The organism is Neptunomonas japonica JAMM 1380, from assembly GCF_016592555.1.
Classification (GTDB): Bacteria; Pseudomonadota; Gammaproteobacteria; order Pseudomonadales; family Balneatricaceae; genus Neptunomonas; species Neptunomonas japonica_A.
Map to the genome: position 1 here is coordinate 288358 of NZ_AP014546.1, position 56745 is coordinate 345102.

Annotated in this window: 57 protein-coding genes (2 of these 57 cut by a window edge); 28 read left to right on the forward strand and 29 right to left on the reverse strand. The window is 44.7% G+C overall.

Going from position 1 to position 56745, the window contains the following annotated elements; genetic code table 11:
* Together NEJAP_RS01300 and NEJAP_RS01305 are read right to left on the reverse strand one after the other, a co-directional pair.
* Positions 1–1202, reverse strand: the 5' portion of a protein-coding gene (locus NEJAP_RS01300) for an inorganic phosphate transporter (protein ID WP_201348936.1). 64 nt of this gene lie to the left of the window's left edge; the window shows 1202 of its 1266 coding nt (coding positions 1–1202); it begins with the start codon at positions 1200–1202; the stop codon falls past the left edge of the window.
* Between the two features lie 22 nt (positions 1203–1224).
* A complete protein-coding gene (locus tag NEJAP_RS01305; RefSeq protein ID WP_201348937.1) occupies positions 1225–1905 on the reverse strand; it encodes a TIGR00153 family protein in 681 nt (226 codons plus the stop codon).
* Between the two features lie 231 nt (positions 1906–2136).
* On the opposite strand from NEJAP_RS01305, the gene NEJAP_RS01310 reads away from it, so the two are divergent.
* Positions 2137–2766 (forward strand): inorganic triphosphatase, encoded by a 630-nt coding sequence (locus NEJAP_RS01310; protein WP_201348938.1) that lies wholly within the window; start codon positions 2137–2139, stop codon positions 2764–2766.
* Between the two features lie 144 nt (positions 2767–2910).
* Positions 2911–5820, forward strand: a complete 2910-nt coding sequence (gene glnE, locus NEJAP_RS01315; RefSeq protein ID WP_201348939.1) for a bifunctional [glutamate--ammonia ligase]-adenylyl-L-tyrosine phosphorylase/[glutamate--ammonia-ligase] adenylyltransferase — start codon at positions 2911–2913, stop codon at positions 5818–5820.
* A 103-nt stretch (positions 5821–5923) separates the two neighbouring features.
* Here glnE and NEJAP_RS01320 read toward each other — a convergent pair whose 3' ends face one another.
* Positions 5924–6919 (reverse strand): branched-chain amino acid aminotransferase, encoded by a 996-nt coding sequence (locus NEJAP_RS01320; protein WP_201348940.1) that lies wholly within the window; start codon positions 6917–6919, stop codon positions 5924–5926.
* Between the two features lie 269 nt (positions 6920–7188).
* Here NEJAP_RS01320 and NEJAP_RS01325 point away from each other — a divergent pair, with 269 nt between their 5' ends.
* The 4 genes from NEJAP_RS01325 to NEJAP_RS01340 all read left to right on the forward strand — a co-directional run bounded on the left by NEJAP_RS01325 (position 7189) and on the right by NEJAP_RS01340 (position 11210).
* A complete protein-coding gene (locus NEJAP_RS01325) occupies positions 7189–8082 on the forward strand; it encodes a mitochondrial fission ELM1 family protein (protein WP_236591021.1) in 894 nt (297 codons plus the stop codon).
* Positions 8079–9200 carry a glycosyltransferase family 4 protein gene (locus NEJAP_RS01330; protein WP_201348942.1) on the forward strand — a complete coding sequence of 374 codons (1122 nt, stop codon included), beginning with the start codon at positions 8079–8081 and terminating at the stop codon, positions 9198–9200. Before NEJAP_RS01325 ends, NEJAP_RS01330 begins: the two co-directional genes overlap by 4 nt.
* Before the next feature lie 3 nt (positions 9201–9203).
* Complete coding sequence (locus NEJAP_RS01335) at positions 9204–9812, forward strand: YrbL family protein (protein WP_201348943.1); 609 nt, start codon at positions 9204–9206, stop codon at positions 9810–9812.
* Positions 9813–9905: 93 nt separating this feature from the next.
* Positions 9906–11210 (forward strand): O-antigen ligase family protein, encoded by a 1305-nt coding sequence (locus NEJAP_RS01340; RefSeq protein WP_201348944.1) that lies wholly within the window; start codon positions 9906–9908, stop codon positions 11208–11210.
* Here NEJAP_RS01340 and lpxL read toward each other — a convergent pair.
* Entirely contained in the window at positions 11149–12081 is a 933-nt protein-coding gene (gene lpxL / locus NEJAP_RS01345) for an LpxL/LpxP family Kdo(2)-lipid IV(A) lauroyl/palmitoleoyl acyltransferase (RefSeq protein WP_201348945.1), read from the reverse strand. The two genes, NEJAP_RS01340 and lpxL, sit on opposite strands and share 62 nt — an antisense overlap.
* A gap of 120 nt (positions 12082–12201) precedes the next feature.
* Here lpxL and msbA point away from each other — a divergent pair, with 120 nt between their 5' ends.
* Positions 12202–13998 carry a lipid A export permease/ATP-binding protein MsbA gene (gene msbA, locus NEJAP_RS01350; RefSeq protein WP_201348946.1) on the forward strand — a complete coding sequence of 599 codons (1797 nt, stop codon included), beginning with the start codon at positions 12202–12204 and terminating at the stop codon, positions 13996–13998.
* Positions 13991–15265 (forward strand): lipid IV(A) 3-deoxy-D-manno-octulosonic acid transferase, encoded by a 1275-nt coding sequence (waaA, locus tag NEJAP_RS01355; RefSeq protein ID WP_201348947.1) that lies wholly within the window; start codon positions 13991–13993, stop codon positions 15263–15265. The genes msbA and waaA overlap by 8 nt, the downstream gene beginning before the upstream one ends.
* A 7-nt stretch (positions 15266–15272) precedes the next feature.
* Here waaA and cyaY read toward each other — a convergent pair whose 3' ends face one another.
* Positions 15273–15596 carry an iron donor protein CyaY gene (cyaY, locus tag NEJAP_RS01360; RefSeq protein ID WP_201348948.1) on the reverse strand — a complete coding sequence of 108 codons (324 nt, stop codon included), beginning with the start codon at positions 15594–15596 and terminating at the stop codon, positions 15273–15275.
* Between the two features lie 144 nt (positions 15597–15740).
* Between cyaY and lptM the strand changes: the two genes are divergently transcribed.
* Genes lptM through NEJAP_RS01390 form a run of 6 tightly spaced genes read left to right on the forward strand, consistent with a single transcriptional unit; the run spans position 15741 to position 20310 of the window.
* Positions 15741–15830, forward strand: coding sequence for an LPS translocon maturation chaperone LptM (gene lptM, locus NEJAP_RS01365; RefSeq protein ID WP_201350415.1), 90 nt, complete (start codon positions 15741–15743; stop codon positions 15828–15830).
* 39 nt (positions 15831–15869) lie between these two features.
* Positions 15870–17126 carry a diaminopimelate decarboxylase gene (lysA, locus tag NEJAP_RS01370; protein ID WP_201348949.1) on the forward strand — a complete coding sequence of 419 codons (1257 nt, stop codon included), beginning with the start codon at positions 15870–15872 and terminating at the stop codon, positions 17124–17126.
* A gap of 14 nt (positions 17127–17140) precedes the next feature.
* Positions 17141–17974: a diaminopimelate epimerase gene (gene dapF / locus NEJAP_RS01375; RefSeq protein ID WP_201348950.1), complete on the forward strand. Its 834-nt coding sequence runs from the start codon at positions 17141–17143 to the stop codon at positions 17972–17974.
* Positions 17971–18672 (forward strand): DUF484 family protein, encoded by a 702-nt coding sequence (locus NEJAP_RS01380; protein WP_201348951.1) that lies wholly within the window; start codon positions 17971–17973, stop codon positions 18670–18672. Before dapF ends, NEJAP_RS01380 begins: the two co-directional genes overlap by 4 nt.
* A 5-nt stretch (positions 18673–18677) precedes the next feature.
* Positions 18678–19598, forward strand: coding sequence for a tyrosine recombinase XerC (gene xerC, locus NEJAP_RS01385; protein WP_201348952.1), 921 nt, complete (start codon positions 18678–18680; stop codon positions 19596–19598).
* Positions 19591–20310 carry an HAD family hydrolase gene (locus NEJAP_RS01390; protein ID WP_201350416.1) on the forward strand — a complete coding sequence of 240 codons (720 nt, stop codon included), beginning with the start codon at positions 19591–19593 and terminating at the stop codon, positions 20308–20310. The genes xerC and NEJAP_RS01390 overlap by 8 nt, the downstream gene beginning before the upstream one ends.
* Before the next feature lie 51 nt (positions 20311–20361).
* On the opposite strand, the gene hemW is transcribed toward NEJAP_RS01390, so the two are convergent.
* From hemW to NEJAP_RS01435, 9 genes are all read right to left on the reverse strand, one after another.
* Positions 20362–21501 (reverse strand): radical SAM family heme chaperone HemW, encoded by a 1140-nt coding sequence (hemW, locus tag NEJAP_RS01395; protein WP_201348953.1) that lies wholly within the window; start codon positions 21499–21501, stop codon positions 20362–20364.
* 33 nt (positions 21502–21534) lie between these two features.
* Positions 21535–22152 carry an RdgB/HAM1 family non-canonical purine NTP pyrophosphatase gene (gene rdgB, locus NEJAP_RS01400; RefSeq protein ID WP_201348954.1) on the reverse strand — a complete coding sequence of 206 codons (618 nt, stop codon included), beginning with the start codon at positions 22150–22152 and terminating at the stop codon, positions 21535–21537.
* 3 nt (positions 22153–22155) lie between these two features.
* Complete coding sequence (locus NEJAP_RS01405) at positions 22156–22590, reverse strand: DUF4426 domain-containing protein (protein ID WP_201348955.1); 435 nt, start codon at positions 22588–22590, stop codon at positions 22156–22158.
* Positions 22591–22602: 12 nt separating this feature from the next.
* On the reverse strand, positions 22603–23193 hold the full coding sequence (metW, locus tag NEJAP_RS01410; protein WP_201348956.1) for a methionine biosynthesis protein MetW: 591 nt from the start codon (positions 23191–23193) through the stop codon (positions 22603–22605).
* The gene (metX, locus tag NEJAP_RS01415) at positions 23183–24379 is read right to left on the reverse strand and encodes a homoserine O-succinyltransferase MetX (protein WP_201348957.1); all 1197 of its coding nucleotides are present in this window, start codon (positions 24377–24379) and stop codon (positions 23183–23185) included. Before metX ends, metW begins: the two co-directional genes overlap by 11 nt.
* 106 nt (positions 24380–24485) lie before the next feature.
* On the reverse strand, positions 24486–24776 hold the full coding sequence (locus NEJAP_RS01420) for a DUF167 family protein (RefSeq protein WP_201348958.1): 291 nt from the start codon (positions 24774–24776) through the stop codon (positions 24486–24488).
* A gap of 12 nt (positions 24777–24788) precedes the next feature.
* Positions 24789–25337: a YggT family protein gene (locus NEJAP_RS01425; RefSeq protein WP_201348959.1), complete on the reverse strand. Its 549-nt coding sequence runs from the start codon at positions 25335–25337 to the stop codon at positions 24789–24791.
* Positions 25338–25491: 154 nt separating this feature from the next.
* Positions 25492–26319: a pyrroline-5-carboxylate reductase gene (proC, locus tag NEJAP_RS01430; RefSeq protein ID WP_201348960.1), complete on the reverse strand. Its 828-nt coding sequence runs from the start codon at positions 26317–26319 to the stop codon at positions 25492–25494.
* Between the two features lie 18 nt (positions 26320–26337).
* The gene (locus tag NEJAP_RS01435; protein WP_201348961.1) at positions 26338–27045 is read right to left on the reverse strand and encodes a YggS family pyridoxal phosphate-dependent enzyme; all 708 of its coding nucleotides are present in this window, start codon (positions 27043–27045) and stop codon (positions 26338–26340) included.
* A gap of 86 nt (positions 27046–27131) precedes the next feature.
* Here NEJAP_RS01435 and NEJAP_RS01440 point away from each other — a divergent pair, with 86 nt between their 5' ends.
* Complete coding sequence (locus NEJAP_RS01440) at positions 27132–28166, forward strand: type IV pilus twitching motility protein PilT (RefSeq protein WP_201348962.1); 1035 nt, start codon at positions 27132–27134, stop codon at positions 28164–28166.
* Positions 28167–28221: 55 nt separating this feature from the next.
* Complete coding sequence (locus NEJAP_RS01445) at positions 28222–29388, forward strand: PilT/PilU family type 4a pilus ATPase (protein WP_201348963.1); 1167 nt, start codon at positions 28222–28224, stop codon at positions 29386–29388.
* Positions 29389–29450: 62 nt separating this feature from the next.
* On the opposite strand, the gene NEJAP_RS01450 is transcribed toward NEJAP_RS01445, so the two are convergent.
* The 10 genes from NEJAP_RS01450 to metK form a co-directional block, all read right to left on the reverse strand.
* Complete coding sequence (locus NEJAP_RS01450; RefSeq protein WP_201348964.1) at positions 29451–30722, reverse strand: dihydroorotase; 1272 nt, start codon at positions 30720–30722, stop codon at positions 29451–29453.
* Between the two features lie 5 nt (positions 30723–30727).
* Positions 30728–31726, reverse strand: a complete 999-nt coding sequence (locus NEJAP_RS01455; RefSeq protein WP_201348965.1) for an aspartate carbamoyltransferase catalytic subunit — start codon at positions 31724–31726, stop codon at positions 30728–30730.
* A gap of 18 nt (positions 31727–31744) precedes the next feature.
* Positions 31745–32254: a bifunctional pyr operon transcriptional regulator/uracil phosphoribosyltransferase PyrR gene (gene pyrR / locus NEJAP_RS01460; RefSeq protein ID WP_201348966.1), complete on the reverse strand. Its 510-nt coding sequence runs from the start codon at positions 32252–32254 to the stop codon at positions 31745–31747.
* Entirely contained in the window at positions 32229–32711 is a 483-nt protein-coding gene (gene ruvX, locus NEJAP_RS01465; RefSeq protein WP_201348967.1) for a Holliday junction resolvase RuvX, read from the reverse strand. The genes pyrR and ruvX overlap by 26 nt, the downstream gene beginning before the upstream one ends.
* A 32-nt stretch (positions 32712–32743) precedes the next feature.
* The gene (locus NEJAP_RS01470) at positions 32744–33310 is read right to left on the reverse strand and encodes a YqgE/AlgH family protein (protein WP_201348968.1); all 567 of its coding nucleotides are present in this window, start codon (positions 33308–33310) and stop codon (positions 32744–32746) included.
* Positions 33311–33348: 38 nt separating this feature from the next.
* Positions 33349–34311 carry an energy transducer TonB gene (locus NEJAP_RS01475; protein ID WP_236591022.1) on the reverse strand — a complete coding sequence of 321 codons (963 nt, stop codon included), beginning with the start codon at positions 34309–34311 and terminating at the stop codon, positions 33349–33351.
* Positions 34311–35264, reverse strand: coding sequence for a glutathione synthase (gshB, locus tag NEJAP_RS01480; protein ID WP_036550780.1), 954 nt, complete (start codon positions 35262–35264; stop codon positions 34311–34313). Before gshB ends, NEJAP_RS01475 begins: the two co-directional genes overlap by 1 nt.
* 64 nt (positions 35265–35328) lie before the next feature.
* Positions 35329–36057, reverse strand: a complete 729-nt coding sequence (locus NEJAP_RS01485; RefSeq protein ID WP_201348969.1) for a 16S rRNA (uracil(1498)-N(3))-methyltransferase — start codon at positions 36055–36057, stop codon at positions 35329–35331.
* Between the two features lie 52 nt (positions 36058–36109).
* Complete coding sequence (locus tag NEJAP_RS01490; protein ID WP_201348970.1) at positions 36110–38230, reverse strand: EAL domain-containing protein; 2121 nt, start codon at positions 38228–38230, stop codon at positions 36110–36112.
* A gap of 162 nt (positions 38231–38392) precedes the next feature.
* Complete coding sequence (gene metK / locus NEJAP_RS01495) at positions 38393–39583, reverse strand: methionine adenosyltransferase (RefSeq protein WP_201348971.1); 1191 nt, start codon at positions 39581–39583, stop codon at positions 38393–38395.
* Between the two features lie 359 nt (positions 39584–39942).
* On the opposite strand from metK, the gene tkt reads away from it, so the two are divergent.
* The 6 genes from tkt to NEJAP_RS01525 all read left to right on the forward strand — a co-directional run bounded on the left by tkt (position 39943) and on the right by NEJAP_RS01525 (position 46640).
* The gene (gene tkt / locus NEJAP_RS01500) at positions 39943–41937 is read left to right on the forward strand and encodes a transketolase (RefSeq protein WP_201348972.1); all 1995 of its coding nucleotides are present in this window, start codon (positions 39943–39945) and stop codon (positions 41935–41937) included.
* A 59-nt stretch (positions 41938–41996) separates the two neighbouring features.
* Complete coding sequence (locus tag NEJAP_RS01505) at positions 41997–43028, forward strand: type I glyceraldehyde-3-phosphate dehydrogenase (protein WP_201348973.1); 1032 nt, start codon at positions 41997–41999, stop codon at positions 43026–43028.
* A 93-nt stretch (positions 43029–43121) separates the two neighbouring features.
* Entirely contained in the window at positions 43122–44288 is a 1167-nt protein-coding gene (locus NEJAP_RS01510; RefSeq protein WP_201348974.1) for a phosphoglycerate kinase, read from the forward strand.
* A 69-nt stretch (positions 44289–44357) separates the two neighbouring features.
* Complete coding sequence (gene fba / locus NEJAP_RS01515) at positions 44358–45422, forward strand: class II fructose-bisphosphate aldolase (protein ID WP_201348975.1); 1065 nt, start codon at positions 44358–44360, stop codon at positions 45420–45422.
* A gap of 85 nt (positions 45423–45507) precedes the next feature.
* Positions 45508–46116, forward strand: coding sequence for a MarC family protein (locus NEJAP_RS01520; protein WP_201348976.1), 609 nt, complete (start codon positions 45508–45510; stop codon positions 46114–46116).
* Between the two features lie 101 nt (positions 46117–46217).
* Entirely contained in the window at positions 46218–46640 is a 423-nt protein-coding gene (locus tag NEJAP_RS01525; protein WP_201348977.1) for a YidB family protein, read from the forward strand.
* A 101-nt stretch (positions 46641–46741) separates the two neighbouring features.
* On the opposite strand, the gene NEJAP_RS01530 is transcribed toward NEJAP_RS01525, so the two are convergent.
* The 5 genes from NEJAP_RS01530 to NEJAP_RS01550 all read right to left on the reverse strand — a co-directional run bounded on the left by NEJAP_RS01530 (position 46742) and on the right by NEJAP_RS01550 (position 50826).
* Positions 46742–47098 carry a RidA family protein gene (locus tag NEJAP_RS01530; protein ID WP_201348978.1) on the reverse strand — a complete coding sequence of 119 codons (357 nt, stop codon included), beginning with the start codon at positions 47096–47098 and terminating at the stop codon, positions 46742–46744.
* A gap of 32 nt (positions 47099–47130) precedes the next feature.
* Positions 47131–47961: an NAD-dependent protein deacetylase gene (locus NEJAP_RS01535; RefSeq protein ID WP_201348979.1), complete on the reverse strand. Its 831-nt coding sequence runs from the start codon at positions 47959–47961 to the stop codon at positions 47131–47133.
* Positions 47954–49810 carry a cation:proton antiporter gene (locus NEJAP_RS01540; protein WP_201348980.1) on the reverse strand — a complete coding sequence of 619 codons (1857 nt, stop codon included), beginning with the start codon at positions 49808–49810 and terminating at the stop codon, positions 47954–47956. The genes NEJAP_RS01535 and NEJAP_RS01540 overlap by 8 nt, the downstream gene beginning before the upstream one ends.
* A gap of 160 nt (positions 49811–49970) precedes the next feature.
* Positions 49971–50366 carry a hypothetical protein gene (locus tag NEJAP_RS01545; RefSeq protein ID WP_201348981.1) on the reverse strand — a complete coding sequence of 132 codons (396 nt, stop codon included), beginning with the start codon at positions 50364–50366 and terminating at the stop codon, positions 49971–49973.
* A gap of 31 nt (positions 50367–50397) precedes the next feature.
* Positions 50398–50826: a DUF3995 domain-containing protein gene (locus NEJAP_RS01550; RefSeq protein WP_201348982.1), complete on the reverse strand. Its 429-nt coding sequence runs from the start codon at positions 50824–50826 to the stop codon at positions 50398–50400.
* Positions 50827–50915: 89 nt separating this feature from the next.
* Here NEJAP_RS01550 and NEJAP_RS01555 point away from each other — a divergent pair, with 89 nt between their 5' ends.
* The 6 genes from NEJAP_RS01555 to pxpB form a co-directional block, all read left to right on the forward strand.
* Positions 50916–51473, forward strand: a complete 558-nt coding sequence (locus NEJAP_RS01555) for a TetR/AcrR family transcriptional regulator (protein WP_236591023.1) — start codon at positions 50916–50918, stop codon at positions 51471–51473.
* Between the two features lie 117 nt (positions 51474–51590).
* Positions 51591–53054, forward strand: a complete 1464-nt coding sequence (locus tag NEJAP_RS01560; protein WP_201348984.1) for a PLP-dependent aminotransferase family protein — start codon at positions 51591–51593, stop codon at positions 53052–53054.
* Between the two features lie 223 nt (positions 53055–53277).
* On the forward strand, positions 53278–54816 hold the full coding sequence (gene mmsA / locus NEJAP_RS01565) for a CoA-acylating methylmalonate-semialdehyde dehydrogenase (protein ID WP_201348985.1): 1539 nt from the start codon (positions 53278–53280) through the stop codon (positions 54814–54816).
* A 189-nt stretch (positions 54817–55005) separates the two neighbouring features.
* Positions 55006–55794: a putative hydro-lyase gene (locus NEJAP_RS01570; protein ID WP_201348986.1), complete on the forward strand. Its 789-nt coding sequence runs from the start codon at positions 55006–55008 to the stop codon at positions 55792–55794.
* 20 nt (positions 55795–55814) lie between these two features.
* A complete protein-coding gene (locus NEJAP_RS01575; protein ID WP_201348987.1) occupies positions 55815–56576 on the forward strand; it encodes a 5-oxoprolinase subunit PxpA in 762 nt (253 codons plus the stop codon).
* Positions 56573–56745 carry the 5' portion of a 5-oxoprolinase subunit PxpB gene (pxpB, locus tag NEJAP_RS01580; RefSeq protein ID WP_201348988.1) on the forward strand. Its footprint extends 505 nt past the window's final position, so 173 of the gene's 678 nt are visible here — the first part of the coding sequence; the start codon lies at positions 56573–56575; the stop codon falls past the right edge of the window. The genes NEJAP_RS01575 and pxpB overlap by 4 nt, the downstream gene beginning before the upstream one ends.

Sequence of the window (56745 nt, forward strand, 5' to 3'; positions counted from 1 at the left end):
GTAATGACCCAAGAGACGAAAATTGTGCCTACTACGCGTAAATTCAAAGCCGCTAGACCACGCGCTAAACCTACACCCAAAACAGCTCCTACGAGTGTATGAGTGGTCGAGATGGGTAGGCCTGTACCTGATGCAACGACGACTGTTGTTGCGGCAGCTAATGTGGCGGCAAACCCGCGACTCGGTGTTAACTCTGTAATGTTATTACCGACAGTGGCGATTACCTTGTGACCGTACATGACGAGTCCAGCAACGATGCCTCCGCCTCCTAGTAGCAAGATCCATACTGGCATCGCGGTTTTTTGTGCAACCTCTCCTCCAGAACCTACAACGCCAACAATGGCGGCAAGCGGTCCGACAGCATTAGCCACATCGTTTGAGCCGTGAGCAAAAGCCATAGCACAAGCGGTAAACATCATTAATACGGCGAAAACTTTCTCTACGCTAGCGAAGTGATAATCACGGTCGGCTGCAACGTCTACTTTTACTTTTCGTAACATAACAATACCGACAAACATGGTAAGTATGCCCACGCCAATAGAGATAAGTGCGCTATTGGTCCAAGATAGATCTAAACCAACATGCTTTAACCCTTTGGTAAAAGTGACCATTGAGATGATAAAGCCGACCATAAAGATATACATTGGCACGTAGCGTTTAGCATTTTTGAAAGGGTCCTCTGTGTCCAGAATTAGCTTTTGTACGCTCCTAAACAGGAAGAATGCAAAAAAGCCTGCGGTGACGGGGGAAACCACCCAGCTAGCTACAATTTTAGAGACTTTAGCCCAGTTAACAGCATCCACAGAGATGCCGACTGCAGCAAAGCCTACAATCGCTCCCACAATAGAATGGGTTGTTGATACGGGCCAGCCATAATGCGTTGCGACTAATAGCCATATACCAGCTGCCAGTAATGCTGACAGCATACCAAAGACAAGAAGTTCGGGGGTGCCAGAGAGCAACGCAGGGTCAATGATACCTTTACGAATGGTTGCTGTTACAGCACCACCGGCTAGGTATGCACCGGCGAATTCGAAAAGGATTGCGATTAAAATAGCTTGCTTTAGCGTGAGAGCTTTAGAGCCGACAGATGTGCCCATAGCGTTGGCGACATCGTTTGCACCAACACCCCATGCCATAAAGAAACCAAACACGCATGCGAGAATGATGATGATATCGCCGTATTGCGCAATAATATTCATATCTATGCCTATATGCTAAAAATTAACGAGCAAGAAGAAGCTGCAAGCGGCTTCCTACCTGTTGCGCGCGATCTGCAAGATCTCCAATCCATCGAATGACCTTGTATAAAAACATGGCATCGATAGGGTGGAGCTGTTTTTCGATAACAAATAGCTGAGAGCGAATTTCACGCTCAAATCCATCATTTATGTGCTCTAAGTCATCCAGCTCAATGAGCATGCGTTCGACAACTTCGACTTCTCGGCCACGAAAACCAGTACTAACGAGTTCGTCGAGTTCATTCAGCGATTGTAAGGCTTGCTCGGATGTTGCTAGCGCAGAGCGCACAAAATCAAGCATAAGTTCCTGGATTTCTACAGGGACTGGCATTTCTCTTCCGAGCATGATGCCGCAAATATCTTTAGCCCTATTGGCTATCTTGTCCTGCATTCGTAGCAGTTCAAGCAAGTCGGTACGCGGAACCGGAAGAAAAATATTGTTAGGTAGGTGTTGGCGAACATCCTTTTTCATAGCATCAGCTTCACCTTCAAGTACAGCAATAGTGTGCTGTATCTTTTTGGCTTCTTCCCAGTCGTCAGCTATCACAGCTTCAAAAAAAGGAAGTAACTGAACAGCACAAGCTTGTGCTTTTGCAATGTGTTCTTGCATCGGTTTGAACGGTGAACGAGCAAACATTTGCAGTATTGGGTTATTGGTGATCATGACCTCACCTGTATAGGATTTAGTTCGCGCGAAGTATACGAGGAGATGTCATTAATTTGTAGTAATAATGACATAAAAATTTAAATTTAAATGCGAGCGTATCACCGATGAGCCTAGAACAAATGTTTGAACTGCATTAGGGCTACCTGAATCTGGGGTTTAGTATATCCTTTTTGACATTAACGATGGCTTTCGAGTTAATGACGGTTAATACGTATGGAGAAACACCTCATGGCAATAGAAACGGAAAGTAAATTAACACTTCCTGCTCATTCGATCGATCGAGTTAAAACGTTATTAACCGCTAGCGGTGCGCAGCAATTAGAAAAGCAGCGGTTATTGAATTGGTATTTCGATACGCCCGGTTTGCAGCTATCAGCTGATAAAGTTGCTTTAAGGATTAGAGAGCAAGATGGCACCTATATCCAGACTTTAAAAACGAAAGGTCAGAGTGTTAATGGTTTGCACCAGCGTGCTGAATGGGAGTGGATAATAGAAAAACCAGAATTACAGCTCGGGCTATTAATGGAAACAGACTGGCCATTGGTTACACAATCAAAAGAATGGGCGAGTGATCTGCACGTTATTTTCGAAACTAATTTTGATCGCTCGATCTGGATGCTTGAGCGGTCAGGGATGCTTGTGGAAATTGCACTTGATCAAGGTGATATAAGTTATACCTCTGTGGCAGGTGATAATTATGTAGATAAAATTTGCGAATTAGAGCTAGAACTTAAAGAGGGCAGTGTTGAGCAATTGGTAGCAATAACGGCAGAATTGGTGGCTGCAATCCCAGAGTTACAACCCAGCGATATCAGTAAAGCTCAAAGGGGATACCAGCTGTATCATCAGGCTATATAGTTCTTTGTCTTACTGGCATGCGTTTAATCACTAAAGATATTGTGACGATAGCCTCTAGTAGTAGGCTTTATGATAAGAGTCATCCTTATTGTTTTATGAGTTTGTTAAGCTCGCAGTATATTTTTGTTAAAGATGGAGTTTTCTATGCAGCAGCCTGATTTATCACTTGTCCCTTCATCTTTGCATACGCTACTGAATAAACAGTGGGAGCGTTTAGCGGATGTTCTTGCAGAAAATGCTGGTTTACTGGTTGGTTCTATTACGAAAGACTTGCTTCAAGTGGTTGTGGGAAGTGATTTTGTTGTTGATCAACTGGTCAAATACCCGCAGATGTTATCTGAATTAATAGAAGACGGTGTTTTGGGTCGGGCTTATCAGAGTGATGAGTATGTCAAGCGCCTTGCTGTGACGATAGCAAAAATTGACTCAGAAGCCGCAATGATGAGCTTGCTGCGTCGCTTTCGGCAAAAAGAGATGGTCCGGCTTATATGGAGGGATTTAACGCGTAAGGCTGCTATGGTTGATACCACTAGAGAGCTAAGCTGGTTAGCAGATGCCATGATAGATGGCACGTTACGTTTACTCTATGAGCAAGGGTGTGAACGTTGGGGTACTCCTTACGGGATCTCTGCTGAGAGCAGTCAAAAAGAACAGCAAAGAATGGTTGTTCTGGGAATGGGTAAATTGGGCGCTAATGAGCTTAATTTGTCTTCGGATATTGATCTGATGTTTTGTTTTCCCATGAATGGCGAAACACAAGGCGCTCGTAAAACCTTGGCCAATCAGGACTTTTTTATACGTTTAGGGCAAAAGCTGATACAAGCTTTGGATACTCTCAATGCTGAAGGTTTTGTTTTTCGTGTAGATATGCGTTTGCGGCCTTTTGGCTCGGCTAGTCCTTTAGCCTGTAGTTTTGCCGCGATGGAGCATTACTACCAAGACCAAGGGCGCGATTGGGAACGCTACGCGATGATCAAAGCGCGTGTTGTCGCTGGAGATGTGGATAAAGGAACTGAATTATTAGCGCAACTCAGGCCTTTTGTTTATCGCAAGTATATTGATTTCAGCGCATTTGAGTCTCTACGTGAAATGAAAGAGATGATCAACCGAGAAGTCCGCCGTAAAGGTTTGGAATATAACGTCAAGCTTGGCTCAGGAGGCATCCGGGAAGTTGAATTTATTGCTCAGGCGTTTCAGTTGATACGTGGTGGTCGGGATAGCAGGTTACAGCAGCGTGAGTTACGTAATATCTTGCCGCTGTTACCTGAGTTGGTCGGGATGCCGGAGCAAGCTGTAGAAGAATTAATGGATGCCTATACCTTCTTGCGTAATGCCGAGCATGCAATCCAAGCCGTTGCCGACAAGCAAACGCAAGAGTTGCCTCGCGATGATTTAGGTCAGGCCCGCCTTGCTTTTAGTATGGGGTTTGATGAGTGGTCTTCTTTTGAGACTGCACTGACCGAGCATCGAGCTGCCGTAAGCAGGCACTTTGCTGAGGTAATTGCACCTGCACAAGAGCAAGGCGAAACAGCATCGCAACAAAAAACGGAGTGGTTGGCACTATGGAGCGAGCAGCTTTGCGAAGAAGAAGCTATTCAAGTAATTACAGATAGTGGCTTTGATGAACCGAGCCGCGCACTCAAACTATTAATGGATTTGAAAGCTTCTAGAACAGTACAAATGCTACAGCAAACGGGTGCAGACCGTTTGAAAATAGTATTACCAACCTTGCTGGATATGATTGCTCAAGCTGATAACGCTACTGTTACGCTAGCGAGGGTCCTGCAGCTCATCCAGTCAGTGCTTCGCCGTTCTGCTTATCTCGTGTTACTGGCAGAAAATCCAGCTGCTATGCAGCAGTTAGTTAAGCTGTGCTCAAGTAGTGCTTGGTTTGCTGACCAGCTAGCGAAGAAACCCGTGCTACTCGATGAGTTAATCGACCCGCGCACATTGTATTCGCCGCCTGATAAAGAGCAGTTGGGTGCAGAGCTTCGCCAACAGTTATTGAGAATACCTGAAGAGGATACCGAGCAGCTGATGGAGGCTCTAAGGTATTTTAAAAGCGCCCACTTGTTACGTGTTGCAGCTTCAGATATTACCGGTGTTCTACCTTTAATGAAGGTAAGTGATTATCTCACTTGGTTGGCTGAGGTTATTCTGGAAAGCGTCTTAGATGTTGCGTGGCGAGTCATGGTTGAAAAGCATGGCCGACCTATGAAACAGACCGGCGTTCCTTGTGAGTTAGATTTCATTGTTGTTGGTTATGGGAAGTTAGGTGGGATTGAACTTTCCTATGGATCTGACCTTGATTTGGTATTTATTCATGACAGTGATTCAAACTTATCTACTGATGGCGACAAATCAATAGCTAATTCAGTCTTCTTTACCCGCCTCGGTCAACGCATTATTCATATTCTTAATACCTTTACCGCAGGTGGCCAGCTATATGAAGTCGATATGCGACTACGTCCATCGGGTAACTCCGGTTTGTTGGTCAGCTCTCTTAAGGCATTTGAGGAGTACCAGCAAAAAGAAGCATGGACATGGGAGCATCAAGCCTTAGTGCGGGCGCGAGTGGTTGCTGGGTCCTCACGTTTAGGAGGCGAGTTTGAGCAAGTCAGGGCATCCATTTTGCAGCAGGCGCGCGAAACTGCAGAGTTGAAAACCGCCGTAGTCGAAATGCGAGAGAAGATGCGTGCTCATTTAGGAACGTCTGCGAAAGAGGCGCAGGCCAAGAGTGTTTTCAATCTGAAGCAAGACCTCGGTGGTATTGTTGATATAGAGTTTCTCGTGCAATACCAAGTGCTCGCCAATGCCCCGCGTTATCCTGAGCTATACGAGTTTACTGATAATATTCGGATATTAGATGCGGTTGAGAAAACTAAGTTGTTGCCAACTGAAGATGCAGAGGCATTACGGGAGGCTTATAAAGCTTATCGGGCTGCAGGACATCGATTAACACTGCAAGAGCAATCAAACGTCATCAGTGAAGGTGATATGAAAGATAGTCGTGCTTTGATAGCGAGAATTTGGGGTTCTGTGATGGAGTCTTAAAGAAACGCAAAAAGTGGGTAGAAAAAAGCCTGACGTAATTAACATATCGTTAATACAGTCAGGCTTTTTTATGGGCGTATGTAGCGCTAAATGTATAAGGCGCTTAAGCGCGGGTTAGCCAGCCGTGTTTATCTTCAGCTTTACCCCATTGAATATCATTCAGGGCTTGGCGTAGTTTAAGTGTGGTTACACCAACGCCGCCATTACCAACCTTGTACTCATTACCCTTATGAAGCAGGGTACCAACTGAAGTCAGTACAGCGGCTGTACCGGACAGTGCTGCTTCACACCCAGGCTTAGCTGCGCGCTCTAAGAGTTCTGTGACACTTAGTTCGCGCTCAGAAACTTTCATTCCCATGTCACGCGCTATAGTAAGAATTGAATCACGAGTTACACCGTGCAAAAAGCTCTCGTCTAATGCTTTGGTGATGATTTCATCACCATCAATCAATAAGAAGTTAGCTGCTCCCGTTTCTTGAACGTCTCCATTTGGGCAGAACAGAACTTGGTCAGCTTGGAGGTCTTGTTTTGCTTTGGTTATAGGGTGTAAAGCACTGGCATAGTTTCCGCCGCTTTTAATCATGCCCATATGAGGTGCGCAACGCATCCCATCTTCTTCTAAGAGTAGGCGTAATGTTGTATCGCCACCGGAGAAGTAATCACCTACGGGTGATAGTAAGATATATTGGCAAGATGTTTGTGTTGGCGCTGCCGCTTTACCAATAGCCGGCTCCGTACCGATATGTGTCGGACGAATATACATAGAACCCGGAGGCTCAGGAACATCACTAGCAAAGCGTGCTACGGCATCTAAAATCATTTTTTCAGTTGCGCTTGGGTTGATAGCAGGCAAGCTTAGTAAGCGGCTGCTCTGTGCAAAACGTGCAAGGTTTTGATCCATACGAAAAATATTGACGGACCCGTCGGCGTGACGAAATGCTTTTAAACCTTCAAAACAGGTGCTTGAATAGTGCAGTACATGCGCACCCGGGTGAAGCTGAAGGCTGTCGCTGGACACCATTTCAGCTGAACTCCAGTTTGTACCATCAAACCAAGAGATTGCCATTTCAGGCATAAAAACAGTACCGAACGCTGCCATGTAAACTACCCCAAAGAATCAAAAAAATAATAGATAATTAAGCTGCCGCGTTGCCAAAGTCTAGGTGTGAGATACCGCGGCGCAGTTATAGAACTTTATCACTAGATTGTAATCATCACAGCCGCAAAAGGGAATTGCTTCTGTATGCTAAAAATATAACAGCCTCCCAGTGGGTGTTTAGAGAAGACTCTTGTATTATGAGGCAAGTTTAGTGCTATTGCTGCGGCTAAGCTTCTTCATTTTATCCTAACTTGTATTGTGGAAAGCATGTGCCTGATATTTGTATTGTAAGTGATGGTAAGCCGGGGCACTTAAACCAATCATTAGGGTTGCTTGAGGCTTTACAGCGTCAGCGAGGGGATATTAGCTATAGTTTGAGTGCTCCGCAGTCTTGGTGGGCGCTCAGTTGGCTTGTGATACGTCACTTCTTTAATAGACATTCGTTACCTCACGCTAAAGTGATTATCGCTGCTGGGCATCGAACGCATTTAACGATGTTAGTTTATGGGTGGGTGTTGGGCGCAAAGAAAGTGCTTCTGATGAAACCGAGTTTACCTTTGCGCTATTTCGATTTGTGCTTAATACCTGAGCATGACCAGCCTGCAGAACAGCCTAATGTTATTGAAACATGGGGCGTGCTTAATCGAATAGTGCCTGCGCAAAAAAAAGCGGGAACCGGTTTGTTGTTAATCGGTGGGCCTTCTAAGCATTTTAGTTGGGATGAGCCGAGTGTTTTAGATCAACTGTCGTCTCTTTTATCAAAGTACCCTCAATTGGATTGGACGCTAACGACATCACGAAGAACGCCGAGTTCTTTCGTAACTCAGCTACAAACGCGTAAGTTAAATATTAAACTCATTCCCCATGAGGAAACCGGCCTTGATTGGTTACCCAGTGAGTTAGCAGTTACAGAGCATTGCTGGGTAACGGAAGATAGTGTCTCTATGGTATATGAGGCGTTAACAGCAGGATGTGATGTGGGGTTAATTACGTTAGCCAGTCATGGAGAAGGACGCTTGCATCATGGCCTTGCACGGTTACGTGCTTCTAACCGGGTTAGTTCTTTGCAACAGCCTCTTTTGTTAGATAAAAAAATTGTCTTAACGCCATTTGCCGAGGCTCAACGTTGCGCCGCGCTTATTTTAAAGAAGGGGTGGTTATGAAGGTGATACAGGTATTACCTGATTTGAATGGTGGCGGAGTTGAAAAAGGCACCTTAGAGGTCGCACAGGCGCTGGTTGAAGCTGGGCATGAGTCCGTTGTGGTCTCTGCTGGAGGCTCGATGGTGGAGCGCTTACTGTCGCTAGGCAGTCGTCATGTTTGTTGGGACCTTGGCAGAAAGTCATTAGCTACATTGAGACATATCTGGGCGGTTAGAAAGTGGTTGCGTCAAGAGAAAGCAGATATTTTGCACCTGCGATCACGCATGCCTGCTTGGATTATGTGGCTAGCGTGGAGAGGTTTGCCACTGAATGAGCGGCCGCGTTTAGTCACTACGGTACACGGCTTGTATTCAGTATCTTGGTATAGCGCCATTATGTGTAAGGGAGAGAGAGTCATTGCTGTTTCTGACACAGTTCAGCGTTATATTGCGGATAACTATCCTGCGACTGACTTGAATAAAGTTGTGCGTATTTTTAGGGGAGTAGATCATGATGAGTTCCCCTATGGCCTCTTGCCTGAGGGTCAATGGCTTGATGCATGGTATGAACAATACCCTCATACTAAAGGTCGCGTTATCCTGACATTGCCTGGGCGTTTAACGCGTCTGAAGGGGCATCATGATTTCATTGAGCTAATGGCGAGTTTGAAGCAAGCTGGGTTGAATGTGTGTGGTCTTATCGTGGGCGGTGAAGACGATAAACGAAAAAGCTATGCTGATGAGCTATATGTGAAAGTAAAAGATGCCGGGTTAGAAGGTGATATCTTTTTCACAGGGGCAAGATCAGACATTCGCCATATTTATGCAATAAGTAATGTTGTTTTTTCACTATCGAGTAAACCCGAATCCTTTGGTCGTACGGTTTTAGAATCACTACGAATTGGTACAGCGACAGTGGGCTATGATCATGGCGGTGTCGGTGAGATTTTAACTGCGTTGTTTCCTGCTGGGCTTGTAGCTAAAGGGGATATAGGTGAGTGTGCACTACGTACACAGCAGATAGTCAAAGAAAAACTTAAACCAGAGAATGCATCGTTGTTTACTCGAAAAGAGATGTTGGAAAGAACATTGGCTCTGTATTGTGATTTACTAAAACCAGCTAATAGAAAACAAATTTAGGCAATGATAACTCTTACTCAAGTACTCGCTCTAGGGCGAACACGCACTATATATCAGCACCCTAGTGCCGCTGGTTGGCTTATAAAAATTGAAAACAGACATACATTAGCAGCGGTGGGGAAGGTGAGTTTATTTCTGCGCGGTTTAATGCATCGTATGTTTCCGTTTTTTTCAGAAAATGCACGTGAACTACGAATATATAAAAAACTAGCATCTTCCCTAAAAGGCTTTATTCCTGAATATGAAGAAAGATTAGTTATTACCGATAAAGGCCTAGGCTTAGCATGCCGACAAGTGTTAGACGATAATAGTGATTTGTCAAAAAGCTTGGGCGATTATTTGAGAGATACTAAGGCCTCCCCCGAAATATTAGCACCTCAACTTGAACATTTTTTTCAAACCTTACTATTAAAAAAACTTTATTTTTTTGATTTTAACCTTAATAACTTCCTGGTTCAGGTTCATGAGGGGCAACCGACCCTTCGTTTTATTGATCTTAAAGGATATCGAAAAGACCGTTCAGTATTGCCAATAAGTTATTTGTCTTCATTTTTAGCAGAACGCAAAATGAAGCGAAGAATTGCAAGGCTATACAAACGCATTATGCTTTGATTAAGCACCGTTTTATTATCTGTACAGAGTACTTGTTAGTGAAGTTTTTAGTGCCTAAATGCACCTTCAGTTATTTGTAAGAGAGATGATTTTATGATTTCTAGCCTACGCCACAGCGGTTGGGTTGACCTGCCGATTATTTTGGTAGCGCTGACTGTTTTGTCTCAACCGTTCGGGGTGTCTTTTGAACTTTTTACTCTGATCATGGCGATATTGGGCGTCAGGTATTTAATAATTAATGATAATCACTTTAGGGGGAGTCCTGAGGTAAAGTGCTTTACGTCACTCTTCGCCTGCTTCTGGGTTCCGGCCCTGCTTTCGCTGCCTGATGCTTATATGTTTAAGAAGGGTGCTATTGATGCACTAGGTATGTTGCGTTTTTACTTTGCGGGTGTATTTGTCATTCATGCCGCTTCGTCAGTAAAAGTTCATGAGCGTCTTGCATGTGTTGTAGCTAGCATCGTTATTTTTTGGATAGTGGATGCTTGGGTTCAGTTTGTATTTTCTGCAGATATTTTTGGAATAGTGAGCTATTCGTCGAGTAGAGTTAGCGGTTTATTCGGTGATGATCCTGTCTTAGGCTGGATGTTAGTTGTTTATATGGGTATTACCGCAGCGGGAGTATATCAGTGGGTCGGTAAAGCGGGGTTCTTAATAGTGCTTCCTATACTGGTCGCTACAATTTTTATAAGTGGTAACCGAGGTGCTTGGTTAGCTGTTGCTTGGGTGTTTTTGTTTGCCGTAATTATTGCTTTTTTGTGGAGAGTGAAAGTTTCCAAAAAAATAGTGTTGGGCAGTTTTTTGGTGATGGGTGTGGTTATAGCAGGCTTGTCGACTAACGAAGGGGTAAAAGGGCGTATCACGCATACTTTTCAAGGACTCGGTACTGCTGATTATGCTTCACTAGATAGGGCTACCGCGTACCGCTTAACGTTGTGGAGCACTGCGGTTGATATGATAGAGGATAACTGGATTAACGGTGTTGGTCTTAAGAGCTTTCGTTATGCTTACCCTGACTATGCAGAGCCGGATGATGTTTATATTTTGCGCTCTCCTGAAGGAAAGCCGAAGACGGGTGCATTTCATGGTCATCAAATAGTGATCGATGCACTGGCGGGCACTGGTTTGTTTGGGTTTATTGGTTTGTTAGTGGCATTTTGGTTAGTGTTTTGGCGATTTTTTTGGCAGGCTGTCCAAACAAAACAATGGATTCCAATGGGGTATTACTGTGGGATGGTTGGAGTATTGTTCCCAATCAATACACATTTGTCATTATATAAAGCCTATTGGGCGCAAGCGTTTTGGCTACTGGCTGCCCTGTTCGTCGCATCTTTAGTTACTTATGCTCGCGAGGTGGGTGGCGATATAAAAAGTTCTTACCCTCAGGATGAGTCTTAAAACGCCGATGGACCCACATGTATTGACTAGGGTCTTTTAGAATGCCTTTTTCAAGTTCTTGGTTGATACGTGTGGCATCTTGAACATCATCGCCGCTGGGGAAGTTTTCAATGACAGGAAATAGCTCTAACTCATAACCTGAATCGTCGTGGCAGCGGTGATGAGTAAACATCAGTATTGGTGAGTCATTTAACTTGGCGAACCTGCTTGTCGCTGTGATGGTGGCTGCAGGTACATTAAAAAAGGGAGCATAAACAGAGTGTTTAGGTCCAAAATCCTGGTCTGGTGCATACCACACTACTTGATTGTTTCGTAAAGCCTTTAGTACTCCGCGCAGGTTCTTTTTCTCAATGGTTTGATCAAGATGCTTTTCACGTCCTTTCTTAATTATAATATCCATCAAAGGGTTGTTGTGCTTGCGGTACATAGCGCCTACGTTATAAAAACGAGCCAACAGTCGCCCGCCCATATCTAGTGTAGAAAAGTGCGCCCCTAATAGAATCACACCTTTGTTTTGTGAAAGCGCTTCATCTAGGTATTTTTGACCTTTTAAGCTGACAGGCATACTTAGAAATTTGTCACTTCTCCACCAACTCATGCTGGTTTCAAACATGCCTATAGCATTGTTTTGAAATATCTGACGTACTAACAGTTGCTGTTCTATCGCTGACTTTTCTGGAAAGCATAGCTGGATGTTAACTTCGGTAATGTGCCGGCGTTTTTTAAAAAGGCGGTACATCAGGTTTCCGGTACTTTTGCCCAGTATGATTTGCGTTGAGTAAGGTAAATAGCTAATCACGTATAGGATGCTGAGTCCGACCCAGGTAAGCCAGTATTTCGGACTAAAAAAATGTGTATTGTTGGTTGTCATAAAAGGTCTTTGAATAAATATATTAGACGATTGTAAGAGGCTTTTGTTGTAGCAGCAAATACTTACAAAAGATGAGTATAATGATGTCTCTTTTTGAGTATGTTTTCAGTTGAGGGTCGGATGAGTTCAAATAACACCAGCCAAGAGATAAATGACCCGCAACAGAGTGCTCAAAATAAACCACTGAAGGGCGGGTACCGACGTTTATTGGCTTACGCTAAGCCCTATTGGCCGGTTTTCTGTGTTGCCTTTGTAGGTTATGCGTTTTATGGGGCGTCACAAGCGCTGTCTGCAAAGTGGCTGGAAAGTGTTGTCGACTCAGTAGAGCAAGGGCGCTTAGATGAACGTATCTGGTTAGCGTTGGCAGTATTAGCCATTTTTGCACTACGCGGTGTGGGTACTTTTCTGGGTAATTATTGTATTAGCTATGTAGCACGTTACGTTGTGCATGGTTTGCGAACGGATCTGTTTGACCGCATGTTGGTGCTGCCTGCTCAATATTACCAACAGCACTCATCCGGCGACCTGTTAGCACAACTTACCTATAACGTTGAGCAAGTGACGGGAGCGGTGACAGACGCGGTTAAAGTCTTGATACGTGAAGGGCTTACGGTTATCGGCTTGTTTAGCTATCTGTTTTATCTTAATTGGAAATTAACGCTTATCTTCGTTGCGGCAGCACCCTTTATTGGTATTGTCGTTCGGATTGCATCTAAACGTATGCGTCGCTTAGGGCATCGTATACAGAAGTCAGTAGGTGATATTACTAACTCTGCATCAGAATCTATTCAAGGATATCAAGTCGTTAGAGTTTATGGTGGAACGAATTTTGAACGTCAGCGCTTTCATGGCGCTAGTGACCTTAACCGTCGTCAGTTTATGAAGTTGGTTGTGGCAGAATCGATCAATACCCCTGTTGTTCAGTTTTTAGTAGCAATGGCGTTGGCTGCACTGATGTATCTTGCGATGGCACCGTCAGTGATGGGCGGTATGAGTACAGGTGAATTTGTTGCCTTTATTACGGCAGCAGGAATGATTACAAAACCGCTACGTATGCTGACTGAAATAAATGTAAAAGTGCAAAAAGGTATTTCGGCTGCAGATGCTGTCTTTACTACGATGGATCAGGAATCAGAAAAAGACTTAGGGACGCTGAAAATTGGTAGAGCTGCTGGGCATTTGTTGTTTGAAAATGTTGGTTTTACCTATCCTGAGACTAGTGAAAAGGTACTTTCTAATTTCTCTCTTGATGTGCCTCATGGAACAACGGTCGCATTGGTTGGTAAATCGGGTAGTGGTAAATCAACAGTTGCGGGCCTAATTCCACGCTTTAATGATGAATGGGAAGGGCGGGTGTTACTCGATCATCAGCCATTGGAAAGCTACCAGTTGGCCTCTTTGCGTGATCAAATTGCAATCGTTAGCCAAAGTGTTGTTTTGTTTAATGGCAGCATTGCAGAAAACATTGCTTATGGTTCGATGTCTTCAGCAAGTATTGAAAAAATTCAGGCCGCTGCAGAAGCTGCGCACGTTATGGAGTTTGTTAGTCGTTTGCCTGATGGGTTGCAAACTCAGGTTGGCGAAAGTGGTGTGTTGCTATCAGGTGGGCAGCGCCAGCGTATTGCCATCGCACGCGCTATTCTAAAAGATGCACCGATTTTGATTATGGATGAAGCGACGTCTGCTTTGGACACTGAATCAGAAAGACATATTCAGGATGCGTTAGAAGGCGTCATGAAAGATAGAACTACTTTAGTTATTGCACATCGATTATCGACTATCGAAAAAGCCGATATGATCGTGGTCATGGATCAAGGGCGTATCGTCGAGCAAGGAAGCCACAGCGACTTACTAAAGAGAGAAGGTGCTTATGCGCAGCTCTATCGAATGCAATTTAGTGAATTAGCGGATGACTAATGTCCCTCGGTGTTTTTATAGCGGACTGTTTTACCTGCTTACTCCTGTTTTACTGATACGTCTGTGGTGGCGCGGGCGAAATGCACCGGGCTATCGACAGCGTTGGTGGCAGCGCTTTGGTTTTGTTCCTAATGTAGTAAGTAACCCTTTGTGGATTCATGCTGTCTCTGTAGGAGAGGCGATAGCAATTGCCCCGTTTGTTGAACGCTTACTGATAGATTACCCTGAGGTTCCTATCGTAATAACAACGATGACACCCACCGGAGCGAGCCGTGTTAACGCTATGTTTGCTGAGCGTGTCATTCATTATTATTGCCCTTATGACCTTCCTGATGCCGTTGGCCGGTTTGTTCAGAGAGTGAAGCCGCGTGGCTGCCTTATTGTAGAAACTGAACTATGGCCGAATATGATTTTAGGCTGTCAAAAAGCCGGCGTGCCTGTCATTGTGGCTAATGCTCGCTTGTCTGAGCGCTCTGCAAAAGGTTATGCAAAGGTTCGCGGCTTAGTAGAGCCAATGTTATCAGCGCTGACCTTATTGGTGACACAGCATCAAAGTGATGCCGATCGTTTTTTACAATTAGGTATGCCGGCTGAGAAAATAGATGTATCAGGCAGTATTAAATTTGATATTCAGGTAGATGAGGGTTTACGCAAACAAGGTACCCTTCTCCGCCAGCAATTAGGTAATCGTTTCACCGTTATCTTGGCGAGCAGTCATGAGGATGAAGAGACACAATTTTTAAGCAGTCTTGAGCCATTACTAGATCAGTATCCAGATATTTTAGTGATGTTAGTGCCTCGGCATCCTGAACGTTTTGAATCGGTTTACCAAAGTGCGTTGCAATATTCAGACAGGGTAGTGCGCCGTTCAACAGGCAACTCATGTAAAGCTGATGACACAACTAGAATTTATCTGGGCGATACGATGGGAGACTTGATGCTCCTTTATGCAGCGGCTGATGTTGCAGTGATGGGAGGCAGCTTTGTTAATGTCGGTGGGCATAATCCGCTAGAGCCTGCAGTACTGGGCATGCCAGTAATCATGGGGCCTTATCATTTTAATTTTACAGCGATCAGTAATGCGATGGCGCGAGCGGGCGGAATGCAGCTAGTAACTCAAATGTCTGATGTATCTAACTTGCTTGAAAAATACCAAACTACGCCTATCAAAGTGGCAGAGCATGGCGGAAATGCCTTAACGTACGCTGATTCTCAGCGAGGCGCACTTGATCACCTTTATACAAAAGTGACCAAGCGACTGATATAGTCTGTGTTTAACAATCGAACGTTAAGTTTTCACCGGTTTGGGTAACATAAGCGTGATTGAGCATCTCGACTAACGGTGTTTTTCCACTGTCACGTAGCCATTGTTGGCCATCGGCGTCATAATCGAAATGAAACCCACCATCTTTAGTAGCCAACCACAGTTGAAGTACAGGTGTTTGACGAGTGAAAATGATTTGTGTGCCGTTTTCGCACTTGATGGTGAGTACGCCACCACTAATCAGATAATCAATATCAGAGTCTGCATCATCGAGACGTTCTTCAATCTGTTGCAAGGTGTTGTCAACGAGATCGTTAAATTCAGATTCAGTCATCAGTCGGCTCTTTGTGAAGATAATTAAGTGAATGCGCAGTATATCAGCTTTTGCACGGTACTCATTAGCCGCTTTTCAAGGGTATAATTGATTAATTATTGTCTATCAAATGAGAGTTGTATTGTGAAATTTAGCTGGGCTTGGATGTTGGCAGGAGTGATCCTTTTATCCGGTTGTGGGCAAAAAGGGCCGCTATATTTACCTGAGCCAGTAAAGCAGACTGAAAATCAGTAACGCATACAATTAAATAAGTTTTACGAGTGAGAAGAGTTAATGGATAGTTTTGAGTACCGTGATGGCCGCTTACATTGTGAAGATTTAGCGCTGGATAAAGTTGCTGAGCGTTTTGGTACACCCGTGTATGTATATTCTCGAGATGCTATTGAACGTGCTTATCTAAATTATGCACAAGCGCTTGAAGGACGTGATGCCTTGGTTTGTTATGCCGTTAAAGCCAACAGCAATCTTGCTGTGCTGAATGTTTTAGCTAGGTTAGGTGCAGGTTTTGATATTGTTTCTTTAGGAGAGCTTGAGCGAGTACTTAAAGCAGGTGGGCTAGCCAAAAACATAGTATTTTCTGGTGTTGGTAAGCAGGCTCATGAGATTAAGCGTGCTTTGGAAGTAGGTATCCGTTGCTTCAATATTGAATCTGAAGCTGAGCTTGAGCGTGTTAATACGGTTGCGGGTGAGTGCCAGCAGATCGCTGATATCTCGTTTCGTGTTAACCCTGATGTTGATGCGGGAACGCATCCTTATATTTCTACAGGGCTCAAAGATAACAAGTTTGGTATTGCTATTACGGATGCTGAACGTATTTATTGCCACGCTAACGGTTTGTCGCATGTCAATGTGGTCGGCATGGACTGTCATATTGGTAGTCAATTAACTGAAATTGCTCCCTTTATGGATGCACTGGATCGCTTGCTTGTTTTGGTTGATAAGTTGGCAGAACAGGGTGTTCAAATTCACCATTTAGACTTGGGTGGTGGTTTAGGTGTTTGTTATACCGATGAAACGCCGCCAACGCCGCAAGCATATATCGGAGCTGTACTTGAAAAACTTGGAGACCGAGCGCTGGGGCTTATTTTTGAACCAGGGCGTTCCATTGTCGCTAATGCTGGTGTTATGTTGACACAAGTTGAGTTTCTTAAGTGCACGGATCATAAGAACTTCGCTATTATTGATGGTGCAATGAATGACCTTATTCGCCCTTCACTATACAGTGCTTATCAGGACATTATTCCTGTAGCGCTTCGTAAAGAGGGTGAAGCTAAAACTTATGATTTAGTTGGACCTGTTTGTGAGACCGGAGACTTTTTAGGAAAAGATCGCGATCTTAATCTACAAGCTGGTGATCTATTGGCCGTGTGTTCTGCTGGTGCATATGGTTTTGTCATGAGCTCAAACTACAATACTCGTCCGCGTGCTGCGGAAGTGATGGTTGATGACAATGAAGTCTTTGAAGTACGCGCACGCGAAACCTTGGTGGATTTGATGCGCGGTGAAGTTATGTTGCCTAAAGGGCATTAAACGGAATAAATAACATGTTGGTACGCTTTACCAAAATGCATGGCTTAGGCAATGACTTTATGGTTGTTGACTTGGTTACACAGAGAATCAGGCTTTCGGAAGATAAAGTCAGGAAGCTGGCTGATCGTCATTTAGGCATTGGTTTTGATCAGCTATTACTGGTTGAACCACCGACTAATCCTGAGATGGATTTTCGGTATCGAATCTATAATGCTGACGGCTCTGAAGTTGAGCATTGTGGTAATGGTGCCCGCTGTTTTGCACGTTTCGTGCGTGATAAACGCCTTACTAATAAGGATGTGATTGCAGTTGAAACGGCTAACGGCAAGGCAATACTTACCATTTTTCCGGATAACCAAGTCGAAGTCGATATGGGAGCTCCTGAGCTGCTACCTAAGGCTGTTCCGTTTGTCGCTCAAGAGCAATCAGCGGTGTATTCGGTTGATGTTGAAAGTCAGCATGTGGATATCTCAGTGGTTTCTATGGGAAATCCACATGGCGTGTTAGTCATCGATGATACCGACAGTGCTCCGGTTGAAACACTCGGTCCATTGTTAGAAGCGCACACGCGTTTTCCTGCAAAAGCGAATATTGGTTTTATGCAGATTCTCTCTTCGACAGAAGTGAAATTACGTGTGTATGAGCGTGGTGCTGGTGAAACGATGGCGTGTGGCACAGGGGCTTGTGCAGCAGTCGTGGCAGGGCGTCTTCGAGGTATCTTAGATGAAAATGTTAAGGTACATCTTCCTGGAGGAGATCTACAGGTTAGTTGGAAAGGCGGTGAAAAAGATTCCGTTATGATGACGGGGCCCGCAGCGACAGTGTTTGAAGGTCAGGTGTTTATATGAGTCAAAGTGAAAATCAACAGGTGCAGGCTACAGAGTTTAATGAAAATGATGTGGCTGATTATCTAGCAAAAAATCCTGACTTTTTCATGCGCCATAAGCCTCTATTAGAAGTAATGTCTGTACCACATGAAACGGGTCGTGCCATTTCATTAATTGAGCGCCAGACCTCTTTGCTTCGAGACCGTAATCAGAAATTAACGATCCACTTGTCTGATTTGATTGATATAGCGCGCCATAATGATTCACAATTTGAAAAAACTAAGCGTATGGTATTAGCACTGCTCGATTCCGCTACACTGGATGATGTCGCAGTCGCATTAGAAGAAAGCTTGTGCCGTGACTTTTACGGTGACGAAACCTCGCTAGTGTTGTTTAGTGATAACCCACTGAATGTTAATAATCTGAAGATTTTACCTCGTGATACTGCAGGGGTCATTGAACCATTGATGAAAACAAACATGCCGACCTGTGGGCAATTATCTTTGATAGAGAACCGTTTTTTGTTTGAAGATGATGCGGTAAAAGTTCAGTCAGCAGCTGTTATCCCTTTGGTCAAAGGGGAAACAATTGGGTTGTTGGCCATCGGTAGTTATGACCCTTATTACTTCCAGAGTAGTCAGGGTACTTTGTTCTTATCCTACGTGGGCGAAGTGCTGAGTCGAGTGGCCAGCCGCATCGTGCATGAGGAGCAGGTGTAACGCTGATGGTTAACCGCAGTTTTGCTGATCAGCTCAGTACTGCGGTTGATTTGTTCCTAGTATATCTTCGCTCAGAGAAGCATTTATCCCCGAATACATGTGGTAGTTATCAAAGAGATTTAAATAAGCTGGTGGGCTTCGTTGCTGATTGTAGGCTAGCGCAGTGGGATGATGTATCTGAACGTGAAATTCGTGCTTTTGTTGCTGAAGTTCACCGTGAGGGTTTAAGCGCTAAAAGCATTCAGCGTTGCCTTTCAGCTATCCGCAGTTTTTATCAGTATATGGCCATTATTGGGCGAGTTTCACATAACCCGGCTCAAGGCGTTCGAGCGCCCAAAGTGGGGCGTTCACTTCCTGAAACGTTGGATGTTGATCAGTTGACTCAGCTGCTGGCTTTTCCTGTGACGGATGCGATTTCGTCCCGAGATAAAGCAATGATGGAGTTAGTGTATTCATCAGGCCTGCGTGTGTCCGAGCTTATCAGTCTAAATATTCATGATATTGATTTTCGCGATGCCAGTTTAGTGGTCACAGGTAAGGGAAGGAAAATGCGAATGTTACCTGTAGGGCGAGTCGCTTTGCAGGCAGTTGGTGCCTGGGTTAAGTGTCGATCAGCCTGGGCCGATTACACTGAAAACGCGCTCTTTATCTCTAAAACGGGTAAGCGTCTGACAGTGCGTAGTACTCAACAGCGCTTTGATCATTGGGCAAAAGTTATGCACACTCAAGGTAAGGTTTATCCGCATCGATTGCGTCATAGCTTTGCTAGTCATATGCTTGAATCCAGCAGTGATCTTCGAGCTGTTCAAGAGTTACTGGGGCATGAAGATATTTCGACAACACAAATATATACACATTTAGATTTCCAGCACCTGATGGATGTCTATGAAAAAGCCCACCCAAGAGCGCAGAAAAAAAATGATTAAATGTATTACTTTTGATCTAGACGATACTTTGTGGGCTGTAGGCCCGGTTGTACGGGCGGCAAACCACACCTTATATGAGTGGTTATATGAGAATGCGCCACTCTTTAACCAAACCTACCAGCTACGTGACCTCAATACGTTGAGAGACCATGTGCTTACTCAGCAGCCAGATATTAGTTACAGTGTCTCGCGTATTCGTATGGAGGTGCTTAAATACGGGCTAATGCAGGTAGGCTATTCGCCAGACATCACAGCTAAGCTAGCCGAAGAGGCTTTTGCTGTATTTTATAAAGCGCGTCAGAAAGTGGAGTTTTTTGAGCATGCATTGTCGATGCTCGAAACACTTAAAGCTAGCGGATATATGTTAGGGGCTATTAGTAATGGTAACGCAGATGTACAACAAGTGGGTTTGTCGCATCTGATGGATTTCCAGTTTAGTGCTGACAGTGCTGGCGTTGAAAAGCCAGATCCTCTGATTTTCAATCAGATGCTAGCACATACTCGTCTTAAGCCAGAGCAGGTGATACATGTAGGTGATCACCCTATTCATGATATTGAGGGTGCGCAAACTGCCGGATTATGGAGCATTTGGGTGAATCTAAATGAGCAGCAATGGGAAGGAGATCAGCCTCCTGATGCTGAAGTTAGCCGTCTTGATGACTTACCTGTTAAGGTTGAAGAGATCCATGCTGCCCGGCGTGTTCGCTTATAAGTAGGTCGTCTCTATTTTGAGGCTACATGTATTATAGATACATGCATTTTCTTACTCTGCAATAAACATCTCAAGTAGATCGTTTAGGAAGAGTTGTCCTTGAGGCGTGGCTTTCAGTCTATGCGGATCAAGTAAGCCAGCGTTGCGTGAGCTTGTTAATGCTGTCCTGATGTTGTTTAGGTTTAATAAGCTGCGCTCCTGAAAGATGCTCTCATCAACCCCATCAACTAAACGCAAGGCGTTCATCATAAATTCAAAAGGGCGGTCGACATGGCTAATGGCCTGTTCTCCACCGAGTGGATTGATGCTTTGCAAATAAGCCTTAGGTGAGCGCTGTTTCCAGCGCCGCAGAATCAGGTCTTGCTCAGGAAAAGATAGTTTTCCATGTGCTCCAGCACCAATGCCTATGTAGTCTCCAAATTGCCAGTAGTTGAGATTATGTTGAGCACGGGCTGATTTACCTTTTGCATACGCGGATACTTCATATTGCTGAAAACCATTATTTGCCAGTAGTTGTTGCCCTGCTTGTTGAATGTCCCACAGGGTTTCATCTTGTGGGATAAGCGGTGGTTTTGTATAAAACTCAGTATTAGGCTCTATCGTTAGTTGGTACCAAGATAGGTGGTCTGGGCCCAGATTCAGTGCTGTTTCTAAGTCACTGAGAGCCTGAGTTTCTGTTTGGTCAGGCAGGCCGTGCATTAAGTCGATGTTTAAATGAGGAAAGCCTAAATCTCTGGCGGCACTAATGGCTTTTTTTGCTTCTCCGCCGGAATGAATTCGACCTAGGGCTTGTAAGTGCTGAGTGTTAAAACTTTGAACGCCGACTGATAGGCGATTCACGCCTGCTTTCAGGTAACCCGCAAAACGCTCCTGCTCGAAAGTTCCAGGGTTGGCTTCCATGGTTATTTCGATATTGGGGGAAAACGGGGTAATCTGGTCAGCACCTTCTAAAATCCGTGCTATTGCATCAGAGGTGAATAAGCTAGGGGTACCACCACCGATAAAAATCGTATCTATCTTACGGCCCTGCGCGCCTGCTTGCTCTAGCTTTAAGTCAGACAGTAGAGCTGATACATAGGCAGTTTCTGGTATTTCGCCTTTCACCGCATGTGAGTTGAAGTCGCAGTAGGGACATTTGCGCACGCACCAAGGAATATGAATATATAGTGAAAGTGGTGGTAACGTGCTCATTAATACCTGCCTGTCAGTGTTCGTCTATAAAGGTTACTGCGATGTATCGTTGCTTAGGTAGCCACTGATCTGCTCAAGGAACAACTGTACCGCTTGGCCGCGATGACTGATGCTGTGTTTTACCTCAGGAGTAAGCTCAGCGGCTGTTTTGTCGGTGTTGTTAACAAGAAATAGAGGATCATAACCAAAACCGAATTCACCGCGTGGGGCGTGAGCGATACTACCTTCTAGTGTACCTTGGCAAATAAGAGGCATGGGGTCTTTAGCATGACGCATATAGACCAACACACAACGATAGCGTGCGCTTCTTTCGCTATCGGGTACATCTTGCATTGATTCAAGGAGTTTTTGGCTGTTGTCTGCGTCACCTTTGCCTGCTCCTGCAAAGCGTGCTGAGTAGATGCCAGGAGCGCCTTGTAAAGCATCGACCTCGAGACCTGAGTCGTCAGCAAGCGCCGGTAAGCCGGTTATCTCGCAAGCATGACGCGCTTTAATAATAGCGTTTTCGACAAAAGTTAACCCAGTCTCATCAGCATCTTCCACATTGAAATGTGATTGTGGAAGAACGCTAACGCTGAATTGTTGAAGTGTTTCGTTAAATTCTTTTAACTTACCTTTATTGCCGCTGGCGAGCACGATAGTCTGGGTCATGGGTTATTCCGTATAAAACTTTTGATCGAAGCGAATTTTAGTAGCTGCTTGGTTAGGATCGGGTTGAACGTCAATAGTGACATGCATGATCTCTTCATTACCAAAATTAAAGCTGCCAATGTAATACAGAGCTTTATCTTCCTTGATCGGCGTAAATGAGATCTGTTGTGTTTGTTGCATCAGATTAGCTACATTGCCTGAAAGCACTGCTTTAATTGCTTGTTTAGATCCATCTTTTTGTTTTTCAAAAACAGCAATATTCAGCATGGCGGTATAACGGCTGCGTAGTAAATTGTGTCGTTGTGCTACTTCCGGGGCAACAATACTACTGTTGAAGGCGTTGTAGTGAATAATGTAACGATCAGTTTCAACTGACTGCTCAGCCAGTACGACCGGCGATACCAGTAATAATAAAAACAGTGTACGGAAAAGTTTCATGGTGTTCTCCTTTTAACGTGTGATCCGGTAGATGGCAATTTCGCCCAACATGTTGGGCCATAAATTAGTCCACCATCTGTGTTGATGCTCATTATCAACAACGGTTCGATTCAAAATATGTATATTTTTTTGCACACAAAGTTGTTCGAAATCTTTAAAGGTACAAAAGTGAATATTGGGTGTGTCATACCAGCTATAGGATAGAAACTTGGAAACAGGCATGTGTCCTCGAAAACCAAGGTAGCTGCGTGCGCGCCAATGCCCAAAGTTTGGAAACGTAACGATGCATTCTTTACCGATGCGTAGCATTTCATCAACGATTAGGTCGGGCCGATGCATTACCTGTAAGGCTTGAGTCATGATGACAGAATCAAAACTATTATCTTTTATAGAAGCTAAGCCTTTGTCGATATCTTTTTCTATGACGTTCACATTGTTTTTTATGCAGGCAGTGATGTGGTCATGGTTGTTTTCTATACCGTATCCGCGCACCTGTTTGTTATCCATAAGGTGTCGCAACAGCTTTCCATCACCACAACCCAGGTCTAAAACGCGTGCCGCGGGTTTGATCCACTCATGAATGATTTCCTGATCAGCGCGCATGAGCACTCTCCTTTGCGGGTGTTTTTATATCACCAGGCTTCTCGATAGATACATCAGCAGCAATACGGCCCATATAAGCATTGAAAATTTCCATATAGCGCGGAATTGGGATTAAAAATGCGTCATGCCCTTGAGGAGAATCCACCTCGGTATAGCTGACCTCTTTTCCAGCATCAACTAATGCGTCAAGAATCTCTCTTGAGCGTTCAGGAGAGAAACGCCAATCGGTTGTAAATGCAATGAGCATAAATTTGGCCGTGACATGTTGTAACGCCTGGGCTAGATCATGATTGAATTCAGATGCAGGGTCGAAGTAGTCGAGTGCTTTTGTCATTAACAGGTAAGTATTAGCATCAAATGCTGTTGAAAATCGTTCCCCCTGATACTGTAAATAAGACTCAACCTCGAACTGCGGGTTGAAATCGAACATCAATTTTCCTGCATTCATTTCACGGCCAAACTTCTCACGCATACCATCATCTGAAAGGTAAGTAATATGACCGACCATACGAGCTAGCATTAGGCCCGTTTTGGGTACAACATTATGATCGTAATAGCGCCCGTCATAAAAATGTGGGTCTTTAGAAATAGCTTGGCGTGCTACTTCATTAAAGGCAATGTTTTGGGCTGATAGTTTTGGGGCAGCAGCAATCACCATGCAATGCCGTAAACGTTCAGGATAGCTAATAGCCCACTGCATAGCTTGCATGCCTCCTAAGCTTCCCCCAATTACCGCAGCCCATTGTTGAATGCCTAAGTGATCGGCGAGGCGAGCTTGGCTAACCACCCAGTCTTTCACTGTCATGAGTGGGAAGTCGGGGCCGTAAGGTTTACCTGTTTGCGGATCTGTTTGGTTGGGACCGCTGGAACCGTGGCAACCGCCAAGGTTATTAAGACTGACGACAAAGAACTTATTAGTATCAATGGCTTTACCCGGTCCTATGGCGGAATCCCACCAACCGGGCTTGCTATCACCTTCGTAATAACCTGCGGCGTGGTGATGGCCTGATAGCGCATGACATATCAAGATGGCATTGGATTTATCGGCATTGAGCTCACCGTAAGTCTCAACCATCAGTGTATATTGGTTAAGAGACCTACCGCATGTAAGGGCTAGTGGCTCTGTAAATTCTATGGCTTGAGGTGCAACTAGGCCAATAGAATCATCTGGGAATTTCTTCAACATATTTATGTACCTCGACTAAGAAAAAGAACAAGCGCTAGTCGAGCATCACATTTCATATAAGAGCAGAGGTGCTCGTTGTGGTATGAGCACTTTTTGTCGAATAAACTCATGTGCGTTCAATGTTGAGGAGCTCCGGTAATTTGCGCGGATGACTAATCCGGACCACTTTATGTCGGCCTGATTCGCCGCTAGCTATAATGACTGATGATTTGCTAACACCAAAAACTTTAGCCAGAAACTTAATCAAATGTGCATTGGCTTTTCCATCAACTGGCGGCGCTGTAATGCGGATTTTAACACTATTGTTGTGTAGACCCACTATTTCGTTACATGAGGACTTTGGTTGAATGTAGCAAGACAGCGTTAACCTGCTGTCTTGCCAGTGATAAAATGCCAAAAACTGCCTATATCACATCACCAAACGTGCTAATTGTGATTGGATTATTTGTATTGTCAGAAAAATTAGAATAGGTGACAGGTCTAAGCCTCCCAAGGGGGGAATCACTTTTTGAGCTAGCTTAAACAGCGGTTCAGTTATTTGCCCGATAAGCTGTGGTGCAGGATGGTAGCTGCCTGGAGCAACCCAGCTAATAATAACTGAGCCAATAACGGCCCAAAAATAGATGTTTAGGATACTATCTAGTAAACCTACAACGGCATAAATCACAAGGCTGACAATATCAGCTTGGACGTTACCTCCTGCCATCATGATCAAAGCAGCAAAAATCCCAAGCTTCACAATGAGCGCGACAGCTAAAGGCGAAAGGTCCATACGGCCCGCTTTAGGCAGGATTTTTTGTAGTGGTGCGAGCATCGGCTGCGTTAGGCGTACTATCGATTGAGATATCGGGTTGTAATAATCTGCTCGCGCTAGCTGTAGTAAAAAACGCATCAACAAAATAAATATAAACAGTTCACCAAGTGTTCTGATGATGAGAATAATCGGATCTTGTCCCATGGTTGGATCAGTTCCTAATCAAGTAATAGTTTATGGCAGTATAGTGTCTTTCTGAAAATGAAAGAACCATTAAACCATGCTATCAATAAGACTTATGAAGCAATAGTCGCTAGCATATAAATCTCTACTAATCGGCACGGTTGAAAGATAGGGTTCAGTCGTCGCCTAGTTCTTTAGCCATTTCTATCGATCTGCTAGCGCATGCTTGCATAGCGTTGTCGACCAAAGTGTCTAGATGGTTAGCTTGAAAAGAGAAAACTGCTTGCTCTGTTGTGCCGTTGGGAGAACAAACTCTGCGTCTTAATTCTGCCGGATCAATATCACTTAGAAGAGCCATCTCAGCCGCCCCGCGAGCGGTTTGTAGTGTAAGTTGGGTTGCTACTTCCTTCGTTAAACCTTGCTTTTGAGCGGCTGTAATCATCGCTTCCATGAATAGGAAGTAATAAGCAGGCCCTGAACCTGAGACAGCCGTTACGGCGTGCAACTGCTCTTCTTGTTCTACCCATAATGTAAGGCCTGTCGCTGATAAAACCCTTTCAGCTTGGTCGCGTTGTGCTTGGCTAACGTGTGAATTGGCGTATAAACCATTGGCTCCCATTTTTACCAAGGCCGGTGTATTAGGCATACAGCGGACGATAGCTTGGTTGCCTCCAAGCCATTGATTAATGCTATCTGAAGTAATGCCAGCCGCTACAGAAATGAAAAGTGGTTTGTTTTTAGCGGCTGTAATGGCGAGTGGCTGTAATACAGCTTTGAACATTTGTGGCTTAACCGCTAATACAACGATATCAGCAGATAGCATGGCTTCGTTATTGTTAGCGCTAACGAATAGTCCCTGAGACGCTAAGTCTGCTAATTTGCTTACAGTAGGAGAGCTAGCTCGAATTTTGTCAGCAGGAAAACCATTGCTGATTAAACCACCGATGATAGCGCGTGCCATATTTCCAGCACCGATGAAGGCAAGAGTAGGGTGTTGACTCACAATTAATACCTGCAGAAATTAAGTAGGTTTTTTGGAATTAGGGTATTGGCGAGGGCCGAATAAAGCTGTACCAATGCGTACCATAGTAGCACCTTCCTGAATCGCAATCTGCATATCACCAGACATCCCCATTGATAGAGTGTCGAGCTCAGGGTGTGTGTGTTTTAGCGAGATGAAAATAGATTGCATCTTCGCCAATGCTGCTTGTTGTTTCGCTTTGTCGTCTGTTGCTTCGGGTATTGCCATGAGCCCGCGAACTGACAATCGAGGTAAATTGGCAACTTGCTGTAGTAATGCTTCAGCCTCATTAGGTAAGCATCCTGACTTACTAGTTTCACCGCTTATGTTTATTTGTAAACAAATGTTAAGAGGTGGCAGGTGGTTTGGTCTTTGCTCTGAAAGTCTTTGCGCTATTTTTAAGCGATCTACACTATGTACCCAGTCAAAATTCTCAGCTATTGCACGTGTTTTATTGGATTGAATTGGACCTATAAAGTGCCAGATTATCGCCAAATCATTGAGTGTTTCTTTTTTATCAAGAAACTCTTGGAGATAATTTTCACCAAAGTGCCGTTGGCCGTGCTGATAGAGTTCACGTAATTCATCTGGTGAGCGTGTTTTACTAACGGCAAGAAGCGTTATTTCTTCAGGCGAGCGATGAGCGTGATGAGCCGCTTGATTTATCCGCTGGCCAACACTTTTTAAGTTCTCTGCTATGCTAGACATATGGTTATTAAGAGTTCTTCAGATTAGAGATATGTGTCTATTCTGAAGTAACTGGTGAATTTAAGTAAGCCCTGAGTAAATACATTATGGATATTACAGAACTTCTTTCGTTTACAGTTCAGCAGGGCGCTTCCGACCTGCATATAACGGCAGGCATGCCGCCAGTTATTCGTGTTGATGGAGATGTACGGCGCATTAAGCTGCCAGCGTTAGAGCAGAAGCAAGTTCAGACGCTTATTTATGACATCATGAACGATAAAATCCGTAAAGATTTTGAAGATAGGTTTGAAGCGGATTTTTCTTTTGAAGTCCCTGGGTTAGCACGTTTTCGTGTCAATGCTTTTAATCAGAACCGCGGAGCTGCAGCTGTTTTTCGTACTATTCCAAGTAAAGTTCTGACAATGGACGAGCTGGGAATGGGAAAAGTTTTCCAAGACTTATCAATGCAGGCACGAGGTTTAGTACTCGTAACAGGACCTACCGGTTCAGGTAAGAGTACAACATTGGCAGCGATGGTTGATTATGTTAATGAAGTGCGCTCCGATCATATCTTGACGATTGAAGATCCTATTGAGTTTGTACATGAAAGCAAAAAATGCTTAGTGAATCAGCGTGAAGTACACAGAGATACGCAGAGTTTTGCTAATGCATTACGTTCAGCGTTACGTGAGGATCCTGACATTATCCTTGTGGGTGAGATGCGAGATCTAGAAACCATACGTTTGGCATTGACTGCTGCGGAAACGGGTCACCTTGTGTTTGGTACCTTGCATACAACATCTGCTGCGAAGACGATTGACCGTATTATCGATGTGTTCCCTGCGGCTGAAAAAGATATGGTGCGTTCAATGCTATCAGAGTCTTTGCAAGGTGTTATCTCCCAAACATTGCTTAAAAAAGTTAATGGGGGGCGTGTTGCCGCGCATGAAATCATGATGGGAACTCCTGCTGTTCGAAACTTGATTCGTGAAGATAAAGTCGCGCAGATGTACTCCGCGATTCAAACGGGTGCTTCGCATGGAATGAAAACATTAGATCAATCCCTGACAGAGCTTGTTCAAAAAGGCCTGATATCAAGAGAAACGGCTCGCGATAAAGCCAAAAACCCACAAGGTTTCTAAAATCGTGATTTTATTATGTTAACGCGATTATAGTTTTTAAAAGGAGAGTTGCAGCGTGGAGTTTACTCAGCTTCTTAAAGTAATGATTGAGCGCGGAGCGTCAGATCTGTTTGTCTCGGCAGGGGCTCGACCGAGTATTAAGGTTGATGGCACGCTGAAGCCATTAACAAAGGATCCGTTGAAACCATCTCAGGCGCGCTCGTTAGTGTATTCGACGATGACGGATAAGCAAATATCCGAATATGAAAGTACACATGAATGTAATTTTGCTATTAGCGCGCCAGGTTTGGGGCGTTTTCGTGTAAGTGCTTACTTTCAGCGTAACTCACCAGGCATGGTGCTTCGACGAATTAATGCGACTATTCCTAGCTTTGAAGAGTTAAACCTTCCTCCCGTAATGAAAGACCTTTCCATGTCTAAGCGTGGTTTGATCTTATTTGTTGGTGGTACATCAACGGGTAAATCAACATCGCTGGCGTCGATGATCGACTATCGTAACCGGCATAGCCGTGGACACATCATCACGATAGAAGACCCGATTGAGTATATTCATGAGCATAAAGAGAGCATTGTGACTCAGCGTGAAGTGGGCATCGATACGGACTCATTTGAAGTGGCGTTAAGGAATACCTTAAGACAAGCCCCTGATGTTATTCTGATGGGTGAGATTCGAACTCAAGAATTGATGAAATACGGATTGGCGTTTGCAGAAACTGGGCATCTTTGTATGGCCACTTTACATGCAAATAATGCTAACCAGGCCCTTGATAGAGTTGTAAGTTTTTTCCCGCCAGAACATCATGACCAGCTCTGGATGGAGTTGTCGCTTAACTTAAAAGCGATTGTTGCCCAGCAATTACTGCCTACAAAGGATGGTAAAGGGCGTCGTGCGGCAATAGAAGTAATGATTTGCACGCCATTAATTCAGGATTTAATCCGTAAAGGTGATATCCATGAAATTAAAGAGGTCATGAAAAAGTCGACTAACTTAGGGATGCAAACATTTGATCAGGCGTTGTTTGAGCTTTATAAAGAAGAAGCTATTAATTATGACACTGCGTTAGCGCATGCTGACTCAGCGAATGATTTACGTCTGATGATTAAGTTAAGTGCGGATACAAACCCTGGATTAAGTATGCAAGATGATACTGATTCGCTGTTTTTGCAGGAAGAAGAAGACTTTATGAATGTGTCTGGTGAAATGGAAATTGGCAAAATGTAATACGGATTAACGTATAAAAAAACCGAACTGTATATCAATAGAGTTCGGTTTTTTTGTGTCTGTTATGCCTGATAGACCATTTCGCCCTTTATCAAAGTGTGTGTAACCTTACCTTTGAGAGGGGTGTTCATAAATGGTGAGTTGTGGCCAGCAGATACGCAGTTATCAGAGTTTAATTGCCATTGGGTTTCAGGGTTAAAGATGCAAATATCCGCATCACAACCAATACCTAATGAGCCTTTGTTTAGTTCTAGAATAGCGGCAGGAGCAGCGGTTAGTTTCTCTATGAGTTGTGGTAAAGAGAGGAGCTCTTGTTCTACAAGCATTAAACCTAGAGGAAGCAAAGTCTCGAGCCCAGAAATTCCGGGTTCTGTAGCTGCGAATGGCGCTTGCTTGGCGGCAGGGTCGTGTGGTTGGTGGTCAGAGCAAATTGCTTGAATACCATCGGTAACTAAGCCGTGTCGCAAACCGGCACGATCGAGTTGGCTTCTTAGTGGTGGAATAACATGAAACATGCTGTTGAAGCCATTTACGTTCATATCCGTTAAGAGTAAGTGGTGTATGGAAACATCGGCAGTGACGTTAAGGCCACGTTTGCGCGCATCCGTTACCATTCTTACTGAGCGCTCTGCTGATAGTTGGCCAAAGTGCGCGCGAACACCCGTTTGTTCAACAAGTAGTAAGCAGCGAGCCACTTCGATTGTTTCGGCAGTTTCAGGAATGCCGGTTAGTCCTAGTCGGGTACAGGTTGTATCATCGTGCATACAGCCTTCACCAGTTAAGTCGTGATTTTGCGGTTGAAAAATGACCAAAAAATCATGGGTGGCAGCGTATTCAAGGCAACGTAATAATACCAATGCACTAGGGATGCTTTCTCGGGCATTACTGAACGCCACACAACCTGAGCGGCTAAGAGCATGCATGGGTGCTAGCTGCTCCCCTTGTAGCCCTTGTGTTAATGCGCCAACAGGCATTACATTGGCAAGCCCTGTTGCTTCGGCACGATCAATGATCAATTCAGCAACGGCAGGGTTATCCACGACAGGTTTAGTTGTAGGTGGCGTTATCATGGTGGTTATACCACCTGCCACGGCGGCAGCCGTTTCGCTAGCTATTGTTGCTTTCTGTGTGTAGCCAGGTTCGCGAACATGTGCACACATGTCTATTAAGCCAGGTATGACAATGTGGCCGCTAGCATCGATGGTTTTGTTTGCTGAAAAACCTGTTGGTGCTTGACCAATAGAGATAACTTTGCCGTTTTGGATGTATAGGTCGCAGACTTTATCGTGGTTATTTTGGGGGTCTATTAGACGTCCATTTTTTATGATTAGCATGCTGATTATGCCTCCGTCTTCAGATTTTTTTCAGTCATTTGGCCTGACATCGACATCGACATAACCGCCATTCTGACAGCAATGCCATTAGTTACCTGGTCAAGAATTAATGACTGTGGGCCATCTGCGACAGCTGATTCAATTTCTACGCCTCGGTTGATGGGGCCGGGGTGCATGACGACAGCATCAGGTTTGGCGTGTTGAAGCTTTTCGTTGGTTAACCCGAACAACTTATAGAATTCTGATTCGCTCGGTAATAGCGCGCTTTTCATGCGTTCTTTTTGTAAGCGCAGCATGATAACCACATCAGCATCTTTAAGGCCAGATTCCATGCTAGTGAATACCTTGACTCCAAGTGCTTCAATGTTACGTGGCAGTAAGGTATTAGGTGCAACTACACGTATTTCGGCTGCACCTAACGTGCGCAGTGCATGAATTTGTGAGCGTGCGACACGTGAATGCAAAATATCACCAATAATGGTGACCACTAAGGGTGAAAAATCTCCTTTATGGCGCTTTATAGTCAGCATATCTAGCATGGCTTGCGTAGGGTGAGCGTGGCGCCCATCACCTGCGTTTATCACAGCAACGTTAGGTGTAACATGCTCTGCAATAAAGTGTGCTGCTCCGCTATCTGAATGGCGAACAACAAACATGTCTGAATGCATCGCTTCTAATGTCTGTAGCGTGTCTTTGAGCGTTTCACCTTTTGAAGTAGATGAGGTGCTGATATTCAGGTTAAGCACATCGGCAGAGAGTCGCTTAGCCGCTAACTCAAACGTACTTAATGTCCGTGTACTTGATTCAAAAAACAGGTTAACAACCGTTTTTCCACGCAGTAAAGGCACTTTTTTGACCTGCTGAGCGTTCATGTCTACAAATGAGTCGGCAGTATCAATAATTTCTGTCAGGAGTTCTCTGGAAAGCCCTTCGGTGGTGATGAAGTGCTTAAGTTGGCCCTCGCTGTTTAGCTGAATGTTGTTCGGGTCGGTAATTTCAAACATGCTGTGCTCCAGCTCGGGTTAGTCTTTTTGGCTGATTTCCAGTTCCAGAGGGTTGGGTCCGGTCAGTTTAACTTGTTGGTTTGGGCCTAAAGATAAAGTGCTGCCGTATACATCAGCCTGAATCGGTAATTGCCTGCGTTGCAGATCCAATAAGGTCACTAAGGTAACAGATGATGGACGGCCGTAATCGAATAGCTCATTCAGTGCTGCGCGAATGGTTCGCCCGCTCATGATGACATCGTCCACCAGTACTATATCGCGTCCCTCTGTAGCGAAAGGGATATGAGATGCTTGAACTTTTGGGTGTAAACCAATTTGAGAAAAGTCATCACGATAAAACGAAATGTCTAGTGTGCCTATAGGGCTTTCTAATGCAAGTTCTGTATGAAGCCTCTCTGCAATCCAGATACCACCGGTGCGAATACCTATAATTAGTGGGGCATCTATTTGGCGGTGTATTAAGAGTGTTTTAAGCTCAGAAAGCATTTTGTCGAGTAGGGATTCAACACTCAGTGTTCCCGATACCATAAAAGTTCTCCAATCGTGTGTGGCTTGGAATGCGCGATGTGCTGCTAAACCAGCTTTCAAGAATTATTTGTGCAGCGATGCCATCGACAGATTCTTTACGAAAATTAGTACCTCCGCCCTGAGCGAAATGCACTTCTTTTGCTTCAGCCGTTGAAAGTCGCTCATCTACAAGATAACAGGGGAGTTGGTAGCGGTCTTGAATACGATTGGCAAAGCGGCGTGCTCGGCGTGACATTTCGCTGATGCTGCCATCCATATTTAAGGGTATACCGACAACTAATGTTGCGGGTTGCCACTCTTTGATGGTGTTGTCTAATGCAGGCCAGTCAGGGGTTCCATCTCGAGCCAGAATGGGGGGTAATGCTAATGTTGTTTCTGTCGTTGGTTGGCCTGTGGCTATGCCTATGCGGCGTGTTCCAAAATCAAATGCGAGCACTTGTTGGTTGGGTTGGGTCATAGTTATTAGAATTCAGGGTTCTCAGGTTTAAGTCAGGCATGCCCAGTGTGGGTCGTCATTAAATTTAAATTAACCCCCAAAATGGTAGCTGCTGCTTGCAATCTTTCTTCAGCGGGTTTGTGAAACATTATATCCGAATTTGCTGGACAGCTTAACCATACATTATCAGTTATTTCTTGTTCCAGTTGTCCCGGCCCCCAGCCTGTATGTCCTAAGGTAATCAGTGCTTCTGCATTATCGTTTAAGGCAATTGCTTCAAGAATGTCCATTGATGTTGTTAAAAACAGCTCATCTGTTACCGCATGGGTAGCAAGCCAAGGATTGCCTAAATAGTTTTTATGTAGCACAAAGCCTCTGTCACTTTGTACTGGGCCACCAGAATATACTGGAATAGATCTGGCTGTGTTGCTACTGGCTATGCCAAGATGAGAAAGCATTTTATCGAGGTGAAAGTTTAAGGGACGATTGATAATAAGCCCCATAGCACCGTATTCACTGTGGTCGCAAATATAGATAATTGTTTGTGCAAATGTCTCATCTTCAAGGTGAGGCATTGAGATTAAAAAGTGGTCGCGCAAACAGGTTTGAATACTAAGCATGATAAAACCACATATAATGAAAAACGGACTACTAAGGTTTAGTACAGTTGTGTGGTTTTCTCAAATTTCCAGCTGCGAATGATCTCAAGAACATCCGTATTTTTTCTCATTTCAGTACTGAACGGCTGAAAGGGGGAGGCCAGTTTGACGATGCGAATAGCAGCATCATCTAAAGTTTTGCTGCCAGATGATTGCGTAATTTCGATGCTTTTTAAACCGCCGTCAGGAAGAATCGCAACAAGTACACGTAATGTGCCATACAGTTTTTGGCGTCTTGCTTCTTCTGGATAGTTCATATTGCCTATCATCTCAATACGTCGGCGCCAATTATCAAGATAGATGGCATCTTCATGAATTGTCGTTGAAACAGAGGATAAACGGCGCGTTTTAGGGCGTTTAGCAAACTGCTCTTGTTGCATCTTTATTTGTGCTTGAAGGTTGGCAATTTCTAGGCTTTTAGCCAGTAGGGAAGTTGATTGTCCGGTTCTTGGTTGTGCTACTGTTGGTTTGCTTTTACGAGGTTTTGTCGATGCCTTTTTTTTCTTCTTTTCAGCAGTCGTTGTCACGACCTTGCGTTTACTTTTAGCCGCTTGGTTTGAGTCACCTTTATTGGTTATAGGTTTTTCTAGTACTTGTCTAGCCTCTGGTGTGGGTTCTGGCTGTTTGGTGGGCTGCGTTGGGCGAGCGGACTGATTGCGAATTTTATTGTCTTGAAACGTTGATCGCTCAGTTGTTGATGGTAAACGTTTCTCTTCAACGGTACCGCTAGCAAGTTGGTTCGCTTGTGCAAGAAAGTCTGTTTTTTCAGGAGGCTTCTCTACAGCATATTGAGCGAGTGTTATTTCAAGTGTTTGTACCGCAGGTGTCGAAGATGGACTGATGAATGAGCTACCCAAAATAAGTACAGCATGTAATGCAACCGCCATAAAAAGCGTAAAACCCAACCGGTCAGTTGCGCTGATAATAGAGCTTGCTGGTATATTTTGAGTAGCACCAGACACTATGGCTTGTTCCGTTTCTCTTCGATGGCATTCATTAGCTGCATTCCAATATCTAAACCAAATTGGTTATCTAGCTCGCGAATACAAGTTGGGCTAGTGACATTAATTTCAGTCAGGTAATCACCAATAACATCTATCCCGACAAATAATAACCCTTTCTCTTTGAGTGTAGAACTTACCTGGTCGCATATCCAGCGATCACGATCTGTCAGAGGGCGGCCTTCGCCTTTTCCTCCGGCTGCTAAGTTGCCTCGGGTTTCTCCTGCCATCGGTACGCGCGCTAAGGCGTAAGGAATGGCTTCGCCATCAATGATCAATATACGTTTGTCGCCGTTTACTATCTCAGGAAGATATTTCTGCGCCATAATCGTCTGTTTGCCGTGCTCGGTAAGCGTTTCTATAATAACGCCCAAGTTCACACCATCTTCTTTGATTCTGAAGATGGATGCTCCACCCATACCGTCGAGTGGTTTGAAAATGACATCTTTATGCTCTGCATGAAATGCCCGCAGCAGTGTTTCATCTGATGTAACCAAAAGTGGAGGGCAGCATTGTGGAAAATGCGTGGCAAAAAGCTTCTCGTTAAAATCACGTAAGCTTTGTGTGCGGTTAACAATCATGGTTCCTTGTGCTTCAGCCATTGCTAAAAGCTGAGTGGTATAAAGGAACTCGTTATCAAATGGAGGGTCTTTTCGCATTAAGATGACATCGAGAGATGAAAGATCTTCAGCTTGGTATTCGCCTCGCGTAAAAAATGCATCAGGATCCATCGCAACACTTAACGGCGCCATGTTGGCTTTAGCTTTTCCGTCATGCAGGAACAGATGCTTTTGCTCCATGTACCATAACTCCCAGCCTTTTTGTTGAGCAGCCCATAGCATGGCAAGAGAACTATCTTTTTTGTAGTTAATCCCATCAATGGGGTCCATAACAATACCGACTTTTAATGTCATTCTCTGCTGTCCTCTAGGTCATTTGCCTGATGAGTTTAATCTAAATAGATGGTGCTGGGTTAACCTAACTTAAGTCGCCCCATAAATACTGTAATATGGCCTGCGCGGCAACCGGTGCGGTTTCTGTGCGCATTACCCTAGGACCAAATGCCACTGGTTTAAAGCCTGCGGCAAGAGCTATCTCTACTTCTGCTTCGCTAAGACCGCCTTCTGGGCCTATTAGTAACGCGATGGAGGTGGGACGCTCCAGCTCTTCAAGTGGTTGCTCTGTATGATGGTGTAACACGAGCTTTAAATCAGCTTCAGTATTGTCTAACCATTGTTGTAATGGTTGGATAGGAGCGATAACAGGAAGCTCATTCCGAAGTGATTGCTCGCATGCGCTAATCGCTACTTGTTGCCAGTGTTTAGTGCGCTTGTCTTGGCGGTCATTGTTTAAGCGAACCTCACAGCGTTCGGTAAACAGTGGTGTCATGCAGTGCATGCCTAGCTCAGTGGCTTTTTGGATAGCGTAATCCATTCGTTCGCCACGAGATATTGCTTGACCAATATGAATTTGTAATGGGCTAGTGCGTGATTGTGAATGCTCAGAGATGACGGTTACATCGACATGACGTTTATCCACGCGTTCCAGTGTACAAAGAAACTCACTACCATAGCCGTTAAACAAGGTGATGTTGTCACCTGCTTTCATTCGTAGCACGCGGGATACATGCTGTGTTGTTGCATCACTTAGCGAATAAGTTTGCCCTGTATGTAATTCACAAGGCTCAAAGAATCTAGGTATACGCATACCATTAAGGTCCGATATTAAAAAGACACATTATGCCATTGTTCGCCTTGGTTCAGTCTACTTCTATAATAAGATTTTGATTGTCGAGCAGTTCAATAAGCTTCTCGTTTTTCAATGGTCTGCTTAATAAGAAGCCTTGTGCTATATCGCAGTTAATCGAGCGTAAGATGTTTAGCTGCTCTACAGTTTCAACTCCTTCCGCGACTACTTTTACATTGAGTCCTTGAGCCATGTGAATAATGGCTTCTACAATTTTTTTATCGCCTTTGCTGTTTTCTAAATCCTGGATAAATGATTGATCTATCTTCACCTTATTGATTTGTAAGTTACGGATGCGGCTTAATGAAGAGTAGCCCGTACCAAAATCGTCAATTGAGATACTAATGCCCATGTGTTGTACCGTCTGGATTTTTTCTTGTAGCATCTCTAAAGAGGCGATCAGCACCCCCTCGGTAAGCTCTAGTTCTAAAGACTCCAATGGGATGTTGTATTCTTCGGTTGCTTCATGGATAAGCTGCTGAAGATCGCTACGCATGAATGTTAAACCAGAAAGGTTAACGGCAAGCTGAGGAACGTCGAGGCCCATTTGCCTCCATTGCTTGATTTGCTTAGCCGCGGCTTTTAAAACCCAGTTATCTAAACGAGTCACTAGCCCGCTTTGTTCTGCAAATACAACAAAAGTTGCGGGTGAAATAAAGCCGCGTTCAGGGTGCTCCCAACGCAAGAGCACTTCAGCTGAGATGATTTTATTGGTGTGTAAGTCATGCAATGGTTGAAATACGAGGTAGAACTGATCTTCTTCGATGGCTTGCTGGATGTCTTTCCACAGAATTAGTCGCTCATCTAATGCAAAGGTTTTCAACTGGTTGAAAAACATGTAATCAAGTTCAAGACGGCGTGCTTCGCTTAGTGCTTCTTCTGCATGGCTTAAAAGTGCTAACTCTTGATCTGCGTCATCGGGCGCAATACTGATGCCTACGCGCGATTGAAAAGATAGTTGCTGACCTTCAACCGTTGAAGGCCGCATGATCTCAGTTTGAATTGCATTGATGAGAATGTTTATTTCACGAAGGTCTGACAACTCTGGGCGTATGACAGTAATAATGTCATCACTGTAGCGTGCCAGTAGGTCGTCACTATGAAGTGTTTTCTTTATTCGGTTGGAAATGTCTATCAAAATTATATTGCAATAATCTGTTCCCCATTGTGCCAGAATATCTCGAAGCAAAGGCAGCTTGATGGTGATCACTGCACACTTTTTGCCATTGGGTAAAATGGCTAAAAGGCGAGCGAGTTCATCCTCTAGTGCTTTGCGTGATAGTAGGTGAGTGACAGGGTCGTAAGTGGCAAGGTGCTGGGCTTGAATGCTGGCTTGTTTGAGATCTTCATTTTCAATGGTTTGTTGGCGAAAGTGCACCAGTGCTTTGGCAATGCTGCCAATTTCGTCGTGGCGCTCGTTGTCGGTAATTTCTTCTGTAATATACCCTGATGTAAGGCGTTGTATCTGGTCGACAAGTCTGCCCGTAGGTGCTGTGATGCTATTTGCGATACGCCCTGAAACAAGGTATGCCAAGAGGCCTGCAAAAGTAGCTAACAGTACGAAGGTTATGTGGCGGGAAAAATAAGTATGCTGAATATCATTAAGGTAAATGCCTGAGCCCACAATAAGGTCGGTACCCGGGATGAGCTTCGCATAGCTAAGCTTTTGAGTGGGTGTCGCGCCCTCTGATTTTGGCCAAAAGTAGGTTGTAAATACCTCTCCTTTTTGACGTACGCCTTCTAGTATTGGTTGTGTGATGTAGTCGCCATTGTGGTCTTTGAGCAGGCTGGCATCACGTCCATTAATGTTTGTTAGTATTGGGTGAACAATATTAATGCCAGCGAGATCGATAATAAAAATATAGTTGTTATCATCATAGCGAAGAGTGTGTGCAAGTTGTTTTGTAAAGGAGAGCTTTTCTTCTTCAGAAAGCGTGTGGTTATCTGAAGATAGCACAGGCTTTAATTGACTAATGGCACTATCGACAACGCTTTTGATAATGCTTTTACGAGAGTCAATTAAATCATCATGTGAATACTTGAGTGCAATAAGAGACACTGCCGCAATACTGAACATTATCAGTGCGACTAGAATAAACAGTTTCCAGCGAATGCTGATGTCTTGTAAACGCATTAACCCTCAAACCTCCATACCTACGATTGGGAGTTACAACTGAATAGTAATACTAAGGATGGTTGATATATGAGTTTTGGACACAAAGGTGAAAAATGCCAGTTTTTGGCAAATATAGAAACAAAAAAAGGCGCTAGAGCGCCCTTTTTCAGTGTGTGGTGTTTAGATGCCCGCGTCTGCTTTTAGGGCTGCTACTTTATCGGTGCGTTCCCACGTAAATGCGGTAAAGGTGTCATCCTTTACGGACATTTCATAAGGCAGGCGTCCAAAGTGTCCGTAAGCAGCTGTCGCCTGGTACATAGGGTGTAAAAGGTCGAGCATACGAGTAATTGCGTGTGGGCGCAGGTCGAAGTGGCGATTGATTAGTCCGATAATCTTCTCATCAGATATTTTGCCCGTTCCGAAAGTATTGATAGACACTGATGTAGGTTCAGCAACACCGATTGCATATGATACTTGGATCTCGCAACGATCAGCTAAACCTGCCGCGACGATGTTTTTAGCAACATAACGGCCAGCATAAGCGGCAGAGCGGTCTACTTTTGATGGGTCTTTGCCCGAAAATGCACCGCCACCGTGACGCGCCATGCCGCCGTAGGTGTCTACAATAATTTTACGTCCAGTCAGGCCGCAGTCTCCTACAGGGCCGCCGGTAACAAATGAGCCTGTAGGGTTGATGTGGAATTTGGTCTCTTTGGTGAGCCACTCTGCTGGTAAAACATGCTTGATGATAAGCTCCATGACCGCTTCGCGTAAATCGGACTGGGAAACATCGGCGTTATGCTGAGTTGATAGAACAACCGCATCGATGCCTGATGGTTTGCCATTTTCATAACGGAATGTCACTTGTGATTTTGCATCAGGGCGCAACCAAGGCAATAAGCCGGATTTTCGAACTTCAGCTTGGCGCTCGACCAAGCGATGAGAGTACGTGATCGGTGCTGGCATGAGTACATCAGTTTCGTTCGAGGCGTAACCAAACATCAGCCCCTGATCGCCTGCGCCTTGGTCTTCTGGTTTCGCTCTATCTACCCCTTGGGCAATTTCATGTGCTTGTTTACCAATAATATTGATAACACCGCATGTCGCTCCATCATACCCAACGTCTGAAGAGGTATAACCGATATCGCAGATAACGTTACGTACGATGTCTTCAAGGTCGACCCAAGCGGAGGTTGTTATTTCTCCAGAAACAATCGCTACACCTGTTTTAACCAGTGTTTCGCAGGCAACACGCGCATATTTATCTTCACTGATAATGGCGTCAAGAACGGCGTCTGAAATTTGGTCGGCAATTTTGTCTGGGTGGCCTTCAGACACGGATTCAGAAGTAAATAGGCTATATTCGCTCATCGCGTGTTTGTATCCTCAATTAAAGCTATCTATAAGAAGTGTCTAATAGAAATTAATTTAACTAAATAAAGTCATTTCTATGTAGAACGGTTTCTCATGAAACGATGGAATTCAGAGCATGTGTGGAAGATCACTAACGTCTCTGGTTTGAACTAATGACGTATTTTAGCTTTGTTGTGCACTTATTGCATGATATTAGGTCTGGTTTTTCATGAAAATTTCATGAATTAACATGAAAATCCTTCAGTTTTCGTCGAAATTGGGTTTAACCGTTGAAGCGAAGCCGTATCTGCGAGAAAATTGCGGCCTGTTTTTATACTTCGCTTCATTAAATTGGGAAAATCCCAGGAGTTGATTGAATGTCCTCTCGTAGAGAACTGGCCAATGCTATTCGCGCTTTAAGTATGGATGCTGTTCAAAAAGCAAAATCGGGTCACCCAGGTGCACCAATGGGTATGGCTGATATTGCCGAAGTGCTTTGGAACGATTTTATGCAGCATAACCCAGCTAACCCGCAATGGTTTGATCGTGATCGTTTCGTTTTGTCCAACGGCCATGGGTCTATGTTGATCTACTCTTTGTTGCATTTGACCGGTTACGATGTATCAATTGATGACATCAAAAACTTCCGTCAGCTTCATTCTAAGACAGCAGGGCATCCAGAATATGGTTATTGCCCAGGCGTAGAGACAACCACAGGTCCATTAGGGCAGGGTATTTCTAATGCCGTAGGTTTTGCTACAGCTGAGAAAATCTTAGCTGCGCAGTTTAACCGTGAAGGGCACGAAATTATTGACCATAACACCTATGCATTTATGGGCGATGGTTGCATGATGGAAGGTATTTCTCATGAAGCGTGTTCACTCGCTGGCACATTAGGTTTAGGTAAGTTGATCGTCTTTTGGGATGACAACGGTATCTCTATCGACGGGGAAGTCGAAGGTTGGTACACCGACGATAACGTTAAGCGTTTTGAAGCATACGGATGGCAGGTTATCCCGGGTGTTGATGGGCATGATGCTGATCAGATCCGCAGTGCTATTACCCGTGCTAAAGAAGCAACTGATCGTCCAACATTGATCTGCTGTAAAACAACGATTGGTTTTGGTTCTCCCAATAAAGAAGGTAAAGAAGATTGCCACGGCGCACCTTTGGGCGATGACGAAATCGCATTAACACGCGAGCGTCTGAACTGGCCTCATGCTGCATTTGAAGTTCCAGAAGATATTTACACCGACTGGAGTGCAAAAGATGCGGGTGTGCGTGCTGAAAATGACTGGAATACACGTTTTGCTGCTTATAATGCGGCTTTCCCAGAGCTAGCTGCTGACTTGTTACGTCGTATTTCTGGTGACTTGCCAGCTGATTTCTCTGAAAAAGCTGATGCGTGGATTGCAGAAATCGCTGCTAAAGGTGAAACGATTGCTTCACGTAAAGCGTCACAGAACTCACTGAATGCGTATGGTCCATTATTACCAGAACTGCTTGGTGGCTCTGCTGATTTAGCGGGTTCAAACCTGACACTATGGTCGGGTGCTAAAGGCATTAGTAAAGATGATGCTTCTGGTAACTACTTATATTATGGCGTACGTGAATTTGGTATGTCAGCCATGATGAATGGCTTAGCATTGCATGGTGGTTTTATTCCATACGGTGCTACTTTCTTAGTATTTATGGAATATGCTCGTAATGCGTTGCGTATGGCTGCATTGATGAAACAGCGTGTCATCCATGTTTACACGCATGACTCAATTGGTTTGGGTGAAGACGGACCTACTCATCAACCAGTTGAACAGGTTTCTAACCTGCGTCATACACCGAATATGAGCTGCTGGCGCCCTGGTGATGCTGTTGAATCTGCTGTCGCGTGGAAAGCAGCACTTGAGCGCGCTGATGGCCCTACCGCTATGGTGTTCTCTCGTCAGAATCTGCCTCATCAACAGCGTACTCCTGAGCAGGTTGCTAACATTGCACGTGGAGGATATATCCTACGTGATACGGATGGTCAACCTGATGCAATCTTGATTGCCACGGGATCTGAATTAGGACTAGCAATGGATGCGGCTGAAGCGTTAACTGCTGAAGGCAAGAAAGTTCGCGTAGTCTCTATGCCAGAAACGGGCGTGTTTGACCGTCAGGATGCGGCATACCGTGAATCAGTTTTGCCTGCTGCAGTGACAGCGCGAGTCGCTGTTGAAGCGTTGCAAGCGGATTTCTGGTACAAGTATGTCGGCTTAAACGGCGGGATTGTTGGTATGACTACCTTTGGTGAGTCTGCACCTGCTGGCGATCTGTTTAAGCACTTCGGATTTACTGTGGATAACGTTGTAGCAACAGTAAAATCAGTACTGTAAAAAGCTATAAGCCGGGCGCTTGTCCGGCTTTTTTTTATCTAAATATATAAGCGAGTTAGATGAGCTTTCGAATTGCGATTAATGGCTACGGTCGAATCGGACAGTGTGTCCTGCGGGCAATCTATGAGAATGGATTACAGCAGCAGTTGCAGGTGGTTGCTTTAAATGAACTATCCGATATAGAAACCGTTACATATCTGACGCGCTACGACACAACACATGGTCGTTTCCCTCTTCCCGTAGAGCACGATGGCGAAAGCCTGATCATCGCTAATGACCGCATTAAAGTCATTAATCAATCAGACCCGTCGTTGCTTCCCTGGGGTGAAATGGGTATTGATCTTGTGATCGAATGCTCCGGCTCTTTTAGTGATCGAGAAACAGCCGAGCAGCATTTGCAATCGGGTGCCAAAAGGCTGCTTTTTTCTCAGCCTGCAATGCCTGATGTAGATGCAACCATTGTTTATGGTTTGAATCATCAGCTTCTTATGCCTGACATGACAGTGGTTTCGGCTGCGTCTTGTACCACCAATTGTGTTATTCCGGTACTGGATCTATTGGATAAGGAGCTGGACATTGTATGTGGAGTTACCACAACGATTCACTCTGCAATGAATGATCAGCCAGTCATTGATAGCTATCACCAAACGGATCTGCGTTTAACAAGAAGCGCTATGCAATCGATCATTCCTGTTGATACTGGCTTAGGCAAGGGGATAGATCGTTTACTTCCTCAGTTAGCAGGGCGTTTTGAGTGTTTGCATTTGAGGGTTCCGACTATCAACGTATCTGTTATGGATATGAGTATTAATGTATCTAAACCAACCTCTGCTGATGAGGTGAATCAGATATTTAAAAATGCTTCTGCGCAGCATTTAAAAGGCTTGTTGGGCTATACCGAAGAGCCACACGCTTCAGTTGATTTTAATCGTGACCCTCGTTCCGCCATTGTTGATGGTACGCAAACACGCGTGAGTGGCGAAAAGATGATCAAGTTACTCTGCTGGTTTGATAACGAGTGGGGGTTTGCGAATCGTATGTTGGATATAGCTCAGGATTGGCTATACCTATCTGGAAAAGATGTGAGTTAACGTAAGCAGCGTTTTCCAAGGCAAAGATTGTAGAGAATATAGAGTAAATTTTTCGAATTAAACCATTAGCTAAATAGTCAGTAGGACACGATCATGAGTGTATTGAAGATGACAGACCTGGATTTGAACGGAAAGCGCGTACTTATCCGTGAAGATCTCAATGTTCCTGTTAAGGATGGACAAGTAACCTCAGATGCCCGTATTCGTGCGTCATTGCCAACGATTGAGTTTGCATTGAAGGCCGGCGCTCAAGTAATGGTGATGTCTCATTTGGGGCGCCCTACTGAAGGTGAATATGAAGAAAAATATTCGCTAGCACCTGTTGCCGAACATATTAGTAAGCTTTTATCACGCCAAGTACCTTTAGTTAAAAATTGGCTTGAAGGTGGTTTTGAAGTGGCTGCTGGTGAGCTCGTGTTGCTGGAAAATGTGCGCTTCAATACCGGCGAGAAGAAAGATAATGAAGCACTGTCACAAAAAATGGCAGGATTGTGTGATATCTATGTAATGGATGCATTTGGCACCGCACATAGAGCTCAGGCTTCTACTCACGGTGTTGCTCGTTTTGCCCAGGTTGCATGCGCAGGCCCATTGTTAGCCAATGAGTTGGATGCATTGGGTAAAGCACTGAAGCAGCCTACGCCTCCATTGGTAGCTATTGTGGGTGGCTCAAAAGTATCCACTAAGTTGGAAGTGCTAAACTCGCTGTCTGATAAAGTCGATCAGCTCATTGTAGGTGGCGGTATTGCCAATACATTCTTAGCAGCAGCGGGTAAGCCGGTAGGTAAGTCATTGTGCGAACATGACTTAATTCCAGTCGCTCAAGAGCTAATGAAAAAAGTAAACATTCCGCTACCAGTAGATGTTGTAGTGGCAACGGAGTTTTCAGAAACAGCAACGGCAACGGTGAAGTCTGTCGATGATGTGGCAGAAGATGACATGATTCTGGATATCGGCCCTGTCTCTGCCCAAGCACTTGCCAGTACGCTTAAAGATGCGGGTACTATTATCTGGAATGGACCTGTTGGCGTATTTGAGTTTGATCAGTTTGCTGGTGGTACGAAAACATTATCGTTAGCCATTGCTGAAAGTGCAGGATTCTCTATAGCAGGAGGGGGCGATACACTCGCTGCTGTAGATAAATATGAGATTGCTGATAAAGTATCCTATATCTCAACGGGTGGTGGCGCTTTCCTTGAGTTTGTTGAAGGAAAAGTACTACCCGCAGTCGCAATTTTGGAAACACGTGCAGCACAGTAAAGCGCTTTGCTTATTTTGTATCTTTTATAGCTAAGCTGAAAAATAAATTAAAGAAATAGGTGAAACACAATGGCTTTAATATCAATGCGTCAGCTGCTGGATCATGCAGCTGAATATGGTTACGGAATCCCTGCATTCAATGTGAATAACTTGGAGCAGATGCGTGCCATTATGGAAGCGGCAGATAAAACCAACTCTCCGGTGATTGTGCAGGCTTCTGCTGGCGCCCGCAAATATGCAGGCTCTAACTTCCTGCGTCATATGATTTTGGCTTCTATCGCTGAGTTTCCACACATTCCTGTTTGTATGCATCAGGATCATGGTACTTCTCCTGATATTTGTCAGCGCTCTATCGCGATGGGTTTCTCGTCAGTCATGATGGATGGTTCGTTAATGAGTGATGGCAAAACACCATCAAGCTATGAGTACAACGTTGATGTAACACGTCGTACTGTTGAAATGGCTCACGCCTGTGGCGTTTCAGTTGAAGGTGAGCTGGGCTGCTTGGGATCATTAGAAACGGGGCAAGCCGGTGAAGAAGATGGCGTAGGTGCTGAAGGTACGCTTTCAATGGATCAGATGTTAACTGATCCTGATGAAGCGGCTGATTTTGTAAGCAAAACAAATGTTGATGCCTTGGCTATTGCGTGTGGTACTTCACATGGTGCATATAAATTTACGCGTCCACCAACCGACGATATTCTGGCAATTGATCGTATTAAAGCAATTCATCAGCGCATACCGGGTACGCATTTGGTTATGCATGGCTCATCTTCTGTCCCACAAGAGTGGTTGGCTGTGATCAATGAGTTCGGTGGTGATATGCCTGAAACTTACGGTGTGCCCGTTGAGCAGATCGTTGAAGGTATCAAGTACGGTGTGCGTAAAATCAATATTGATACGGATTTACGTTTGGCTTCTACGGGTGCGATTCGTCGTTTCTTGGCTGAAAACCCATCTGAATTTGATCCACGTAAATACTTGAAGAAAACTATTGAAGCGATGAGCGATATCTCAGCTGCTAGATACGAAGCTTTTGGTGCTGCAGGTCAAGCATCAAAAATCAATGCAATATCGTTGGAAAATATGGCGGATGCATATGAGGCTGGCAAGCTGGATGCGAAAATAGCCTAAAGTGATGTGTCTGTGAAAAAGCCGCCTTCATAGGCGGCTTTTTTGTATATATCGAATGCAATTAATGTATTGAGAATGCTTTGTTATGGCTTTAATTCTGTCTACCTGGGTTAAGTTTGCTTTCCTGTTTGCGCCTTTCTTTGTTGTCTCGATGTTTTTGGCATTGACACGTACAGATTCGGTAGCAGATAGGCGTTCTATTGCTAACCGTGCAGTCTTTGCTGCTTTGTGCATTAGTCTTGTGCTGTTTTTCTTTGGTTCTGCCTTGTTTGCATTACTGGGAATAACATTGGATTCATTTCGTATTGGTGCAGGGATCCTGCTGTTTCTTTCTGCTATTAGTTTGGTAAGAGATGGTGTTAGAGCAAACGCTGAGGTGCCTTCTGAGCAGCGTGATGATGTATCTGTTGTTCCCTTAGCTATTCCCACAATTATAGGCCCTGCGACTATCGGTACAATTTTGGTGTATGGCGCTGAGCTGCATGGCCTTGATATCGCTTATGGCTTGATTGGTTTGGTATTAGCGTTAGTGAGTCTATTGGTTTGTCTTCATCTTTCTACTTGGATGGAGAGAATATTAGGCAAAACAGGGCTCAATGTATTAAGTAAGGTGACTGGGCTCATTCTTGCTGCAATGGCATCTCAAATTGTGCTGACAGGCATACATGGGTTTCTTCAGTCTGTGGGGGTGTAATAAGATTAACATGCGATTCATGTTGGTAAGCGTAGCTTATCAATCATTAATCAGGCACCTAATTAGGCACCTGCAATCACCCATAAAGAGGAGATACACCGATGGACTTATTAAAAATTGCAGCTGATTTGTTTCTGAATAAATTAGGTACTTCTGCTGATGGCGTTGATTCTAATCAACTAACTAGCGCTCTAGGCTCATTACTAGGTGGTGCAGACGGTCAGATTGATCTGAGTGATCTTATTTCAAAAGTGAGCAATGGTGGTTTAGCTTCGTTGGCGCAATCATGGTTGGGCGATGGCGCAAATGATGGCTTTTCTGTAGAGCAGGTGATGTCAGTGTTAGGGCAATCGCAGGTTAGTGAATTTTCATCTTCATTGGGTTTAGATGAAGGTGCTGCTTCGAATGCGTTATCAGACATGATTCCTGAGCTTATCGATCAAAATAGCTCAGCGGGTGGTTTATTAGAGGCTGTAGGCGGTGTTAGCGGTTTGGCTGGAATGGCATCAAAGTTTTTTAAATAAGTACGATTAAGCGCTGTTGTGATTGTTCATGACAATGCTTACCTGTGACTAAAAGCGGGCCCTTATACGGGCCTGCTTTTTTGCAGAAGTCGTAGATTTTTTTAGCGTTGTGGAACCGCCGCAACAACAGAAACTTCTACTAATAATTCAGCTCTAGCCATACGTGCTTCAACGCATGCTCTTGCTGGAGCATAACCTTCAGGAACCCAGGCATCCCACACTGCATTCATGGCAGCGAAATCTTTCATGTCGCGAATATAAAGTGTCGCAGACAGAATGTTTTTATTATCAGTTCCCGCTTGTTCTAGTAAAGCGTCAACCTTGGCAAGCATGGTGCGAGTCTGCTCTTGGATATCGGTATTAGCATCTGCAGCAACCTGACCACATAGGTAAACGGTATCGTTATGGATGACAATACGGCTCATGCGCTGCTGAGTTTCAAGGCGAGTAATGCTCATGTTTTTTCCTGTCTTTGTAATTGCTGGCAACTTTAACTGAGTTGTTCCAACGTCTCTTTAATGGGTGAGTTAAGCTTCAATGTCAGTAGTTCGTCTGCACGTGTTTTTCCAAGCGTTAGTGCCGCTATTGGGATGCCCCACTCGTGCGCCCTTTTGCAAAAACGAAAACCTGAGTAGACCATCAGAGATGATCCGATTACGAGCAAACCATCTGCTTTTTTTAGTTGTTTGAGTGATCGTTCAACGTGTTGTCGCGGAACATTATCACCAAAAAACACGACATCGGGTTTTAATATGCCTTCACAAACAGGGCAGTCACTGACTTTGAATAGACCAAAGTCTACACGCTCAAGATCCGCATCGCCATCGGGAGCGGCAACCGCCTGCAAATTTTTGAAACTAGGATTTAATTCAAGCATCCAATCATGAACTTGGTTGCGAGTGTAATTAGCTGCACACGCCATACATAGTACGTTATCAGAGCGACCATGAAGGTCGATAATATTCTTCTGCCCTGCCTCTTGGTGTAAACCATCAACGTTTTGTGTGATAAGAAGAGATATGTGCCCAGCTTTTTCGAGTTCAGTTAGCTTGTTGTGCGAGGCATTAGGTTGGGCATCTCGCATCATTGGCCATCCTGCTAAGCTGCGCGCCCAGAAGCGCTGCCGTGTTGCAAGGCTGCTCATGAAATCATTGTGTTGGACCGGCTGCTTGCGTTTCCACTGAGCGTTGTGGTCCCGGTAATCAGGAATCCCCGAGTCAGTACTGATGCCGGCACCCGTTAAAATAACTAAGCGGGGATGCTTTTCTATAAAGGTCTGTAGCTTAGCGGCTGCAAGCTGTGCGATTAATATTTCACTCATACTGGGGTTTGGCACTATCAGTTTCATGATTGGTGTTGGTGGTTTTTTCATCAGGAGGTGACGTTTCAATCGACAGGATCGTCCAACCCTCTTTAACCGCTAGTTTTTCTTCTGGTGAAAAAAATCTGAGTCGTCCCTCAGGAGTGACAGCCATCAGAAGTGAGCGTTTATTACTGTGTTCCTCTTCCCAATGTGACAAGCTGTAATCTTTTGATAGTGCTGTGGCTTTGAGGCGAGCTTCTTGGCTCATTAAGCTTGACAGTTTCTTGAATGAGAAGCTGTCTTTGCCCATTGTTTTACCTTGATGCTCTGAAGCGACAGCGTGGCGTGATGATGACGTGCTGTTTTTTTCAGCCTTGATAGCATAAATAAAACGGGTTTCAAATTCGCTGCGAAAATGCAGGCAAGCCAGTGCGTTTATCTCATGCTGTGGTGTGGCGGCTAGTAGTTGTCCATACCCTCCTAATTCGAGCTTCTCTGAGACCCGCGTTGAAAGTGGATTGCCATGTAAGGTTTGTAGTCCAGACATACGAGCTTCACTAATGTTTTCCCAACTTGGGTCTATTAACAGTGTCGGTATGTCTTGTTTAGCTAGTGCTGTAGCAATCGCACGAGCTACTTTATTAGCACCAATAATGACGAGTCCTTTTGACTCTGGTTCAGTTACGCCTAGTTTTTGTGCAACAAAACGTGCCGTCGCACTTTGAAATACCACTGTTCCAATAATCACGGAGAAGGTAAGTGCGGTCAGCAGCTCGGCGTTAGCATAGCCATTTTCTTCTAGGCGTAGAGCAAAAAAAGCAGAAACTGCCGCAGCAACAATACCACGAGGTCCAACCCAAGCAATGAGGCTTTTCTCTTGCCAGCTAAGATCGCTGCCAATGCTGCAAAGCCCTACAGAGATGGGGCGAATAATAAATTGAATCACGGCGAGCAGTGCCAGTGCAGGCAAGCCGAGAGCGATGAGGTGATCTAAGTTTAAACGGGCTGCTAATAAGATGAATAAACCAGAGATGAGAAGAAGAGTGAGGTTTTCTTTAAAGGATAAAATCTCCTCAATATGAATGCCTTTGGCGTTGGCCAGCCAAATTCCCATTACAGTGACGGCTAATAACCCTGATTCATGTGCTAGGTAGTTAGAGAGGGTGAATGTGGTAAGGACTAAGGCGAGTGTGCCAAAGGCGTGTAGGTATTCGGGGAGCCAATGGCGACGGATCACAAAAGTCAGCAAAAAGGCTGCAAATGCTCCAAGTGCAGAGCCTACTAGAATAATTTCGCCAAAAAGTAGAGCGGTATGGGATATTAGCCCGCTGGCTTGCTGGCTTGATATTATCCACTCGAATACAAGTACAGCCATGAGGGCGCCAATTGGGTCAATAATGATCCCTTCCCAGCGTAAAACGTTAGCGATACGACTGGTGGCGCGCAACGTTCGTAGCATCGGAATGATAACAGTGGGGCCTGTAACGACCACAAGCGCACCAAATAATGCGGCTAGCTCGACAGGTAATTTAATAATCAAATGAGAAGCGATAGCTATCAGTGCCCAAGTGATTAGTGCTCCCCAGGTCACTAATCGCCGGACAACACTACTGACATCGCGTACCTGATTAAAGTGAAGCGTTAAGCTGCCTTCAAACAAAATGATGGCAATGGAAAGTGACACAACAGGAAAGAGTAGATCACCAAACAAGGCGTCTGGGTCGAGTGTTTGGCTGACCGGACCCAGCAAAATACCGGTAACGAGTAAAAACAAAATAGCAGGAAGTTTTAAACGCCATGCTAACCATTGGCAAGCGATGCTACACAGGGCGATAACTGCCAGCAATGAGGTATCAGAGAGTTGCATTGACCATCCTGTATATTTTCTAATTGTCCGAGTATTACCCGTTATATGTATTCACTTTACTGGCTTCTCACTGAAAATCCAGTGTTGCCAATCGAGGGCTAAATATAGCAGTGTATTGTTTTTCTTAGTAAAACAGCGCATTTCACTAATGGTGCGTTAGTTATACCGCGCCTGTGCCGAGAAGCCCTAATACCCCAATTGGCAATAACAACACCCACTGCGGCAGTTTGTAAAACACTTGTGCATTGAAGAAGATCCAGCCAATCACGATAAATAACACAGCGAACAAGATGTAAAAGCTGGATAGTGCGTTTAGTAACAGCTCAAGTCCTAGTAGTTGGTCTGGCTGAGGATTGAAACCAGCGTAAACGTATAGGCAGGATGTCAACAACAGATACGCAGAAATCACGTGCCAGCAGACCAGCAAACAACCTTTGATGTCGTGTGCTAAATCTGTTTGTAGGAAAGGGCGTATGAGGGTTATTTGACCACCAAATATGTGTATAGCGGTGGTAAGTAAGCCAATAGCCCCGGCGCTGAGTAGAAAGTTATTCATGCTTTGTGTCCCGTTGTGGGTGAGTGACGTTTTAAAGGCTGAGTACAATGCTCAAATAACTAGCTGCTAGTATTAAGCACAAGGGAGCAAAGTAGCACCGATCAAGTGACTTGAAAGGTTCCGTTCTGGGGAGCTTGGGTAGTGCATAAGTGGATAGCCCGCGCAGAAAGAAAACGACAAAAAGAACCCACATTGATGTTAGCCTGCACCATTCGGGTAGAGGAAGAGAGATTATATTGATGGCCCATAAAGGCAGCACGGCCGCTGCTAATATTAGTAGTGCAACGAGCGCCGTGAGTCCCATACCCGGTGAGCCCTTGTCTGAATCAACGCCAGCGACTGAACGAGCAAATTGTTTAGGGTCTTTAACTGGCCAAGTGCTACCACTGGCCCATAAAAAATGTAGAGCCGAGACTCCAGCTAAAACGATAAACACTAGCCAAGCAATGAAAAGAATCATATCTATCTCCGGTTTTATATGTATCCATACGCTAGCGTATGGTGTAGTAAGCGCTTGTTGCTGTCAATACGCTAGCGTATGGTTACATGATGGAAGATAAACAACGATTAGATAAAACTGCTTGGATCAACGCGGGCTTTAGAGCGCTTTGTGTGAATGGACCTGCGGCGTTAAAGGCTGAGCCTTTGGCGCGAGAGCTGGGCGTGAGCAAGGGCTCTTTCTATTGGCATTTTGCCAACTTGGCTGCCTTTCGAGAGGCGATGATAGAGCACTGGGTGGCGGTGGCGACAAGAGGCATTATTGAGCTTGTAGAAGCGCATAGCAAAAATCCAGATGAACGCTTGCGGTATTTGGTGCATTTGTCGACTGAGCCGCCACCAGAGGCAGTGGGAGGTCGGGGAGCAGAAGGGGCTATTCGTTGTTGGGGTCGAGCTGATTTAGTGGTGGCGGAGCAATTGCGTGCAGTGGACGCTGCTCGGCTGGACTTTTGTTCAGAGCAATTTTTGCAGCTCAATTTCAGCGCTGCAGATGCACGGTTAAGGGGGCGGTTGCTCTATGCATCTTTGATTGGTCTAGAGGACCTTGATCAGTCAGGGCTGGCAGTGTTGCGCGATGATTTACAGGCATCTTTGGGTGTTTTGTTGTAGGGGCTTTGTTTAGTGATATTGAGAAGGCTGCGTCTGTTTTATAAAAGTGCACCTTGACCCATAGACTTGTGCCGTACCATACTTTTACCTATAGATTTTAGAGGTGGTTAATCACATATGCCTTTTCATTTATTCCACCTTGAAGCAGGCAGTAGCCGAACCTTACAGCAGCAGATCCGCTCTCAGCTAACGGCAGCTATTTTGAACGGCAATATTCCTGTGGATATGGCGTTGCCTTCAAGCCGTAAACTGTCTGAGTTGCTGGGTGTTTCACGTAATACAGTCATTCGCGTTTATGAGCTGATGCTCAGTGAAAATGTCATTATTTCGCGTGAGCGTAGTGGCTACTACATCAATCCAGAATACCGCGTTCAAGCAGTCCTTCCTCGCAGTGAGGCGAGTGGCAATGATAAAGTGCATTGGCAACGGTTCTTACACCAAAAACCCAGTGAACAACGCAATATTGTTAAACAAAGCCACTGGCAGCGTTACTCCTACCCTTTTGTTTATGGGCAATTCGATCCACAAAGTTTTCCCGTGCAACAGTGGCGAGAGTGTTGTCGCGATTCAGTTACTGAAGCTGCGGTAGGTAATTGGGCATCTGATCAGCTGATGGACGACCCTATGCTGATTGAACATATTCAATCACATATTTTGCCCAGGCGAGGCATATGGGCTAAACCTGAGCAGATTCTGATTACGGTTGGGGCGCAGCATGCTATTTATCTCGTATCACAGTTGGTGCTACGGCCTGGCGATACGTTTGGTATTGAAGACCCTTGCTATGTGGATGTGCGTAATATTGCAGCAGCTCGTCCAGCAAACGTTGTACCAATCCCACTAGATAATGAAGGTTTGATAGTAGATGAGCGTTTGTCGGACTGCGATTGCATTTATGTCACGCCGAGCCATCAATTCCCCACGACGGTAACGATGACATTGGAGCGTCGTAAGCAGCTTTTATTAAAAGCCGCTGAAGATGACTTTTTGATAATTGAAGATGACTACGAAGCTGAAGCCAATTTCACCGGTACGCCGTGCCCCGCATTAAAAAGTATTGACCATGCCGGACGAGTTGTTTATATCGGTAGCTTTTCTAAAACCTTGGCGCCAGGTTTACGGTTGGGCTACATGGTGGCAGATGAGGCGCTGATTAAAGAGGCACATGCCTTGCGGCGCCTAATGCTTCGCCAAGCGCCTATGAATAATCAACGTACGGTTGCACTATTTATTGCGCGGGGTTATTACGACGCGCTCATTAATCGCCAGAGCCTAATTTATAAAGAGCGTTGGCATCTCATGCAAAACGTATTAGCACGGCATCTGCCTAATAGTACTAATCCACCTACGTTTGGAGGTTCTTCATATTGGATTGAAGGGCCGGTTGAACTGGATTCTAGAAAGTTATCTGAGCTGGCTAGGGCGGACAGTATTTTAATTGAACCTGGAGAGGTTTATTACGCGCACGCACCATTGCTAAATTGTTTTAAGCTGGGATATAGCTCGATCGCATCAGATAGAATTGAATCGGGTATCGATAGGCTAGCGCAACTAATTAATCGTCATTGGGGCGGTAGTTAAAAATATGTTGTCTTGGCGTAATCTTTAACCGCTACGGCTGGTTATCTGGTTCCTTTTTCATTCTAAGGTGTGGTACCAGCTATTAGGGTTAAGTTAATAAACTGGTTCTCTGCGATCATCCAATAGCCCCATACACTAGGGGTATTCTGAAATGGCGATACTATCGATGGTTGTTGAAAATACAGCCTCAGCTAGCTCGCTGAACGCATGAGGCTTGGTTACCATGAGTGCAACGACTCCCTATTACAAAATTCGTGATTTTATTAATGGCGAATGGATTGAAAATAATACACTTGAAACTGCACCACTTTACAACCCATCTACAGGGGCGGTACTGGGTGAAGTGCCTTTAGGTAACGAGGAGTCTTCTCGTGCAGCTACCGCTGCCGCTGCACAAGCTTACCCTGCATGGCGCGACACTCCGCTACCTAAGCGTATGGATTATATCTTTGCTATGCATTCAGCTATGGTCGAGCGCAAAGAAAGCCTTGCTCAAGCGATTGCTATTGATCAAGCAAAGCATATCGCAGAAGCTCGAGGCGAAGTGCAGCGCGTTATTGAAATTATACAGATGGCTTGTACTATCCCTGCTTTGATTCAGGGCGAAACAGTTCCTAGTATCGCTAACAATATCAGTGGTCGTATTATTAAGGCGCCAATGGGAGTCTTTTGTGGTGTTGCACCGTTTAATTTCCCTGCACTGGTATTTGGTTGGTTTATTCCGTTTGCTATCGGTGTTGGTAATACCTTTGTGTACAAGCCATCGACTGAGTCACCGTTGTTCATGCAAGGAATTATGGAGCTATTAACCTCTATTGGTTTGCCTCAAGGCGTGGTGAACATTGTGCACGGTGATCGTGAGGTTGTCGAAGCGTGGTATGACGATGAAAATGTAGCAGGTGTTTGTTTGGTTGGCTCGACACCGACGGCAAAAGCAATAGCGCAGGGGTGTGGGCGTAACGGTAAAAAAACGATGCTGCTCGGCGGTGCTAAGAACTTTTTGGCAGTGATGGATGATGCGCCGATGGACCTGTTAATTGAGAACGTTTTGATGTCAGGTTATGGCTCGGCTGGCCAGCGTTGCTTAGCGGTATCTAACATTGCCTGTGTTCCAGAGATTCACGATGAGTTTGTTACACGACTGTTAGCAGCTTCAGAAAATGTCACAGTAGGGGATGCTATGGATCCTGATGTTTTCATGGGACCTGTGATTTCTAAAGCGGCAAAAGAGCGTATCGAGAAATACATTCAAATTGGCCTAGATGAAGGCGCTACTCTTCTTTTGGATGGACGTAACCCTACAGTTTCTGCCGGCAATCAAGATGGCTATTACGTAGGCCCAACAATATTTACGGATGTAACACCTTGCATGCAGATCGCTAAAGAAGAGATCTTTGGGCCTGTACTAAGCATTATGAAAGTAGGTTGCATCGACGGTGCATTGCGAATGATTAAGAACCATCCGATGGGTAATGGTGCTTGTATCTTTACTCAAAATGCATACAACATTGAAAAATTTATCAATGAAGCTGATGTGGGTATGGTTGGCGTTAACGTAGGCATTTGTGCTCCTCATCCTTATATGCCATTTGGTGGTATCAAAGATTCATTGGTCGGTAACAACAAAGTACAGGGTAAAGAAGGCATAAACTTCTTTACGCAAAACAAAGTAGCTACTGTGCGTGTGGTTGACCCTAAAGAGGGGCAAGTTGCCGCGCCTGCATCAACAAACAGTGATGTTCGAAGTTGTGTTGCTAGTTAGTAATACTGTGTAGCCTCCATTGGCCGATCAATTGATCGGCCTTTTTTGTGTTCATAATTTGAAAAATCATCTGATAAATAAAATTGATCAGTTGTAACAATTATTTTTCATTAGACACGGAACTACTTTACAGAGCAAGCTATGGGTATCCGAAAGTAGTTTAAAAAGTAAACAGATTAGAGGCATGCTATGGACGTTAATATCTCTCCCTACGACCTTCGTCAGTTAATTCGCAGTGGTGAATTTACGGGTAATACCTCCGGTTATTCACAAGGATTTGTGCAGGGTAATTTGGCTATTATGCCAAAAGAGTGGGCGAACGATTTTTTACAGTTTTGTCAGTTAAACCCTAAGCCGTGTCCAGTTATTGGCATGTCCTCAAACCCTGGTGACTTCCTATTACCTGATCTGGGTAAAGACCTAGACATCCGTAGTGATATTCCGCGCTACCGCATTTATGAAAACGGCCAGCTTACTCAAGAAGTAACAGATGTCCGTGAATTTTGGCGTGATGATCTCGTCACTTTTCTTCTGGGTTGCTCTTTTTCATTTGAAGAATCATTGATTGCCGATGGTCTAGAAGTGCGCAATATCACCGAAGGTGTCAACGTGCCTATGTATCGCACTAATATTGACTGCCGTCCTGCAGGACGCTTCAGTGGCACGACAGTTGTGAGCATGCGACCAATGAAACCAAAAGATGCGATTCGTGCGATTCAGATCTGCACACGTTTCCCATCTGTACATGGCGCACCGCTACATTTTGGTAACCCTGCTGATATCGGTATCGATAATATTAACCAGCCTGATTTTGGGGATGCGGTAACGATCAAAGAAGGTGAAGTGCCAGTGTTTTGGGCATGTGGTGTTACGCCTCAAGTGGCGATAGAGCAAGCACGTCCATCTTTCTGTATTACTCATAGCCCTGGCCATATGTTGGTTACGGATATTCCTAACAGCCATCTGGCGATTATGTAATTTCTGCTGGGAGGTTGAAAATGTCTTTGAAATTGAACTGTGATTTAGGTGAAAGCTTCGGTTCTTGGAAAATGGGAATGGATGATGCGGTAATGCCGCATATTGATCAGGCTAATATTGCGTGTGGTTTTCATGCGGGAGATCCGCTTGTTATGCAAAAAACACTACAGCTTGCTAAAACGCATGGCGTCAGTATTGGTGCTCATCCGGGTTACCCCGACCTAGTAGGATTTGGACGTCGATCTGTTAAAGCCAGTGACGCTGAGATTCAAGCGCTGATGTTGTATCAGATTTCTGCTTTAGATGGCATGGCGGCATCCATGGGGTTGTCTTTGGCGTATGTGAAGCCACACGGTGCTTTATATAATGACATGATGGCTGACGAAGCGGTACGTAAAAGTATTATGCAAGCGGTTGCGAGTTATCATCGTCCCATCGTTTTGATGTTGCAGGGCACGCCTGACGCAGTAAAACACCGTGCTGAAGCAGCCCAATGGGGCTTGAATCTGTGGTTTGAAGCCTTCGCTGATCGTTGTTATGCCGATGATGGCAAGCTGCTATCACGTACAAAAGAAGGAGCGGTGCATAACCGAGAGAAAATGTTGGCGCAGGTTATACAGTTGGCTAATACCGGTACGGTTACCAGTGTCAGTGGTCATACCTTAAACCTGCATGCTGATACCTTATGTGTGCATGGTGATAATCTTGCCGGTGTGCAAGCTATCGAGGAGATTCGTCAATTGATCTCTGCAGATGGTGATTCTGGAACGACAGAAAAATGAATGTTGAAATTGCAGGCGAAAACTCCCTAATTATTTATTTTGGCGAAACCACTGATCCTCTTGTGTCGGCTCAAGTACAGCAAGCAGCGGCAAGGTTAGAGACAGTGATGGCAGATGCCTTGATAGATATGGTGCCTTCCTATGCATCGCTGTTGGTGATTTATGATCA

Excerpts from the sequence above, each read along its gene's own strand:
- NEJAP_RS01305 (WP_201348937.1), bottom strand. The coding sequence starts at position 1,905 with ATGATCACCAATAACCCAATACTGCAAATGTTTGCTCGTTCACCGTTC.
- NEJAP_RS01310 (WP_201348938.1), top strand. The coding sequence starts at position 2,137 with ATGGCAATAGAAACGGAAAGTAAATTAACACTTCCTGCTCATTCGATC.
- glnE (WP_201348939.1), top strand. The coding sequence starts at position 2,911 with ATGCAGCAGCCTGATTTATCACTTGTCCCTTCATCTTTGCATACGCTA.
- NEJAP_RS01320 (WP_201348940.1), bottom strand. The coding sequence starts at position 6,919 with ATGGCAGCGTTCGGTACTGTTTTTATGCCTGAAATGGCAATCTCTTGG.
- NEJAP_RS01330 (WP_201348942.1), top strand. The coding sequence starts at position 8,079 with ATGAAGGTGATACAGGTATTACCTGATTTGAATGGTGGCGGAGTTGAA.
- NEJAP_RS01335 (WP_201348943.1), top strand. The coding sequence starts at position 9,204 with ATGATAACTCTTACTCAAGTACTCGCTCTAGGGCGAACACGCACTATA.
- NEJAP_RS01340 (WP_201348944.1), top strand. The coding sequence starts at position 9,906 with ATGATTTCTAGCCTACGCCACAGCGGTTGGGTTGACCTGCCGATTATT.
- lpxL (WP_201348945.1), bottom strand. The coding sequence starts at position 12,081 with ATGACAACCAACAATACACATTTTTTTAGTCCGAAATACTGGCTTACC.
- msbA (WP_201348946.1), top strand. The coding sequence starts at position 12,202 with ATGAGTTCAAATAACACCAGCCAAGAGATAAATGACCCGCAACAGAGT.
- waaA (WP_201348947.1), top strand. The coding sequence starts at position 13,991 with ATGACTAATGTCCCTCGGTGTTTTTATAGCGGACTGTTTTACCTGCTT.
- cyaY (WP_201348948.1), bottom strand. The coding sequence starts at position 15,596 with ATGACTGAATCTGAATTTAACGATCTCGTTGACAACACCTTGCAACAG.
- lptM (WP_201350415.1), top strand. The coding sequence starts at position 15,741 with ATGTTGGCAGGAGTGATCCTTTTATCCGGTTGTGGGCAAAAAGGGCCG.
- lysA (WP_201348949.1), top strand. The coding sequence starts at position 15,870 with ATGGATAGTTTTGAGTACCGTGATGGCCGCTTACATTGTGAAGATTTA.
- dapF (WP_201348950.1), top strand. The coding sequence starts at position 17,141 with ATGTTGGTACGCTTTACCAAAATGCATGGCTTAGGCAATGACTTTATG.
- NEJAP_RS01380 (WP_201348951.1), top strand. The coding sequence starts at position 17,971 with ATGAGTCAAAGTGAAAATCAACAGGTGCAGGCTACAGAGTTTAATGAA.
- xerC (WP_201348952.1), top strand. The coding sequence starts at position 18,678 with ATGGTTAACCGCAGTTTTGCTGATCAGCTCAGTACTGCGGTTGATTTG.
- NEJAP_RS01390 (WP_201350416.1), top strand. The coding sequence starts at position 19,591 with ATGATTAAATGTATTACTTTTGATCTAGACGATACTTTGTGGGCTGTA.
- hemW (WP_201348953.1), bottom strand. The coding sequence starts at position 21,501 with ATGAGCACGTTACCACCACTTTCACTATATATTCATATTCCTTGGTGC.
- rdgB (WP_201348954.1), bottom strand. The coding sequence starts at position 22,152 with ATGACCCAGACTATCGTGCTCGCCAGCGGCAATAAAGGTAAGTTAAAA.
- NEJAP_RS01405 (WP_201348955.1), bottom strand. The coding sequence starts at position 22,590 with ATGAAACTTTTCCGTACACTGTTTTTATTATTACTGGTATCGCCGGTC.
- metW (WP_201348956.1), bottom strand. The coding sequence starts at position 23,193 with ATGCGCGCTGATCAGGAAATCATTCATGAGTGGATCAAACCCGCGGCA.
- metX (WP_201348957.1), bottom strand. The coding sequence starts at position 24,379 with ATGTTGAAGAAATTCCCAGATGATTCTATTGGCCTAGTTGCACCTCAA.
- NEJAP_RS01425 (WP_201348959.1), bottom strand. The coding sequence starts at position 25,337 with ATGGGACAAGATCCGATTATTCTCATCATCAGAACACTTGGTGAACTG.
- NEJAP_RS01435 (WP_201348961.1), bottom strand. The coding sequence starts at position 27,045 with ATGTCTAGCATAGCAGAGAACTTAAAAAGTGTTGGCCAGCGGATAAAT.
- NEJAP_RS01440 (WP_201348962.1), top strand. The coding sequence starts at position 27,132 with ATGGATATTACAGAACTTCTTTCGTTTACAGTTCAGCAGGGCGCTTCC.
- NEJAP_RS01450 (WP_201348964.1), bottom strand. The coding sequence starts at position 30,722 with ATGCTAATCATAAAAAATGGACGTCTAATAGACCCCCAAAATAACCAC.
- NEJAP_RS01455 (WP_201348965.1), bottom strand. The coding sequence starts at position 31,726 with ATGTTTGAAATTACCGACCCGAACAACATTCAGCTAAACAGCGAGGGC.
- pyrR (WP_201348966.1), bottom strand. The coding sequence starts at position 32,254 with ATGGTATCGGGAACACTGAGTGTTGAATCCCTACTCGACAAAATGCTT.
- ruvX (WP_201348967.1), bottom strand. The coding sequence starts at position 32,711 with ATGACCCAACCCAACCAACAAGTGCTCGCATTTGATTTTGGAACACGC.
- NEJAP_RS01470 (WP_201348968.1), bottom strand. The coding sequence starts at position 33,310 with ATGCTTAGTATTCAAACCTGTTTGCGCGACCACTTTTTAATCTCAATG.
- gshB (WP_036550780.1), bottom strand. The coding sequence starts at position 35,264 with ATGACATTAAAAGTCGGTATTGTTATGGACCCCATTGATGGGATTAAC.
- NEJAP_RS01485 (WP_201348969.1), bottom strand. The coding sequence starts at position 36,057 with ATGCGTATACCTAGATTCTTTGAGCCTTGTGAATTACATACAGGGCAA.
- NEJAP_RS01490 (WP_201348970.1), bottom strand. The coding sequence starts at position 38,230 with ATGCGTTTACAAGACATCAGCATTCGCTGGAAACTGTTTATTCTAGTC.
- metK (WP_201348971.1), bottom strand. The coding sequence starts at position 39,583 with ATGAGCGAATATAGCCTATTTACTTCTGAATCCGTGTCTGAAGGCCAC.
- tkt (WP_201348972.1), top strand. The coding sequence starts at position 39,943 with ATGTCCTCTCGTAGAGAACTGGCCAATGCTATTCGCGCTTTAAGTATG.
- NEJAP_RS01505 (WP_201348973.1), top strand. The coding sequence starts at position 41,997 with ATGAGCTTTCGAATTGCGATTAATGGCTACGGTCGAATCGGACAGTGT.
- NEJAP_RS01510 (WP_201348974.1), top strand. The coding sequence starts at position 43,122 with ATGAGTGTATTGAAGATGACAGACCTGGATTTGAACGGAAAGCGCGTA.
- fba (WP_201348975.1), top strand. The coding sequence starts at position 44,358 with ATGGCTTTAATATCAATGCGTCAGCTGCTGGATCATGCAGCTGAATAT.
- NEJAP_RS01520 (WP_201348976.1), top strand. The coding sequence starts at position 45,508 with ATGGCTTTAATTCTGTCTACCTGGGTTAAGTTTGCTTTCCTGTTTGCG.
- NEJAP_RS01525 (WP_201348977.1), top strand. The coding sequence starts at position 46,218 with ATGGACTTATTAAAAATTGCAGCTGATTTGTTTCTGAATAAATTAGGT.
- NEJAP_RS01530 (WP_201348978.1), bottom strand. The coding sequence starts at position 47,098 with ATGAGCATTACTCGCCTTGAAACTCAGCAGCGCATGAGCCGTATTGTC.
- NEJAP_RS01535 (WP_201348979.1), bottom strand. The coding sequence starts at position 47,961 with ATGAGTGAAATATTAATCGCACAGCTTGCAGCCGCTAAGCTACAGACC.
- NEJAP_RS01540 (WP_201348980.1), bottom strand. The coding sequence starts at position 49,810 with ATGCAACTCTCTGATACCTCATTGCTGGCAGTTATCGCCCTGTGTAGC.
- NEJAP_RS01545 (WP_201348981.1), bottom strand. The coding sequence starts at position 50,366 with ATGAATAACTTTCTACTCAGCGCCGGGGCTATTGGCTTACTTACCACC.
- NEJAP_RS01550 (WP_201348982.1), bottom strand. The coding sequence starts at position 50,826 with ATGATTCTTTTCATTGCTTGGCTAGTGTTTATCGTTTTAGCTGGAGTC.
- NEJAP_RS01555 (WP_236591023.1), top strand. The coding sequence starts at position 50,916 with ATGGAAGATAAACAACGATTAGATAAAACTGCTTGGATCAACGCGGGC.
- NEJAP_RS01560 (WP_201348984.1), top strand. The coding sequence starts at position 51,591 with ATGCCTTTTCATTTATTCCACCTTGAAGCAGGCAGTAGCCGAACCTTA.
- mmsA (WP_201348985.1), top strand. The coding sequence starts at position 53,278 with ATGAGTGCAACGACTCCCTATTACAAAATTCGTGATTTTATTAATGGC.
- NEJAP_RS01570 (WP_201348986.1), top strand. The coding sequence starts at position 55,006 with ATGGACGTTAATATCTCTCCCTACGACCTTCGTCAGTTAATTCGCAGT.
- NEJAP_RS01575 (WP_201348987.1), top strand. The coding sequence starts at position 55,815 with ATGTCTTTGAAATTGAACTGTGATTTAGGTGAAAGCTTCGGTTCTTGG.